General features: G+C 51.4%; 6 protein-coding genes and 1 pseudogene (1 of these 7 only partly in view). All 7 read right to left on the bottom strand.

The annotated features are described in order from the left end of the window. A protein-coding gene (locus G7035_RS23675; RefSeq protein ID WP_019687141.1) for a non-ribosomal peptide synthetase crosses the window boundary here: on the bottom strand, positions 1-10,115 show its 5' portion. Its footprint begins 1,093 nt before the window's first position; only the first 10,115 of its 11,208 coding nucleotides appear in the window; it begins with the start codon at positions 10,113-10,115; its stop codon lies off the left edge, out of view. A 165-nt stretch (positions 10,116-10,280) separates the two neighbouring features. Next, positions 10,281-24,899 (bottom strand): non-ribosomal peptide synthetase, encoded by a 14,619-nt coding sequence (locus G7035_RS27575; protein ID WP_230877807.1) that lies wholly within the window; start codon positions 24,897-24,899, stop codon positions 10,281-10,283. Then, positions 24,788-31,444: pseudogene (locus G7035_RS27580) on the bottom strand (amino acid adenylation domain-containing protein); the annotation flags it as partial. The pseudogene G7035_RS27580 and the gene G7035_RS27575, both read right to left, overlap by 112 nt. After that, a complete protein-coding gene (locus G7035_RS27585; protein ID WP_230877808.1) occupies positions 31,384-52,680 on the bottom strand; it encodes a non-ribosomal peptide synthetase in 21,297 nt (7,098 codons plus the stop codon). The gene G7035_RS27585 and the pseudogene G7035_RS27580, both read right to left, overlap by 61 nt. Before the next feature lie 51 nt (positions 52,681-52,731). Further along, complete coding sequence (locus G7035_RS23685) at positions 52,732-54,597, bottom strand: ABC transporter ATP-binding protein (RefSeq protein WP_017428489.1); 1,866 nt, start codon at positions 54,595-54,597, stop codon at positions 52,732-52,734. Next, complete coding sequence (locus G7035_RS23690) at positions 54,572-56,401, bottom strand: ABC transporter ATP-binding protein (RefSeq protein ID WP_019687140.1); 1,830 nt, start codon at positions 56,399-56,401, stop codon at positions 54,572-54,574. The genes G7035_RS23685 and G7035_RS23690 overlap by 26 nt, the downstream gene beginning before the upstream one ends. Positions 56,402-56,613: 212 nt before the next feature. Further along, entirely contained in the window at positions 56,614-57,438 is an 825-nt protein-coding gene (locus tag G7035_RS23695) for a thioesterase II family protein (protein WP_019687139.1), read from the bottom strand. Positions 57,439-57,671: the final 233 nt, after the last annotated feature.

The following is a 57,671-nucleotide window of genomic DNA, read 5'->3' on the forward strand; positions in this document are numbered from 1 at the left end:
GGAATCATATAGCTCGGCAGACTGGCCGACATCACAGTTCGAAGCTCACGGATGGTCAGCTGTTCATCGGCAGTGAAGTAAGCACATAATTGCTGCTGACCTGCTCCATCCCGCAAAGCGATAACAACGCTATCCCGTACAGAAGGTACACTTGCCAGTCTCGTCTCCACCTCGCCCAGCTCAATCCGGTAACCGCGAATTTTAACCTGTTGATCAATCCGTCCAGCGTATTCCAGTATGCCGTCTTCACGCCAGCGAACAAGGTCCCCAGTACAGTACAGGCGATCTCCGTCCACCCACGGATTAGCAAGAAATCTCTCAGCCGTCAGTTCAGGGCGATTCAAATAACCACGCGCAACTCCGTCTCCACCAACAACCAGCTCACCCCAGGCTCCGACCGGTTGCAAGTTAAATGATGAGTCCACAACATACGCCGTCGAATTGCAAATGGGACGTCCGATTGGCACAGAATCCAGCTGTTCTTCCGTAATGTGATATGTCGTCGAAAAGGTTGTATTTTCCGTTGGTCCATAGCCATTAATGATGTTCATATGCGGATTATCGCGCAGGACCCGGTTAATATGGGGTGCAGACAAAACATCACCACCAACCAACAAATACTTCACATCACCAAAAAGTTTACTATCCTGCTGCGAAAGCTGATTAAATAATGGTGTGGTCAGCCACATCATGTTGACGTGATGATCCTGTATCGTCTCTTTCATCTTGGCTGCGTCCAAAAGATCATCCTTATGCAAGAGAACAAGCTGACCGCCGTTCAGCAGTGCACCCCAAATTTCAAATGTAGATACATCAAATACAAACGCACATGTCTGCAGCATTCGGGTTGATTCATCAAATGGGACATAATCCGTATTGCGGACGAGACGCACAACACTTCGGTGCTCAACTACGACACCCTTAGGCTTACCTGTTGAGCCTGAGGTATAAATGACATAAGCGGCATGATTACTCGCTCCATCTATACCCGGATTGGAAGCATCTGCACTGTACGACTTATCATCATTCAGATTGACAATCTGTCCGTCAAAATAGCACCGATCCAATAAATCCTGCTGAGCCAACAGGAGCTTGGCTCCTGAGTCCTCTAGCATATAACGGATACGATCCTCTGGATATTGAGGGTCTACCGGCACATACGCGCCTCCAGCCTTCAAAATAGCAAGGGTTCCGATAATCATATCCAACGAGCGCTCTGTCAAAATGCCCACAGGTTCATCAGGTTTAATCCCTGCATCCCGCAGTGTCCGCGCTAATCCATTGGCTGTCTCATTGAGCTCCCGATAGGTCAATGTTTGATGACCCAAAGCTACGGCAATATGATCTGGTGTGCGTTCTGCCTGCTCCTCAAACAGTTTATGAATCGTCTGATTGTCTGGATATGCAGAGGAAGTGTCATTAAACTCTCTAGTAATTTGCTGTTTTTCCGCCGCTGTAACCAGTTCCAGCTCTTCTACGCGAACATTTGGGTTAAGCAAAGTTTGCTCCAACAGGTTCACAAAATGTCCATGCAGACGCTCAATGTCTGTTTGATCATAATTTAACGCATTATACATAAAACGAATCTTCACGCATTCTCCCGGCATTACAACTACATTCAGATCATAGTTGGTCTGCTCAAGAGCTACCACGTTGGAAATCGGGGAAAGTTCCTGCCCATCAATTTCCATCTCCTCGACCTGCTCATCCACCGGATAATTTTCAAACACCATAATATGGTTAATTAAATCCTGTTTCTGGTCAGTCAATGCCTGAATTTCAAACAGTGGGTACGTATCATACGCATGAGAAGCCAGCGCCTGTTCCTGCGTTTTCTTCATAACTTCTGCAAAAGATTCCCCTGCCTCACTAAAGATGCGAACGGGAATGGTATTAATGAACAAGCCGATAATACCCTCGACTCCGATAATATCCGATGGGCGGCCTGAGACGACACTACCAAATACGACATCACGGTGGTTGTTATATTTTTGCAGCACAATTCCCCATACGGTTTGTAATAACGTATTCATGGTTACCTGATATCGCTTAGCCGTCTCCTCCACCCGGAGGGTAAGCTCACGCTCCAAAACCGTCACCCAATCACTAGCTGTATAGCCTCCACTCTTGCGGCCGGATTTTACAGCTGGTAGTGCTGTTTGCTGCTCATACCCGGATAAATAGCTGCTCCAGTAATCAGTTGCCGCCTTGCGATCCTGTGCTTCCAGCCATTCAATAAAGCGGCTGTACGGCACTGCCGGTGCCAGCTCCGGCACTCTGCCCTCCTGAAGTGCTGCATAGCTCTCAAACACTTCTTTATTTATTAGGGACAGACACCAGCCGTCCATGACGATATGATGGAAGCTCCACACAATATGGTAACTGTCTTCCCCGGTGCGCAAAATCGCTATACGCATCAGGACATCCCGACGCAGATCAAATCCCCTTGCTTTATCTTCCAACTTGAAGTTCTTCAGCCAAATGCCCCTTGTATCGCTATCCAACTCGCGTAAATCTTCATAATAGAAGCCACAATCCCGATTTCGGTAGACCACCTGCAACGGCTCCGTATCCCGGCCGAAATAAAAATGTGTACGTAGCACCTCATGTCGCCGAACCAGCATATTCAGACTTTCTGCAAAATTCCCGATGTCTATCCGACCCCGCATATCATAAGAAACCTGCTCAAAATACGCGTCATTCGCGGCTGCTTGACTATCAAGCTGGCTGTGAAACAACATCCCTTTCTGCATCGGGGTTAGTGCATATACATTGTCGATCTCACCCGCAGCGCCCATTTCAGATAACAGGCTGTCCAAGCCCTCCACACTCATTCCTTTATAGGAAATATCACTTGGGGTCAGCTCTGGGTGTTCTTTATGGGTGCAATGTGTCAAAATTTCGCGCAAGCTCGATTCCAGTAATCTCGCCAATCGCTCAATCGTCTCTGGTCGGTAGCTGGTACGGCTATAGCTAATTGTCAGCCCCAACTGACCTCCCGAAATGATGCCGCCAAAATCCAGTGTATATGTCCGAGCCATTGTCGGGCTAAGTGGCATCCCCCCCTCATATGGGGATGACTGCAAGTCGTTTCCTTTCATATCCTGATCGAACTGTCCCAAATAGTTAAAACTAATTTCAGGAGCTGTCGTAAATATGGCTGAAGGTCCCTCCGATGCCTGTGTCTGACTGTCGAATAAATATTTCAGTGCGCCGTAGCCGATCCCTTTTTGCGGGATACTGCGCAGTCCTTCCTTCACATGTTTGATTCGCTGCGAAAGAACAGTTTCTTCTGGCATATCGAGTAAAACAGGATATTGGCTTGTAAACCACCCTATCGTCCGGGTAATATCCACCTCTGATAAAATGGGTTCACGTCCATGTCCCTCTAGATTTATCAGGAAACGATCATTTCCGCTCCATGCCTGTAACGCCATTCCTACCGCAGTCAGCAACAGGTCATTAATTTCTGTACGGTAGGCACGATTGGCCTGCTTGAGCAGTTGCTCTGTCTCTGCATTTGTCCATAAAGCAGTAACCGACTCACTATCGCCAATCAATGGCTTATCGTGCTCGTTATGTCCGTAATCCTGCGGCAAAGGAGCCAGTTCCGCTTGTGCAAGCTCCTCCCAATACGCCCGCTCACGTTCCATGGCCGGACTGTTGGCATAGGCGTGCAGCTTTTCGGCCCACGTTTGGAACGAATCCGTCTTGTGAGGTAACTGAATCACCTGCTCACCCTTGGAGGCTTGCTCATAAGCTGTCGCCAAGTCCTCAAATAAGATGCGCCAGGACACTCCATCTACCACCAAATGATGAATTGCGACCAGCAGATGATCCCCATCCGGGCAACGGAACAGGCCGAGCCTCATCAACGGCCCTTCGCTTAGAGAAATACCTGATTGAATTTCATTGCATTTGGCTTCAATTATCTTCGCCAAGTTCCCTTCAATAGCATCACTGTTCCTATAGTCAAAGCACTCCAAATGGTACGGTTCGCCTTCATCTACACCTCGGTTCCATGCTGTATATCCGTTCTCCGACGACCGAAAAATCATACGCAATGCATCATGATGCGTTGTAATCTGATGGAGCGCCTGCCGAAGTGCCTGTTCGTCATAGCCTTCCTGTCGATAGAGCATGACCGATTGGTTGAAATAGTGTGGTTCATCTGTTGGCTGTTCAAAGAACCAGCGCTGAATCGGTGTAAGCACAACATTTCCGGTAACCTCGCCCTGCTCGGCTACTCGGTTAACTGGCTGAATATAAGTACTTAGATCCGCAATTGTCGGGTATTTAAACAAGTCCTTCATTTCCAGCTTGTATCCAGCCTGAAACAAGCGAGACGACACTTGAATGGCCTTGATGGAGTCGCCACCCAAATGGAAGAAGTTATCCTGTATCCCAACCTTCTGAATACCTAGGATGGCTCCCCATGCCGCAGCCAAAGCCTGTTGAACATCCGTTTCAGGTGCCACATAATCCATGCCTGTATCGAGATTATGCTCAGGCAGAGGTAGTGCCCTGCGGTCTACTTTGCCATTTAGCGTCAAAGGCAGTCTGGAAAGACGTACAAAGTAAGAAGGCACCATATAGCTCGGCAGATCCTGTGATAGAGCGTTACGTAAGTCGCTAGCGCTTAGTTCGCTGTCTGTTACAAAATAGGCACACAGCTGTTTTTGCCCGTGATCATCCTGTCGCACTATCACAACCGATTCCTTCACACCTGCAATCGTGGACAAACGGGTTTCAACTTCACCCAGTTCGATGCGATAGCCGCGAATTTTGACCTGCTCATCCATTCTTCCCTTGTACTCCAGTACGCCATCAGCACGCCAACGCACCAAATCCCCTGTACGATAGCAATATTCTCCAGGCCGGAATGGACTTTCAATAAACTTTTCTGCCGTAAGCACAGGCCGATTCAGATACCCGAGTGCCACGCCATCGCCACCGAGAAGGAGTTCGCCCCATGCCCCCACAGGCTGCAATTTTAACGAACGATTGACCACATAAACGGTGGAATGATCAATCGGACGCCCAATGGGAACACCTTGAGTTTGCGGTTCCATAATTTCATAGGTGGTGGAAAAGGTTGTGTTCTCCGTCGGCCCATAAACATTACTCAATCGAAGGTGCGGGTACTCCTTCAGCACGCGGTTAGCGTGTGGTACGGACATCACATCACCACCCACGAGCAATTCCTTCAGGGATGCAAACACTTCAATGTCTTGCTGTGAATGCTGATTAAATAAAGCCGTGGTCATGAACATGGTGTTAATCCGATACTTATTCATCGCCTGTTTGAACTTGGCAGCATCCAAAATAGTGTCATGATTTACTACATATAATTGGCCACCGTTCAGCAGCGTTCCCCAGATTTCAAATGTGGAGGCATCGAATACAACTGCACCCATTTGCAGCATACGCGTATTTTCGTCAAGCGTGGCGTAGCTAGTGCTCTTCACCAATCGTACGACATTACGGTGATTGACCATAACGCCTTTCGGCTTGCCTGTCGTACCAGAGGTGTATATGACATGCGAAAGATCTAAGGCAGATCCCCCATTTGAAATAGCATCTGATCCATGGGTATGAGTGTAGCCTTCAAATTCACTGCTCCATAGTTGTGCATCGCTCAAATCGATGACTGGAATACCTGGTTCAAAAGAAACCTGCTCACGTCGCTGTGACAGTAACAGCTCGGCACCGGAATCCTCTAGTAAATAACGGATGCGTTCTTCCGGATACTCGGGATCAATAGGAACGTAAGCCCCCCCTGCCTTCAAAATAGCCAGCATGCTCACGACCATTTCAATGGAACGCTCAGCCACTATCCCTACTCGCTGTATCTGAGTCCCGGACCCGTGCCGTATCCCATGGGAAGTAAGGAGGCATGCCAAACGATCGGAACGCTCATTCAGCTCGTGATAAGTGAGTTGTGTGTCCGCAAAGGTGATCGCTAGTCGATCTGGCGATTGTGCAACCTGTTCCTCGAATAGCACATGCATTAATTGATCCCGTGGATACGGAGAGTCTGCTGCTGTAGTGCTGAATTGCTTCACCAGCTGCTCTTTTTCTTGGATCGAAACCATTTCTATAGCCGCAAGAGCGATCTCCGGCTGTTCTATAACCACATTGATTAGCTGCTGTAAATGTACAGCCAGTCGTTCGATGGTTTCGCGTTTGTACAAACGGGTTCCGTATTGAAAACCGCAGGCAATTTGTTCCCCATCCTCCTGCGCGAACAGACTTAGATCAAATTTAGCCGTCGTTTGTTCACTCGGATAAGGTGCTAATTGCAGCTCTGCCAGCTGCTGCTCTGTTTGTTCCAGGTTTTGTAGAGCAAACATAGTATCAAATAACGGATTGCGGCTTAAATCTCGATCCACACCCAGCTTTTCTACCAGCTCTTCGAACGGATAATCCTGATGTTCAAAAGCCTTTAACGCGTTATCCTTGACCTCCAGCACATAATCGCGGAATGTTTTCCCGCCTTCCGGATAATTACGGATTGCCAGTGTATTGACGAACATACCGATCAGATTGCCAAGATCAGCATGAGGCCGTCCCGCGATTGGTGAACCGACAATGATATCCTCCTGCCCGCTGTATTGGCTAAGCAAAGCCGTATAGGCAGCCAACAGCACCATATATAAAGTCGATTCGGTCTGCATCGCAATGCTTTTTAATCCTTCGCTTTGCCGTTGATCGAGCGTAAATTCTAGTACATCCCCTTCAAAGCTTCTCACCGCCGGACGTGGATAATCAGTCGGAATATCCAGCACAGGCAGCTCTCCTGCAAAGGTATTGAGCCAGTAGTCTTCCTGTTCTTGATAGCGTTCACTTTGTTGCTGCTCCCGCTGCCAAGCAGCGTAGTCCTTATACTGAATACGCAGCGACGGAAGCGTATCCCCTGCATATAAGTGGATGAAGTCCTGAATCAATACATTTATAGAGGTGCCGTCAGAAATGATGTGATGCATATCCAACAGCAAAATATGATGCTCTGGACTAATTTCAATCAGACCAGCCCGGAACAGCGGAGCCTGCTCAAGATTGAATGGCTGGACAAAGCCATGCACCAGCTCATCTGTCTCCCTCTGGTCAGCTCCGGGGGCATGAATCAACTCCACGCGAAAAGAAACCTCGTTATGTACTCGCTGGACAGGTTCACCATTCATGGTCTCAAAGCTCGTTCGCAATGTTTCATGGCGGTCAATAAGCTGACGGAACGCATTATCCAGTGCCTTATGATCAAGTGAACCGATCAGTGTCAGGGCTCCGGGTATGTTATAGCTAATTCCCGCTCCATCAAGCTGATTGAGAATATACATCCGTTTTTGGGCCGAAGATACCGCATAAAATGGCTTATTCTCCGAAACAGGGATGGATTCATAGGTGGTTTGCTCCAGTGCTTCAATAACCTGCGCAAACTGTTCGATGGTTGGGTGCTGGAATAGATCCTTTAGCTGCACATTTTTATGCAATTGCTTATGGATGAGTGATATGACATGTGTCGCCCGCAGGGAATGTCCTCCTGCTTCAAAAAAGTTATCCTTAATGCCAATACGTTCAATTTCAAGCACTTCTTTCCAGATTATGACCAGTTGTGCTTGTAATTGATTTTGAGGAGGTACATATTCTGCGCCTGAGCTTATGCCTCCCTCGGGTCGCGGCAACGCCCGGCGATCCACCTTGCCATTAGGTGTCAAGGGTAATTGTTCCAGCTGTACAAAATACGACGGCACCATATAACTTGGTAGCTCTCGGTTCAAAGCACTGCGAAGCTCACTTAACTGTACATCCGCATGGGTTACCACATAAGCGCAGAGCTGCTTTTGCCCCTGCTCATCCTCCCGTGCAATCACAACTGCTTCTCGGACTGCCTCCAGCTTCAACAGCTGCGCTTCCACCTCGCCCAATTCAATCCGATAGCCCCGGATTTTCACTTGTGCGTCGATCCGCCCTTTGTATTCCAGCGTTCCGTCCGCATTCCACCGCACCAGGTCCCCTGTTCGATAGCAGCGTTCGCCGTTACAAAACGGACTATCGATGAACTGTTCAGCCGTCAAGTCCGGACGGTTGCGGTATCCACGTGCCACCCCATCACCGCCCACTAGCAACTCACCCCATACCCCGACGGGCTGAAGCTGCATCGAACGGTCCACGACATATGCTGTCGAATTATGGATCGGTCTGCCAATTGGCACAGATTCCGATTGCACACCGTTGATCGCATGCACTGTGGAAAAGGTCGTATTTTCAGTTGGGCCATAGATATTACTGATTCGCAGGGACGGATGAGCCTTCAGCACCCGATTCATATGTGGTACGGACATCACATCACCGCCGACCAGCAGCTCCCGTATCCCCTCGAACAACGCCAGATCCTGCTGAGACAGCTGGTTAAAGAGCGGTGTGGTGAGAAACATCGTGGTAATGCTGTGGCTGCGTACAGCTTCCTTAAGCTTGAGCACGTCCAAAATGACATCCTGACTCACTAGCACAAGCTGTCCACCATTTAGCAACGCCCCCCAAATTTCAAAGGTGGACGCGTCAAAGACAACAGACCCAGTCTGCAAAATGCGCGTGTCCGCATCCAAACGTGCATAGTTTGCATGTTTCACCAAACGAACGACATTGCGATGTTCCACCATTACCCCTTTGGGCTGGCCTGTTGTTCCTGAGGTGTACATAATATAGGCCAAGCGATCAGCTGCGGTCGCCTTCGGTTGTTCTTCAGCTGCATAAACCTGCTGTATTGGTTTAGCTTGTTCTGATTGCGTATCTTCTGTTGGGATAGTTGTAGTAGAAGCAAGTTCGGGACTAGCAGAAATAGAATAGAGTGGGTTTAAGCAGTCCACATATCCCATATTACCCGTATCTGTACTCATCCCGTTATCATACGACAAAACGGAATTGCAGCGATCAGCATCATCTGTTTCATAGATCGCATCATCACTCAGGTCAAGTACTATTCCCTTAAAATCTGTGGGCCGATGCTCCATTTTTTGTACAAGCAGTATCTTGGTCTCGGAATCCTCCAGCAAATAACGCACGCGCTCGTCCGGGTAATCAGAGTCAATCGGAACATACACCCCGCCTGCTTTAAGAATCGCGAGCATGCCTACAATCATCTCAATTGAGCGCTCAGCTACAATGCCGACTGTCTGTTCGGTACGGATTCCCTGCTTACGTAAAAAATGAGCCAGTCGGTTGGCCTTTTCATTTAATTTTTCATAGGTTAGGCTATTGGGTCCAGACACTACTGCCACCTGCTGTGGTACCTGCTTCGCCTGTATCTCGAACAATTCATGAATGGAAGCATCACGTGGATAATCTACAGCTGTATCGTTGAAAGTATGAACCAGCTGCTCTACTTCTTGTTCTGACAGCACTTGTGCTGTGCAAATCTCCAACTCTGGCTGATGTAAAACAACGGTATACAGCCGTAATAGCTGCTCAACAAAGCGTTCAATCGTCATCTGGTCGTAACGGTCGCTACTGTATTTCACGTTTAGAGAAACTGCAGCATTTTCCCATTGAAATTGAAAATCTAGCTCAGATTGCACGTGATGTAGAAAATCAGAAATGTGAATATTTCGCAAGGAGGCCGTGGTGTGGATAAGAGGCTTGTCGTCCTTGTTACGTAGGATTTCAAGCCCCTCGGTATAGTTCCAAAAAGGAATATTTTGGTGTTCAATAGCTTCGCTGACAGAGGTTTTGATCTGAGACAGCAAGGTTTTGAAGGTCGTTGAAGAATCCAGCGTATTTTTCAATAAAAGCAGATGGTTGATTGGCTTGGTAGCACCGTTGCCAGACTTGGCTACTGGAATGCCCAGCAGCACACTTTCCTCACCTGTGTATTTATGCAATAAGCTCTCAACTCCAGCCAGCAGAACCATAAACACGGCCCATGGAGCTCCACCTGTTATAGATAATATTCTTTGGGAAATTTCAGATGGAAATGTGAGCGTGTACGTAAGAAAATTAGAACTCGTTGCAGCTGTATCCTTGGACACATGATTGGTGTATGGCAAGCAAGTGATATGATCCTCAGATTCCAGCTTATGACTCCAGTAGTTTTTTTCCTTCTCAAATAAGGCTTTCAATGACATCCCTCCTGCTTCATGGGGTCTGTACCCCTGTTGGAATGGTGCTTTGTTACGTAATTGAGCAATGTGTCGGAAAATTAATACTTTGCAGGCAAGGGCAGTCGGACAAGCCGCCGCCCTCTGCGCATGCAAAGTGAAATCATTTCTTTTTAGAAAACTGATTTAGAAAATAAAGTCGATGGAATCTGGCGAGAAGCCTTCCGGCTGCTCGCTCGAGTTCACCTGAATATCGCTTAATAGCAAATCTGGATTAGCTCCAACCTGGGACAGGATCGCTATCAAATCTCCGGTTAATCGTTCAATAGCATCTGCGCCAAACAGCTTTGTGCAATATTCGAAGGAACCCTTGATCTGCCCGTCTTCATCACTCATGGACAAGGTCAAATCGAATTTGGAAATACGATGCTCCTGAACATACGGACTAAAGGACAGTGTTTCAAGCTTCGCTTCCTGTGACTCCGTATTTTGCAGTACAAACATGGTGTCAAACAACGGATTACGGCTTGCATCCCGCGCTACATCCAGCTTTTCCACCAACTCCTCAAGCGGATAATCCTGATGCTCGAAGGCTTGTAGCGTACGTTCTCGGGCTTCCAGCAGGTAGCTGTGGAACGTTTGGTCGCCCTGCGGCTGGTGCCGGATGGCTAGTGTATTGACGAACATGCCGATCAGTGGCTCCAGTTCTGGCAACAAGCGGCCTGCTACCGGCGTACCGATGATCAAATCGTCCTGACCGCTGTATTTGGACAGCAGGACGGTATAGGCACTCAGTAGCACCATGTACAGCGTACTTCCGGTCTGTGCCGCGATTCGGCGCAGTTGCTCGGATACATTCGAGTCAACAGTAAAATCATACATTGCTCCCTCGAAGCTGCGAACAGCAGGTCTAGGGTAAGCAATCGGCAGCTCCAGTACAGGCAACTCTCCGGCTAAATGCTCCAGCCAGAACTGTTCCCGGCGTTGGTATGATTCACGCTGCATTTCCTGCTGCTGCCACACCGCATAGTCCTTGTACTGAATGGGCAGCGGCGCCAAGGCCTGTCCCTCGTACAATTGTCCCAGCTCCTGCACGATATTGTTAGACGACACACCGTCTGAAATAATATGGTGCATGTCGTACATCAGGAGGTGACGTTCGGGTCCGGTTTGAATGAGACGGACACGCAGCAGAGGTGCCTGCTGAAGATCGAAGCTGCGTACAAAAGACTCGATATAGGCTTCGGCTTCGGACTCATGGGCCTGCAGGCGCTCTACTGCAAACGCTACCTGATCGTAAACCCGCTGAACAACCTCGCCGTCCACCATTTCGAAGGAAGTTCGCAGCGTTTCATGGCGGGCTATTAACTGACGGAACGCATCCTCCAGTCGATCTGCCTGAAGCGGCCCCTCCACGACTAATACACCCGGCATATTGTAGCTGACCTCCCCACCGTCCAGATGGCTCAAAATATACAGTCGTTTTTGAGCCGAGGAAGCAGGATAGTAAGACTGTTTGGCAGCTGTAGGGATCACCGTATAGGTGTCTGTGCCCTGCGCGGTGATCAGCTGGGCTTGCTGCTCAATCGTAAAGTGCTGGAACACCTCACGCAGTGTAATTCGGCTGCCCAGTTCCTGATGGATTTTGGCCACCAGCGTCGTGGCCCGCAGGGAGTGTCCACCCACATCGAAGAATGAGTCGGTGACTCCTACGCTGGACAGCTTCAAGACATCCTGCCAGATTTGGGCTAGCTTGGCCTCCAGTGGCGTCCGCGGTGCCACATACTCCAGGCCTCCTTCAAGGCGTGCTTCCGGTGCTGGCAATGCCTTCCGGTCAATTTTCCCGTTTGGCGTCAGCGGGAAACGATCCAGCTGTACCACATACGTCGGGATCATGTAATCCGGCAGCTTCGGCTGCAGCGCATTCCGCAGTTCCGGTAGACTCAGCGACTCCGAAGCTACGATATAGGCACACAGATCCTTGTGTCCGTCCTCGTTTTCCCATGCTGTGACTACGGCTTTCTGAATGCCGTCCACGGTCAGCAGCTGTGCTTCCACCTCGCCCAGCTCGATCCGATACCCGCGAATTTTGACCTGATGGTCGATCCGGCCTAAATACTCGATACTGCCATCCGGCAGCCACCGTGCCAGGTCGCCTGTCCGGTACATCCGGTTTGCGTAAGTGCTGTCCGCTGGATCAGCGGCCGTCGCATCAGCAAACGGATTCGGGACAAACTTCTCAGCCGTCAGTTCCGGCAGGTTGAGGTATCCTCGTGCGATACCTGCCCCTCCGATATAGAGTTCACCCGCGATCCCTATCGGTACCAGCTGTTGTCGAGTGTTCAAGATGTACACAGCCTGGTTGGCTATCGGCGTTCCGATGGATACCGTGTGCTCCCCTTTTTCCAGCAGTACATTCAGCGACTCTACATCTTCAATCGTATAGGCGGTCGCATCTACGGTCGCTTCGGTCGGACCATACACGTTCGTAATGACCGGATGATACCCGGACCATTTGTGCAGGAACCCCTGTACCAGCTGCACGGATAAGGCTTCGCCCCCGATCAGGTAATGCTTCACATCCGGCGCTTCTGTCACGCTGACGCTTTCGTTCAAAATATGCAGATGCGCTGGTGTGCCGTCCGACAGATCAATCCGGTGCATGCGGTAGTAGGCGATCAAATGCTCTCCGCTCAGGCTGACGTCACGGGACACCACATGCAGGGTATGACCTAGCAGCAAGCTGGCAAAGATTTGCTTCACCGAAGCGTCAAATACAAATGCGGACAGCCATGCGATGTGAAGCGGCTGAGCATACCGACTGTACACTCGCTCATATAAAGCGTCTACCAGATTGCCGACACTGCCTTGCTCAATCATAACCCCTTTCGGCTGACCGGTTGTACCTGACGTGTAAATCATATAGGCCAGGTTATGCAGGCCGGCGACAGGGATCAGGTTGCTCGCATCCTGTGCTCCCCATTGAGCTTGAACGCCCTCATCGTCAAGGACTATAGCTTCTACTGTGGATGGCAAGCTCAGCGAGAGGTTGGCGGCTCTGCTGGTGATCACGACCTTGGCCCCACTGTCTTGAAGCATGTAGTCGATCCGTTCCTGTGGATACATCGTATCCATTGGCACATACGCGCCTCCGGCCTTCAGTACCCCCAGAATGCTCACCAGAAGATCCGCAGAACGTTCCAGCAGTACGCCTACCGGTTGATCTGCTTCAACACCTTTCGCCCGTAGCACACGGGCCAACCGGTTCGCCTGCTCATTCAGCTCAGCGTAGGTTAGCGTCATATTCCCAGATACAACGGCTATCCGCTCAGGGCTGTTTTTCGCTTGCTCTTCAAAACGCTCGCTGAGCGACAGACCTTGGAGTGTTCCACGCACGCTGTGCGCGTTCGGATCATTGAACACCTTCAGAATCTGTTCGGTTTCTTCGGTCGTAATCAGTTCCAGCTCACCCAGCTTCGCATCCGGGTTTGCCGCCACGGCTTCGGCTAAGCGAATAAAGTGACGTGTCATCCGTTCAACGGTTTCCCGTTGATACAACGCAGTTGCATATTGCAATCCGAACTGGATGCCTGCCTCTTCCTCTCTGGCTTCCAGCGTGAAGTCAAACTTCGCCGGTGTTTGCTCCAAGCCGTATGGACGGAAGCTCAGGTCTGCCAGTTGCAGCTCGCCTTCCTCCGTCGTTTGCAGGGTAAACATCGTATCGAACAGCGGATGGCGACTCATATCCCGCTTCACATTCAGCTTTTCCACCAATTCCTCAAATGGATAGTCCTGATGTTCGTAGGCTTGCAGGGCCCGAACCTTCACTTCTTCCACGTAGCTGCGGAAGGTATGTTCCGCTGTCGGATAGTTTCGCAATGCCAACGTACCGACGAACATGCCGAGGATTGGCTCCAAATCGGCATGCGGTCGTCCGGCAATCGGCGTGCCGACAACGATGTCCTCTTGGCCGCTGTATTGATGCAAGAGTGCGGTGTACGCCGCCAGCAGCACCATATACAGGGTAGAGCCTGTGTGCGCCGCCAGTTCCTTCAGGCGTTCGCTCACTTCGCGTCCCAGCCCAAACACCACGGTATCGCCTGCCGTACTTCGTATCGACGGACGTGCAAAGTCTGTCGGTAAATCCAGCACAGGCAGTTCCCCCCGGAAGGTGTCGAGCCAGTAGGCTTCCTGGCGCTGCATCCACTTCTGATGGACCTCGCTTTGTTGCCATACGGCATAGTCTTTGTACTGTATCCGCAGTGGCGGCAGCTTTTCACCGTCATACAAGCGGACAAATTCTTCAGTCAGTACCCCCATCGACACGCCATCCGAAACGATGTGGTGCATGTCGAGCATGAGTACATGCTGCGGTTCCTGCCCTGCTCCTGATACGCCTAGATCTACCAAGCCTACCCGCAGCAGCGGTGCGGCTTTGAGATTAAACGGACGGACAAAGCAACTCACCAGCTCTTGTACTTCCTTGTTGACCCTCGTGTCTGTGTCCGTAGTCGCACCCTCAGCTTGTACCTTCGTAAATTCGACCTCGAACGGTACGGTGTCCTCAATAGACTGCATTGGCTCGCTGTCCACCAGATCAAAGCGGGTACGCAAGGACGCATGACGGGCGATCAGTTGACGGAATACGTCCTCCACTCGCTTCACGTCCAGCGGACCGCTCACTTGCAGCACCGATGGCATGTTGTAGTTCACATCCTGCGGATCGAACTGATGCAACACATACAGTCGTTTTTGCGCCGAGGACAAGGGATAGAAGCTGCGCTCTTCCGTTACTGGAATGGACGCATATGTTACTTGATCCAGCTGTTCCAATACAACGGCCAGTTGTTCAATGGTTGGTGCTTCAAAAATACTGCGCAGGGGAAGCGGCTTGTTCAGTTCCTTGTGAATCTTCGAGGCCAGTGTGGTCGCCCGCAGCGAGTGTCCGCCAATCTCGAAGAAGTTTTCCTTCACACCGACCTGAGTGAGGCCTAGTACATCCTGCCAAATTTGCGCCAGCTTCACTTCCACCCACGTTCGCGGTGCGACATAGTCGGCTCCGGTTTGCAGGCTGCCTTCTGGTGCTGGCAGGGCCTTGCGGTCGATTTTACCGTTCGGTGTCAGCGGCATTTGCTCCAACTGTACCAAGAAAGAAGGCACCATGTAGTTTGGCAGCTCCTCACCCAGTAAACTGCGCAGTTCACCAGCGCTTACGTCTCTTTCAGCGACATAGTACGCCACCAGTTGATTTTGTCCCTGCTCGTCCGCTTGGGCCAGGACGATGACCTCTTGTACGTCCTCCACTTTCAATATTTGTGCCTCGACTTCGCCCAGCTCAATCCGGTAACCCCGGATCTTTACTTGATGGTCAATCCGGCCCAAGTATTCGATGTTTCCGTCTGGCATCCATCTTGCCAAGTCGCCTGTGCGGTACATCCGCTCATACCCGGCTTCGCCAGCCGCAAACGGATTCGGTACAAATTTCTCCGCCGTCAGCTCTGGACGATCCAGGTAACCACGTGCCAGACCCGGACCAGACACGCACAGCTCACCCGCTACGCCTATCGGAGCCAAATGCCCGTGTACATCTACCATGTATACCCGATGATTCGGCACAGGACGTCCAATGGAAATCAGCTGTCCTGCTCTCTCATCCTTGGATACCGGCCAGATGGATGTCGCTACCGAGTTTTCAGTTGGACCATAGCCATTGTAGTACGCCACCTGATCCTTCCACTTGTATACCAGCTCTGTTGAAGCGGCTGAACCCGCAGTGACCAGAATACGCAGATTTGGCATCCGCTGCGGCTCCAGATACACCGCATAGGTAGGCGGCAATGCTGCCACCGTGATGTGGTGATCCGCCATATATTGTTCAAACCGTTCGTAGTCCAAAATCGTCTCTGACGTTGGCACGTACAACGTGGCTCCGCAGAATAGAGCTTGGAAGATTTCCCAGCAAGCCGCATCAAACGAGTAGCTGGCGAACAGCAACATATGATCTGAGGTACTGATCTCGAATTCCTGATCAAAATACGTTTTCAGATTGCATAGCCCGTGATGCTCCAGCATAACACCCTTCGGCTGCCCCGTTGTCCCCGATGTATAGATCACATACGCCAGATCGTTCGGACCGGACAACGGCTCCAGGTTAGAACCATCCTCGTGATACACACTTTCTGCCCCATTCAGCACCAGCATGTGACCGTCGAAAGCTACTTTGTCCACCAGATGACCTTGAGTTAATAACAGCTTCGCTCCCGAGTCATCCAGCATATAGCGGATACGCTCTTCCGGATAGGTTGGATCGATAGGTACATATGCTCCTCCGGCTTTCAAAATGCCTAACATACCCACGATCATGTCTATCGAGCGTTCGGTCATCAGACCCACCAGCCGATCTTTTGTCACACCTTGACTGCGCAAGGTACGAGCCAGACGATTCGCGCGTTCATTCAGCTCGCGATAAGTCAACTGCTCTCCTTCGAAGTACAACGCTGGCTGCTCTGGTGTGTGCGCCGTTTGTGTCTCAAACAGACCATGGATCGTTTGCTCGCTTGGATACTCGGCGGCTGTATCTCCCCATACGCTGAGAATTTGCTCGCGTTCCTGCTCGCTTAACACATCCAGTTCCTGCACCCGAATGTCCGGATTCGCTACCACTTGTTCCAGTAGCTGTATTAAATGGCCCTGAGTCCGTTCCACGACTTCCCGATCAAATAACTTCGTATTGTACTCAAATCGGATTTTCATCGCTTCCTGCGGCATGACGACCAGATTGAAATCATAGTTCGTTTGTTCAATCATACCTGCATTGCTGATTACAAAATCCGACGCTGCACCTTCGCCAAGCTGCTCGACCTGCTCCTCCACCGGATAGTTTTCAAACACGATAATGTGGTTGATCAGCTCTTGCTTTTGCTCGGTCAAGGCTTGAATTTCATACAGCGGATACGTTTCATAATCTTGAGAAGCCAGCGCCTGCTGCTGATTCGTTCTAATCAGGTCGGCAAAGGTGTCCTCAGCTCCACTACGGATACGTACGGGAATGGTGTTAATGAACAAGCCCACCATATTTTCGATCCCCGGAATATCAGCCGGACGACCCGACACGACACCGCCAAATATAGCATCATCACTACCGTTGTACTTTTGAAGCAGTAAGCCCCAGGCTGTTTGCAGTAATGTATTCGGGGTCACGTGGTACTGCTTGGCTACCATTTCCATGCGCCCTGTCAAATCCTTACCTAGATCGCACAACACATGCTCAAATTGTGCACCGTCCGCTTTTGCGCCGACTTTTCCGGTTGGAATCGACGTTTGTTGATCATAGCCCAGCAAATAATCTTTCCAGTATGAGGCTGCTGCTTCTACATCCTGGGCTTCAAGCCACTCAATATACTGACTGTATGGAGTCACCGGGGCGAGCTTTGGTTCTCTATGTTCTACGGCTGCAAAATAAGCCTCAAACACCTCATCCGTTACCAACGCCACACACCAGCCGTCCATTAGGATGTGATGAGAGCTCCACACAAAGTAATAATCCTCATCACCTGTCCGTAAAATCGCCACGCGCATCAACGCATCCCGGGACAAATCGAATCCGGCTGCCTTGTCCTGGCGAATAAATTCCTGCACATACGCGTCACGTTCCTGATCATCCAAATGACGCAAATCTTCATAGCTGAAACCAACATCCTTGCGCCGGAAAATCACCTGCACGGGCTCATCCTGCCAGCCGCTAATGAAATTAGCTCTAAAGATCTCATGCCGCTGCGCCAAATGATTCAAGCTATCTTGGAAAATATCTGCCTGGAAGCGTCCACGCAAGTCAAAGGTCGTTTGTTCAAAATAAGCCCCTGACGCTGCATCCATCAGGCTATGGAACAACATGCCTTTTTGCATCGGTGTCAAGGCATATACATTTTCCAGTTCCCCGATGTCACGAGTCCGCTCTACTAACTGATCCAGCTCGGCCAAGGTTACAGGTTTAAGCATCACATCGCTTGGCGTCAGCTCCTGCTGTTTGCGACCCGCGCAATGTGCGATGATGTCCTGCAGGCTGGTTCTGAGCGCTTCGGCTAGCTGTTCCATCGTTTCCTTGCGATATTCCTGATGGCTGTAGCTGATCGTCAATTGCAATTGACCTTCTGAAATCAGTCCGTTCAAATCCAGCGTGTGCGATCTGGCTGCATGTGCGCTCAGCTCGGCACCGCTAGCGTAAGGAGACACGCCAATGGATTGATTTTGCATATCCTGATCAAATTGTCCCAAATAGTTAAAGCTGATTTCAGGTTCGGTTACAAAACGCTCTTGCTCACATGCTGCGGACAGGTATCTCAGCATACCGTAGCCAATACCCTTTTGCGGAATCCGGCGTAGCCCTTCTTTCACCTGTTTGATGCGCTGTGAAAGGTCTTGGCTCACACTCATATCCAGCACAACCGGGAATTGGGTCGTAAACCAGCCTACCGTGCGCGTAATATCCAGCTCGGGCAGAATGGATTCCCGTCCATGGCCTTCCAGGTTGACGAGCACTCGTTCAATCCCCGCCCAGCGATGAATAGCCAGGCCGAGTGCGGTCAGCAGCAAATCATTCATATCCGTGTTGTAGGCACGATGTGCTTGTTTTAACAGCTGCTCCGTTTCCTGAGCTGTCCACGTGACTGTCATGAGCTCGCTGTCTTTATTCAAGGAATGAAAAGGGGATTCGTCTTTTGGAAGCGGCTCATACACACCTTGTTCTACTTCTTGCCAGAAGGCGAGCTCTGCTGCCATTTCTGGGCCGTTCGCATAGTGAGACTGTCCCTCAGCCCAGGTACGGAACGAATCCGTTTTGTGCGGAAGACGAGTCGGTTGTCCGTTCAATGCTTGTTCGTAGGCTGTCGTAAGATCCTCGAACAAAATGCGCCAAGAAACGGTATCTACTACTAAGTGATGAATAGCTATCAGCAAATGATCTCCATCTGGGCAATGGAACAGCCCCAGCTTCATCAGCGGTCCTTCGCTTAAATGAATCCCCGCCTGAATTTCATTCGCTTTGGCCTCAATCGCCGCAGACACTTCCGACTCCTTCCTGAAGTCTGCCTGATCCAGCGTATACAGCTCACCCTCACCCACCGCGCGATTCCAAGCTTCATACCCGTGTTCGGTAGGACGGAAAACGATCCGCAGTGCATCGTGATGACTAACCATTTGATCCATCGCTGTGCGCAGTGCCGCTTCATCAAAACCATCCTTGCTATGCAGCATGATGGACTGGTTGTGATGATGAGCATCCGCCAGGTTTTGCTCCAAGAACCAGTGTTGAACGGGTGTCAGCTTCACCGCGCCCACCACTTCGCTTTGATCCGCCAATCGGGTAACGGATTGGACTTTCGGCGCCAATGCAGACACCGTTGGATGGCTGAACAGGTCTTTCATCTCCAGTCGATAACCTGCTTGTAGCAAGCGGGACGATACTTGCAGCGCTTTGATCGAATCGCCGCCCAGCTCGAAGAAGTTATCCTGCGTGCCTACGGCCTCCACGCCGAGCACTCCGGCCCATACCGTAGCCAATACTTGCTCCACCTTCGTACGTGGGGCCACATAGGCGACTCCGGTATGAATGCTGCCTTCCGGTTCCGGCAAGGCCTTACGGTCAATTTTGCCGTTGCTGGTCAGCGGGATCGTCTCCAGTCGCATCAGCCGTGCTGGCACCATGTGCGCTGGCAGTCCGGCTTCCAGCGCGGCCTGTACTTCCTCGATCCGCAGCTCGGTTTCTCCCGTGATGTATCCGCACAAATACTTGTGTCCACGCTCGTCCGTCCGGTCGATGACTACGGCTTGACGCACACCCGGCACCCGCTGAATCGCCGTTTCAATCTCGCCCAGCTCGATCCGATAGCCCCGGATTTTGACTTGATAGTCCATCCGGCCGATAAAGTCTACATTGCCGTCCGGCATCCACCGCGCCAAGTCGCCGGTGCGATACAAACGTTCACCCGGTACGTACGGGTTCGCTACGAATTTCTCGGCTGTCAGGTCCGCACGGTTCAGGTACCCCCGTGCGACCCCGATGCCGCCGATGCACAACTCGCCCAGTACACCGATCGGTACCGGATTCAGCTGGCTGTCTACGATGTAGAAGCGTGCGTTCAGCCACGCCTGTCCAATCGGCACATTCCCGCTGCTTGGCAGTTTCGACAGCTCTTCATCGTAGAAGCTGGAGTCAATCGCCGCTTCCGTGACGCCATAGCTGTTGATGATACGGATATCTGCGCCAAACCGTTCTTGCAGCACTCGGTAGTCCGTCACGCTGCAGCTATCCGAGCTCGTAATCAGCAGCTCCAGACTGCTCATGTCCAGCCCGTGTTCATGCACATGCTGCATAAACGGTACGATCAAGGCTGGAGTCGATTCGAACACGGTAATCTGATAATCGCGAATCCAGCCGTACAGACGGCTTGGATCAATCCGATCCTCTTTCGGACAGATGACCATCGTGCCGCCGTTATAAAGCGTCCGTGCAATATCGCCGACGAACACGTCGAAGGAGAAGCTGGCCAGTTGCAGCAGTCGGACCGGGAACTGGTTCAGACGGTAATCCCGGCGATACGCCGCAGCCGTATTGACCAAGCTGCGATGCTCGATCATGACGCCCTTCGGACGTCCCGTTGTCCCGGACGTATAGATCACATATGCCAGATCGTGCGGCTCGTTGATGTGATCGACGTCTGTGACATCTCCGGTATACAGCGACTCATCGTCTAATGCTAGTACAGTGTGCAGACGCAGCCCTGTTGCCAGCTCGGATGCTGCTTCGCGGCCAGACTTCGAATCTGATTTCAAGCTTACGCCTTCATTCAGGCGGTCTCTTTCCATCGTTTCAGCACTAACCGCTGTTTCCAACTCACCCTCGGTCTTTCCTTCGCCCAGAGCCCCTTGGCTTTCATTCAGCCATGCTTGCGTGCGCTCCTGCAAACTGGTTTGGGTCAACAGCACCGTCGCACCGCTGTCCTCCAGCATGAAACGAATGCGCTCGGACGGATAGTCTGCATCCAGCGGCACATAGGCGCCTCCAGCCTTCCATACCGCTAGTACGCCGACCAGCATGTCTACCGAGCGTTCACTCCAAATGCCGACAATGGATTCGCGTCCAATGCCTTCTTTTCGCAGTCTGCGCGTCAATTGGTTCGCACGCTCGTTCAGCTGGCGGTACGTAAGCTGCTGCTCCTCGTACACCACCGCCACATGATCTGGCACAAGCTGTGCCTGTTCTTCCACATAAGCATGGAATAAGACTTCTGCTTCAGCCGCAATCTCCGATACGCCTACATCTCCAAAACCGTAGAGGATTTGTGCCTTCTCCTCGACAGTTACCATATCCAGAGCTGCCAGTGGCTGCTGTGGATGAAGTGTAATGGCACGTACGAGTTCGGTAAAATGCTGTGCAAAGCGTGCAATGGTCTCCGGCTTGTACAGCGCCGTGCTGTATTCCAGACTGCACAGAATGCCTTCTGGCTGCTCTACGGCATCCAAGGTCAGATCAAATTTGGACGTAGGATTGTCCGTCGGATACGGCTTGAAGGTCAGACCTTCCAGCTCGAACTCCTGCTGCTCAAATGTTTTCAGCTCAAACATCGTGTCAAACAGCGCATTCCGGCTCGTATCCCGCGTTAAATTCAGCTTTTCAACCAGCTCTTCAAACGGATATTCCTGATGCTCATACGCACGGAGCGCATGCTCTTTGACCTCTTGCAGGTAATCCAGGAACGTTTTGTCGCCACACGGATAATTGCGAATCGCCAACGTGTTGAGGAATACGCCTACCAGGCTCCCCAGTTCCGCATGTGGTCTTCCGGCAATCGGCGTGCCGACGATGATATCCTCTTGACCCGTGTATTTATGCAAGAGCGTGCTATACGCTGCCAGCAACACCATGTACAAGGTAGAGCCAGTTTGCGCGGCCAGCTGCTTCAGCTGCTCGCTGTCCTCCATACGGATCGCAAACTCAAATCGAGTTCCTTCCAGACGCTGTACAGCAGGTCTTGTAAAATCCGTTGGCATATCCAGCGCCGGGATTTCACCAGACATGGTTTTCAGCCAATAGCTTTCTTGCTCACGAAGGCGTTCACTTTGCATATCTGCATGCTGCCAAACCGCATAGTCCTTGTACTGAATCCGCAGTGGCGGCAGTTCCTGGCCTTCATACAATTGAGAGAACTCCTGCACGATAATGCCTTCCGTCACGCCATCCGAAATAATATGGTGCATGTCATAGAGCATGACGTGACGCCCCGGTCCATTTTCGATCAACTGAACCCGCAGCAATGGGGCTTGTGCGAGATCAAATGCACGTACAAAGTCCTGTGCGTACTGCGGTGTCTCTTCTTCACTTGCCTGTACATACTCCACGCTGAATGGGGCGCTGGATTCAATCCGCTGAATCACCTCACCATCCACCATCTCGAATCGGGTTCGGAGGGCCTCATGACGGGCAATCAGCTGGCGGAAGGCTTGTTCCAGTCTTTTTTTATCCAAGGAACCTTCGATAATCAAAGCTCCTGGCATGTTGTAGCTAACCTCTCCACCTTCCAGGTGACTCAGAACGTACATCCGTTTTTGTGCCGAAGAAACGGGGTAATATTCGCGCTCCTCTGCCACAGGTATGGATACATACGTTTGCTGGGTCTGATCTTCACCCATCACCTGTACCAATTGCTCAATCGTCGGATATTGGAAAATATCTCGCAAGGCCAGCTTGTGATTCAGCTCCTGATGAATTTTCGCCATCAGGGTAGTAGCGCGCAGCGAATGTCCTCCCACTTCAAAGAAGTTATCCTGGATGCCTATTTGGTGATGATTCAGAACGCTTTTCCAAATACGGACCAGCTGCTCTTCCAGCTCTGTGCGCGGCGCCACGTACTTCGTGCCTCCTTCGAGACGTGTTTCTGGCGCTGGCAACGCTTTGCGATCAATTTTTCCGTTTGGTGTCAGCGGGAATTGATCCAGGGGTACGACATACGTCGGGATCATATAGCTCGGCAGTTTAGGCTGCAGTGTGCTGCGTAGCTCCGGCAAATTCAGCGCCTCCGAGGCTACAACATACGCGCACAGATCCTTGTCTCCGTCTTCGTTTTCCCAGGCGGTGACGATCGCTTTCTCAATGCCAGTCACAGTCAGCAGCTGCGCTTCCACCTCACCCAGTTCAATCCGGAAGCCCCGGATTTTGACCTGATCATCCATCCGGCCGATAAAGTCTACATGGCCGTCCGGCATCCACCGCGCCAAGTCGCCGGTACGATACAGTCGTTCACCCGGCACGTACGGGTTCGCTACGAATTTCTCCGCCGTCAGGTCCGTACGGTTCAGGTACCCCCGTGCCACACCAGCACCGCCGATGCACAGCTCACCCAATACGCCAATCGGCACTGGATTCAGCTGACTATCCACGATGTAGAAGCGTGCGTTCAGCCACGCCTGACCAATCGGCACATTACCACTGCCTGGCAGCTTCGACAGTTCTTCGTCATAGAAGCTGGAGTCAATCGCCGCTTCCGTAACACCGTAGCTGTTGATGATGCGGATCTCCGTGCCAAACCGCTCCTGCAGCACCCGATAATCCGTCACACTGCAGCTATCCGAGCTCGTGATGAGCAGCTCTAGACTACTCATATCTAGTACGTGTTCATGCACATGCTGCATAAATGGTACGATCAAAGCCGGTGTGGATTCGAACACCGTAATTTGATAATCACGAATCCATCCGTGGAGACGGCTGAAATCAATCCGGTCGTCTTTCGGACAGATGACCATTGTTCCCCCGTTATAGAGTGTCCGCGCAATATCGCCGACGAACACGTCGAAGGAGAAGCTGGCCAGTTGTAGCAGTCGTACCGGGAATTCGCTCAGGCGGTAATCCCGACGATAGGCCGCAGCGGTATTCACCAAGCTGCGATGTTCGATCATGACACCTTTTGGACGTCCGGTTGTCCCCGACGTGTAGATCACATACGCCAGATCCTGCGGTTCGTTAATATGATCGACGTCTGTAGTATCTCCGGTGTACAGTGACTCATTGTCCAATGCCAGTACGGTGTGCAGACGCAGCCCTGTTGCTGGCTCGGATGCTGCTTCGCGGTCAGGTGGCGAATCTGATTTCAAGCCTAAGCCTTCATTCAGGTTGTCCCTTTCCATCGTTTCAGCGCTAACCGCCGTCTCCAGCTCACCCTTAGCATTTTCATCGCCCAAAGCCCATTGGCTTTCATTCAGCCATGCTTGTGCGCGCTCCAGCAGGTCGGTTTGAGTTAACAGTACCGTCGCACCGCTGTCCTCCAGCATGAAACGAATCCGTTCGGATGGATAGTCTGCATCCAGCGGCACATAGGCGCCTCCAGCCTTCCACACCGCTAGTACGCCGACCAGCATGTCTACCGAGCGTTCACTCAAAATGCCGACAATGGATTCGCGTCCGATGCCTTCCTTTCGCAATTTACGCGCCAATTGGTTCGCACGCTCGTTCAGTTTGCGGTACGTCAGCTGTTGCTCCTCGTACACCACCGCCACGTGATCTGGTACAAGCTGGGCTTGTTCTTCCACAAAGGCATGGAACAGGGCTCCTGCTTCAACAGCATCAGCACCTAATACCCCACATTTCCAAATCCATCGATGAGTTGCTCTTTTTCCTCGGCGGTTACCATATTCAAAACTGCCAGGGGCTGCTGTGGATGATAGGCAATAGCTCGAACGATTTCCGCAAAATGCTGTGCCAATCGCGTCATGGTCTCCGGCTTGTACAGCGCCGTGCTGTATTCCAGACTGCACAGAATACCTTCTGGCTGCTCTATGGCCTCCAAGCTCAGATCAAACTTGGCCGTATGATTGTCCAGTGGATAGGAGCTCAAGGTCAGACCTTCCAGCTCGAACTCCTGCTGCTCCATTGTTTTCAGCTCAAACATCGTGTCAAACAGCGCATTCCGGCTCGTATCCCGCGTTACATTCAGTTTTTCAACCAGTTCTTCAAACGGATAGTCCTGATGCTCATACGCACGGAGCGCATGCTCTTTGACCTCCTGCAGATAATCCAGGAACGATTTGTCGCTGGACGGATAATTGCGGATCGCCAGCGTGTTAATGAACACACCCACCAGATTACTGAGCTCCGCATGCGGTCGTCCGGCAATCGGCGTGCCAACGACGATGTCCTCTTGAGCTGTGTATTTGTGTAAGAGCGTAGTGTACGCCGCCAACAACACCATATACAGAGTAGCGCCGGTTTGTGCCGCCAGTTCTTTCAGGCGTTCACTAACCTCACACTCTAGTACAAATTCGATCGTATCCCCTGCCGTACTCTGCACCGCTGGGCGGGCAAAGTCAGTAGAGAGATCCAGTACAGGTAGTTCACCTTGGAAGGTGTCAAGCCAGTACGCTTCCTGACGCTGCATCCATTCCTGGTGGGCTTCGCTTTGCTGCCATACGGCATAATCCTTGTACTGAATCCGCAATGGCGCTAGCTCTTCACCGCCATACAAGCGGACAAACTCGTCGGTCAGGACCTCCATGGATACCCCATCCGAGACGATATGGTGCATGTCAAGCATAAGCAGATGTTGAGCTTCCTGCTCTACTCCCTGAGCGCCCAGATCCACCAAGCCTACCCGCAGCAGCGGCGCAGCTTTGAGATCAAACGGACGAACAAAGCTCCGTACCCGCTGTTGCGCTTCTATGTTGACTCTTGTGTACGTATCTGTAGTTGTGTCCTGATCTGTGTCCGCAGTCGCACCCTCTGCCTGTACCTTCGTATATTCCACCTCGAACGACACAGTGTCCTCAATCCATTGCATTGGCTCGCTGTCGATTAGCTCAAAGCGAGTACGCAAGGTCGCATGGCGGGCAATCAGTTGACGGAATACGTTCTCTACTCGTTTCACATTCAGCGGACCGCTCACTTGCAGCACCGACGGCATGTTGTAATTCACATCCTGCGGGTCGAACTGATGCAGCACATACAGTCGCTTTTGTGCCGAGGACAGTGGGTAGAAACTACGCTCCTCCGTCACCGGAATGGACGCATACGCCACCTGATCCAGACCTTCCAGAACAGCTGTCAGTTGTTCAATCGTTGGGGCTTCAAAAATACTGCGCAGAGGAAGCGGCTTGTTCAGCTCTTGGTGAATCTTCGAGGCCAGTGTCGTCGCCCGCAGCGAATGTCCGCCCATCTCAAAGAAGTTTTCCTTTACGCCGACCTGCGCCAGGCCCAGCACATCCTGCCAGATTTGCGCCAGCTTCACTTCCACCCACGTCCGCGGTGCGACATAATCGGCTCCACTTTGCAGGCTGCCTTCCGGTGCTGGCAGGGCCTTGCGGTCAATTTTGCCATTGGGACTCAGCGGCATTTGCTCCAGCTGTACAAAATACGATGGCACCATGTAGCTTGGCAGCTCTCGGCCCAGCTCACTTCTCAGCTCGCTAGCACGGATTTCTTGCCCCGCGACATAGTAGGCCACCATTTGTTTTTGGCCCGTTTCATCCGCACGAGCCATGACAACCGCTTCTCGTACCGATTCCACTTGGAGTAGCTGCGTTTCGACCTCGCCCAGCTCAATCCGGTACCCACGGATTTTCACCTGATGGTCAATCCGGCCCAGATATTCAATGTTGCCGTCCGGCATCCATCTCGCCAAATCACCAGTGCGGTACATCCGTTCGTCTCCTGCTTCCCCGCCAGCAAACGGATCTTTCACAAATTTCTCGGCCGTCAGTTCCGGACGGTTCAGATAGCCTCGGGCTACGCCGACACCGCTGATGCACAGTTCCCCTGCAACCCCAATCGGCTGCAATTGCTCCGTGCCTTCCTTCACGATGTACAGACGGATATTTTGAATCGGTTTTCCGATCGGAATCGCTGCATATTCCTCATCCGGCTCGCAATCGAAGTACGATACGTCCACCGTTGCTTCGGTTGGGCCATACAGGTTGACTAGCTTCGCTCCGGCCAGGCTCGATACGAGCCGCTGGAACCGGGCCACATGCTGTGGCGGCAACGCTTCACCACTGGCAAAGACATGGCGCAGCGTGCCCAGCTTCGCTTGTATTACTTCCCGTGGCTGCTGCTCCACATACTCCAGAAATGCATGCAGCATGGCGGGTACAAAGTGCATCGTGCTCACACCGTCGCGGGCAATTGTGTCGACGATGTCTTCCGGGTTCTTTTCCCCGCCCACGGGCAGCAAGCTCACCTTCGAGCCGACCATCGACCACCAGAACAGCTCCCACACCGACACATCGAAGGTGAAGGCGGTCTTTTGCAAGATCGTATCTTCTGCACTTAGGCCATAGCGATTATGCATCCACAAAATCCGGTTCAGCACGGAATGGTGCTCCACCATCACGCCCTTCGGTTTTCCCGTAGAGCCAGAGGTGTAGATGACATAGGCGACATGGCGCGGTCCAGCTAGGGGCTCCAGATTCGAGTCATCCTCGTGATAAATATCCTTGCCATCCTGCTCCTGACGATCCAGCACCAGCACCTGGCCGTCGAAACTCAGCGACACTTGCTCCGTCAGATGTGATTGTGTCAGCACCAGCTTCGCTCCCGAATCCTCCAGCATAAAGCGGATACGATCGGCCGGATATTCCGGATCAATCGGCACATAGGCTCCGCCGGCCTTCAAGATCGCGTAGATGCCTACGATCATGTCCAGTGAACGGTGGACCAGAATACCCACGGGCTGATCCGGCTGAACCCCTTGCGCACGCAAGGTCCGGGCGAGACGGTTCGCTCGCTCGTTTAGCTCCGCGTAGGTCAACGACTCTGCACCACACAGTACTGCCACTTGCTCCGGTGTATTCGCTACCTGCTGCTCAAACAGACTGCTTAGCGTCTGATCCTGCGGATAGGCTGCCGCCGTATCTCCCCACACCTGAACGATCTGTGCCTGCTCTTCCGCTGTCACTAGTTCCAGCTCATTCACACGGATATGCGGATTGTCAATAATTTGCTCGATGACATGCAGTACATGTCCCTGCATCCGCTCGATCGTAGCCCGATCGTACACATTCGCGTTGTATCTGAACATGATCCGGAAGGTTTCATCTGGCATCACAATCAAGTCCAGATCATAGTTCGTTTGCTCGACAACCTCTACATTCGTAATGTCAAACGCGGATGGACGAACTTCACCCAGCTGCTCGACTTGCTCCTCGACCGGATAGTTCTCAAACACCATAATGTGGTTAATTAGATGCTGCTTCTGCTCGGTCAGCGCCTGTATTTCATACAGCGGGAAGCTGTCATATACGCCTGAAGCCAGCGCTTGCTCCTGCGTTTTGCGCATGATGTCCACAAACGTGGCATTTCGCTCACTTTGAATCCGCACTGGGATGGTATTAATGAACAGGCCGATCATATGCTCTACACCCGGAATATCCGTCGGACGTCCAGATACGACACTACCGAATACAACATCCTCGTTGTTATTATATTGCTGCAAAATAAGGCCCCACACGCTCTGCATCAGCGTATTGATCGTGACTTGCTGCTGCTTCGCAATCCGGTACATAGCTTCGCTCCACGTTGGTTCCAGCTCTACCGTTATTTTTTCAGAAACATATTTGCTGGTATCGCTTGTTGTCGTAGACAGAACACTTTCGCTGCTATCCGCCACTTGGTCTTTCAATGAAGTATCCGCTCCAGGTAACAACGTCTGCTGTTCAAAACCAGCCAAATAACTGCTCCAATACTCTTTTGCCGCACGTTCATCTTGGCGCTCTAGCCATTCGATATATTGGCCATACGGTGTGATCGGAGCAAGCTCCGGCTGTTTCTGCTCCAGCAGCGCAAAATACGTACCAAACACCTCGCCCGTAACGAGCGACAAGCACCAGCCGTCCATGACAATGTGATGGAAGCTCCAGACCAAGTGATACGTTTCTTCATCGGTCTGCAATATCTGTACGCGCATCAGCGCATCCGTACCGAGATTGAAGCCTCTCGCCTGATCCTCCTGCTTAAACGCCTGGATATATGCCTGTTGCTCCGCTTTCGGCATGGTGCGAATATCCTTGAAGGAAAGATCGCTATTTTTATGACGGAACACGATTTGCAATGGCTCCGGACCGTTCCCTGTCTCAAATTGATGGAAATTCGTCCGCAGCGCTTCATGACGCTGTGTCAGCACATCCAGACTCTTACGGAAAATAGCAACATCAAAGCTGCCCTTTTGATCAAACGACGCTTGCTGGAAGTATGCGCCTGAGTCCGGCTCCATCAGACTATGGAACAGCATCCCCTTCTGCATGGGAGAGAGAGCATACATATTTTCAAGCTCGCCCACAGAAGTTGTTTGCTCCGTCAATTGCTCCAGCTGCTCCAGTGTCAGGCCCTTGAACAAGACATCGCTTGGCGTTAGCTCACTCCGCTCTTGGGAGGCACAATGCTTGATGACTTCCTGCAAGCTTTCCTGCAATAGCCGGGCAAACTTCTCTACGTTTTGCTGTTGGTATACGTGGCTGTCATAACGAATTTCCAGGGTCAGCACACCTGCTGTAATCATGCCGTTCACATTCAGCGGCTGCTCCAGTACGGTGCGGTCACTCAACGGCTCTCCACCTGGATGTGAAGACAGCGTGATCTCCCCATTTTCCAAGTCCTGATCAAATTGTCCCAAATAGTTAAAGCTGATCTCAGGCTGCAGGCTCCAGGAAAAGGTAGCATCATCCTGAGGCAAATATTTCAGAATACCGTAGCCAATGCCCTTATGCGGCACATGTCGCAGGTCCTCTTTTACCCGCTTGATGCGCTGCCCTACTTCTGCCTTTCCATCGACATCCAGCAGTACTGGATACTGACTCGTAAACCAACCCACGGTACGTGTGATATCGATATCGGGAACAATGGCTTCCCGGCCATGGCCCTCCAGATTGACCAGCACACGCTCCTGACCGCTCCAGTTGTACAATGCGGTACCGAGTGCGGTTAACAGCAGATCATTGACCTCGGTGTGGTACGCACGATGTGCTTCCTGCAGTAGCAGTCGGGTGTCCTGTTCGCTCCACGCCACGCTCACCGTCTCACTGTCTCTGACCACAAAATGCTGTCCTGCCGCTCTTTCTTGATCCTTAGGTAGCGATGCGACTTCCGCGTGGGCAAGACGCTGCCAATATTCGCGTTCTTTGTCGATAGCCGGACTGTTCGCATATTGAGACAAACGTTCTGCCCAAGTGGAGAACGAGTCCGTTTTATATGGCAAGCGAATTGCTTCTCCCCGAACGGCCTGCTCATATCCAGTCGCAAAATCCTCAAACACAATCCGCCATGAAATGCCGTCCACAACCAAATGGTGAATCGCAATCAGTAAATGATCTCCATCTATGCAGCGGAAAAGTCCCAGCTTCACCAGCGGTCCTTCGTCTAGACGAATCGAGCTTTGGATGGCATTGGCTTTCGTTTCAATGGTTGCTGCCACCTCTGCAAGGGTTGGCATATCTGTCAAATCCACAACGTCCAGACTGTACAGCTGACCTTCATTTAAACCGCGATTCCACGCTTCATAGCCCTGTTCGGTCTGACGGAAGACCATACGCAAGGCATCATGATGCTCCGTCAGCTTGGTCATCGTTTGACGCAATGCGGCTGCATCGAAGCCTTCTGCTCGATGCAGCATCACCGACTGGTTAAAATAATGCGGCTCTGCCGAGGCTTGTCCAAAGAACCACTGCTGGATCGGGGTCAGCTTTACGCTGCCTGATATCTCGCCCTGATCGGCCGTACGACTCACTTTTTGTACATGACCGCTCAGCAGCGAAATGGACGGATATTGGAACAAATCCTTCATGTCCAGCTTGTAGCCCGCTTGCAGTAAGCGGGACGATACCTGAATCGCTTTGATCGAATCGCCGCCGAGGTCAAAGAAATTATCCAAAATCCCGACGCTCTTCGCTCCTAAGACAGACTGCCAAATCGAAACCAACGTCTGCTCCAGTGCTGTGCGCGGCTCTACATAATCCGCTCCGCTTTGCAGGCTACCCTCCGGTGCTGGCAGGGCCTTGCGGTCGATTTTGCCGTTCGGTGTCAGCGGCATCTGCTTCAGCTGGATGAAGTATGAAGGCACCATGTAGTTGGGCAGCTCCTCACCCAGCAAGCTGCGCAGCTCACCCGCGCTGACGTCTCTTTCAGCGACATAGTACGCCACCAGTTGGTTTTGTCCCTGCTCATCCGCTTGGGCCAGGACGATGACCTCTTGCACGTCCTCCACTTTCAATATTTGTGCTTCGACCTCGCCCAGTTCGATCCGGTAGCCCCGGATTTTCACTTGATGATCGATCCGGCCCAAATATTCAATGTTGCCGTCTGGCATCCATCTCGCCAAGTCCCCGTACGGTACATTCGTTCATAGCCTGCTTCGCCAGCCGCAAACGGGTTCGGTACAAATTTCTCCGCCGTCAGTTCTGGACGATCCAAATATCCACGCGCCAGACCCGGACCAGATACGCACAGTTCACCTGCTACGCCGACCGGAGCCAAATGTCCATGCACATCCAGCATGTACACCCGGTGATTCGGCATAGGACGACCGATGGAAATGAGTTGGCCTGCCCTTTCATCCTCGGATACCGGCCAGATCGACGTTGCCACCGAGTTTTCGGTTGGACCGTAGCCATTGTAGTACGCCACTTGATCCTTCCACTTGTATACCAATTCTGTGGAAGAGGCTGAGCCCGCAGTGAACAGAATACGTAGGTTTGGCATCCGCTGCGGCTCCAGATACACCGCATAGGTCGGCGGCAAAGCAGCCACCGTGATGTGGTGATCGGCCATATATTGCTCAAACCGCTCGTAGTTCAAAATCGTCTCTGTTGTTGGCACGTATAACGTGGCTCCGCAGAACAGCGCTTGGAAGATTTCCCAGCAAGCTGCATCAAACGAGTAGCTGGCGAACAGTAGCGCATGATCCGACGTACGGATCTTGAGCGTCTGATCAAAATACGTTTTCAGATTGCACAGCCCATGGTGCTCCAGCATCACGCCCTTCGGCTGCCCCGTCGTCCCTGACGTATAGATCACATACGCCAAATCATTCGGGCCGGACAACGGCTCCAGATTGGAACCATCCTCGTGGTACACCGTTTGCTCACCATCTAGCACCAGCATGTGGCCGTCAAACGCGACTTTGTCTACCAGATGGCTTTGTGTTAACAGCAGCTTCGCTCCCGAGTCGTCCAGCATGTAGCGGATACGTTCCTCCGGATAGGTTGGATCGATAGGGACATACGCACCTCCGGCTTTTAAAATCCCGAAGATCCCCACAAGCATGTCCACCGACCGTTCGGTCATCAGACCCACCAAACGATCTTTCGTCACGCCTTGACTGCGCAAGGTACGAGCCAGACGATTGGCGCGTTCATTCAGCTCGCGATAAGTCAGCGTTTCTCCTTCGAAGAACAAGGCTGGCTGCTCCGGTGTCTGCGCCGTTTGCGCCTCGAACAAGCCGTGAATCGTTTGCTCGTTTGGATAGGTTGCCGCTGTATTGCCCCAGACCTCAACGATTTGCTCGCGCTCCTGCACCGTAACCATATCCAGCTCACACACGCGAATGTCTGGATTCGCTGTCACTTGCTCCAGTAGCTGCACCAGATGACCTCGAATGTGCTCTACGCTTTCCCGTTCAAAGGCCAAGGCATTATAGCCGAAGCTCATGTGAATGGTATTCCCCGGCAGCACTACCACGTTAAAGTCATAGTTGGTCTGCTCGACAGACTCGGCTCCTGTGATGGTGAAGCTGGACGCCTCACCGCTACCTAATTGCTCGATTTGTTCCTCGACCGGATAGTTCTCAAAAATAAGAATATGATTAATCAAATCCTGCTTAAGCTCCGACAATCCCTGAATTTCATACAACGGATACGTATCGTAGACATGGGAATCAATCGATTGCTCCTGGATGTGCTTCATCACGTCAGAGAATACACTGTCCTTATGACTGCGGATACGTACCGGAATCGTATTGATAAACAGACCAATGATATGCTCCACATTCGGAATGTCTGCCGGACGTCCAGATACCACGCTGCCAAACACGACATCATCGGTGCCATTATATTTTTGCAGCAAAAGGCCCCAAACGGTCTGCATCAACGTATTGACGGTGACCTGATAACGCTTGGCTATTTGCTGAATACCAGCGGTTAGCTCCGCGCCCAAATCAAAATCCAGACGCTCCGCCTGATACCCTGTTTTGCCCTGGATTTTTGCCTGTGGCAAACGGGACTGCTCCTCATATCCTTCCAGAACCTTGCTCCAGTAGCTTGATGCGGCCTGACGATCCTGCTGCTCCAGCCATTCGATATATTGACTGTACGGGGTTACAGGGGCCAGTTCCGGTTGTTTATGGGCCAAGATCGCAAAATAGCTTGTAAACACTTCATTTGTCACCAGTGACAAGCACCAGCCGTCCATCACGATATGATGGAAGCTCCATACAAAACGGTACGTATCCTCACCTGTGCGCAACACAGCAACACGCATCAAAGCGTCTTGTGCCAGATCAAAACCTCTTTGCTTGTCTTTACGTGTAAATTCAAGGATGTACTCGTTTTGCTGCTCTTCCTCCATATCCCGCAAATCCTCAACATACAGTTCACTGCGCTTATTCCGGTACACGACCTGAAGCGGTTCATCCTTCCAGCCGCTGTAGAAGTTCGTGCGCAGTACCGTATGCCGCTGCACCAAGACATCCAGACTGGCCGCAAATGCAGCAATATTAAAATGCCCTCGCAGATTAAAGGATGCCTGTTCAAAATACGCTCCCGATTGCGAATCCATCAGATTGTAAAAAAGCATCCCCTTTTGCATTGGCGTCAGTGCGTATACATTTTCCAGCTCACCGATACGTGCCGCCTGTTCCGCAATCTGCTCCAGCTCTCCAGTCGTTAAGCCTTTGAAGGATACATCACTTGGCGTCAGTTCCGGTTGTTCCTGAGCCGCACAATGCGCAATGACCTCTTGCAAAGCGGATTGCAGCAGTCCCGCCACACGCTCCAGCGTTTCTTTACGATACTGCTTACGGCTGTAAGCAATTGTCAAACGCAGCGTGCCTTCCGAGATCATCGCGTTTAAATCCAGCGTGTACGGCAAGCGGGAATGGGCATCCTCTGTCTCCCCTGCATGGTAGGACGACAACGTGATTCCACTGTTTTGCAGATCCTGATCGACTTGCCCCAAATAGTTAAAGCTAATTTCCGGCTCGGCTGCAATTGCATGTGCTTCACCTGATCCGGACGCAGGGGACAGGTAGCGCCAGGTGCCATAGGTCAGCCCTTTATGCGGAATCCGGCGCAAGCCTTCCTTCGTTTCTTTAATCCGCTGAGCCAGTGTCATTTCCTTGCCGGTCTCCAGCAGCACTGGATACAAGCTCGTAAACCAGCCTACAGTACGTGTAATATCCACCTCTGGCAGGATCGTTTCCCGACCGTGTCCCTCTAGGTTCACCAGCACATGGCCTGCGCCTGTCCAGTTGTGGAGCGCGAGTCCCAGCGCGGTCAGCAGCAAATCATTGACCTCGGTGTTGTAGGCGCGATGGGCCTGCTTCAGCAGTTGCTCGGTTTCAGCTTCGGTCCACGCTACTGTCAGCACTTCGCTGTCTGCGTTCAAGGAGCCCTCGTAGGCAAAATCCTTAGGCAGCGGCGTAGCTTCCGCTTTGGCCTGTTCCAGCTGCTTCCAATAAACTTCATCCGAGGCAGCCTCAGGACGGTTGGCGTAAGAAGATAACTCCTGTGCCCAAGTTTGGAAGGAATCTGTTTTATACGGCAATCGTACAGGCTCACCCTTGCTCGCCTGCTCGTAGCCTGTCGAGAAATCTTCGAACAGAATCCGCCACGACACTCCGTCCACCACCAAGTGGTGAATGGCGATCAGCAGATGGTCGCCTTCGGCTGTACGGAACCTTCCCAGCTTCACCAACGGTCCTGCGGACAGGTCCATGCTGCTTTGAATTTCCGTTGCCTTCGCTTCCAGCGCTTCCGCATAGTTTTCCTGTTTACGGTAGTCCACTGTTTCCAGCGTATACAGCGTGCCTTCCTCTACAGCCCGTGTCCAAGCCGTATAACCAGCGGAAGTCTGACGGAAGACCATACGTAGCGCATCATGATGCTTCACGAGGTGATCCATCACTTGACGAATCGCCGTCTCCTCAAAGCCCTCAGCGCGATAGAGCATGACCGCCTGATTAAAGTGCTGCGGACGCTCGCGCTCCTGCGCAAAGAACCAATGCTGGATCGGAAGTAGCGCCGTTTCCCCGCTCACTTCTTCTTGATTGGCCATACGACGGACCTCATGCATATGCGGTGCCAGGGCTGCAACTGTCGGATATTGGAACAAATCCTTCATGTCCAGCTTATAGCCGGCCTGGAACGCACGGGATGCGATTTGGATGGCTTTGATCGAATCACCGCCCAGATCAAAGAAATTGTCCAAAATACCGACCGTCTGTAGTCCCAGTACGGACTGCCAGACCGCGACCAGCGCGCGTTCTTGCACCGTACGCGGCTCTGCATAGTCGGCTCCGGTTTGCAGGCTGCCTTCCGGTACCGGCAATGCCTTGCGGTCGATTTTGCCATTAGGGCTCAGCGGCATTTGCTCCAGCTGTACAAAGTAGGACGGTACCATGTAGCTTGGCAATTCTCGGCCCAGCTCACTTCTCAGCTCGCTGGCTCCGATTTCTTGCCCCGCAACATAGTAGGCCACCATTTGTTTTTGGCCCGTTTCATCCGTACGAGCCATGACCACCGCTTCTCGTACCGATTCCACTTGGAGCAGCTGCGTTTCGACCTCGCCTAGTTCAATCCGGTACCCCCGGATTTTCACCTGATGGTCGATCCGGCCCAGATACTCAATGTTCCCGTCCGGCATCCATCTCGCCAAATCGCCGGTGCGGTACATCCGTTCATAGCCTGCTTCCCCGCCAGCAAACGGATCTTTCACAAATTTCTCGGCCGTCAGCTCCGGACGGTTCAGGTAACCACGGGCCACACCGACACCGCCGATGCATAGTTCCCCTGCTACACCAATCGGCTGCAATTGCTCCGTGCCTTCCTTCACAATGTACAGACGGATATTCTGAATCGGTTTCCCGATCGGAATCACTGCATATTCCTCATCCGGCTCGCAATCAAAGTACGATACGTCCACCGTCGCTTCGGTTGGTCCATACAGGTTGACCAGCTTCGCTCCGGCGAGAGTCGACACGAGCCGCTGGAACCGGGCCACATGCTGTGGCGGCAACGCTTCACCACTGGCAAAGACATGGCGCAGCGTGCCCAGCTTCGCTTGCGTTACTTCTCGTGGCTGCTGCTCCACATACTCCAGGAATGCACGCAGCATAGCGGGTACAAAGTGCATTGTAGTCACGCCGTCGCGGGCAATCGTGTCCACGATGTCTTCCGGGTTCTTTTCCCCGCCCACGGACAACAGGCTTACCTTCGAGCCGACCATCGACCACCAGAACAGCTCCCACACCGACACGTCGAAGGTGAAGGCGGTCTTTTGCAGAATCGTATCTTCCGCACTCAAGCCGTAGCGATTATGCATCCACAAAATCCGGTTCAGCACGGAATGGTGCTCCACCATCACGCCCTTCGGTTTTCCCGTCGAACCGGAGGTATAAATGACATAGGCAACATGATGCGGTCCAGCTAGGGGCTCCAGATTTGAGCCGTCTTCGTGGTAAATGTGCTTGCCATCTTGCTCCTGACGATCCAGCACCAGCACCTGACCATCGAAACTCAGCGACGCTTGCTCCGCCAGATGCGCTTGCGTCAGCACCAGCTTCGCGCCCGAGTCCTCCAGCATAAAGCGGATACGATCGGCCGGATATTCCGGATCAATCGGCACATAGGCTCCGCCGGCCTTCAGGATCGCGTAGATGCCTACGATCATGTCTAATGAACGGTGGACCAGAATGCCCACAGGCTGATCCGGCTGAACCCCTTGCGCACGCAACGTCCGCGCTAAACGGTTGGCTCGTTCGTTCAGCTCACGGTAGGTCAACGAATCCGCTCCGCACAACACCGCCACTTGCTCCGGTGTATTCGCTGCCTGCTGCTCGAACAGTGCACTTAGCGTTTGGTCCTGCGGATAAGCTGCCGCTGTATCTCCCCACACCTGAACGATCTGTGCCTGCTCTTCCGCTGTCACCAATGCCAGCTCATTCACACGGATATACGGATTGTCTACGATTTGCCCGATGACGTGGTTGATATGACCATAGATACGCTCCATTGCAGACCGGTTATACACCAGTGCATTGTACTCAAGCAGAATAGAGATATCTTCATCTGGCACGACAATCAGGTTAAAATCGTAGTTGGTTTGCTCTGCAAGTTCCACATTGGCAATAGAGAAGCCTGTTTGTGCCTCTGCTTCGCCGGAATCGCCCATCTGCTTCTTCATTTGCTGCCCGATGGGGTAGTTTTCAAAGACCATGATGTGATTGATCAGGTCTTGTTTTTGTTCAGTCCGTGCCTGAATGTCGTAGAGCGGGAACGTGTCATAGACACTGGAGGCCAAAGCCTGTTCCTGTGTACGCTGCAATACGTCAGCAAATGTAGCATCCGTTGCACTGCATATGCGTACCGGAATCGTGTTGATAAACAAACCAATCATGCTCTCCACACCTGGAATTTCTGCCGGACGACCGGATACCACACTACCAAACACAACATCCTGATGATTATTGTATTTCTGTAAAATAACGCCCCAAACGCTTTGCAGCAATGTGTTAATCGTGACATGTTGTTGCTTGGCCATTTGATTTAAGGCGGCACTCCGTTCTTTACCCAACATCAATGGCAGCTTTTCCAAAACATAGCCGGAATTTGAACTTTGACCGCTTCTGTTTGTGTCGTCATCCCGTTCTGCTACAGAAACTTGCGCATTCTCACCAGGCAACAAGGTTTGCTGCTCAAAACCTGCCAAATAGTCACTCCAATAACGAGATGCTTCCTGTGCATCTTGGTGTTCCAACCATTCGATATAGTCACTATACGGCTTGACAGGTGCGAGCTCTGGCTGCTTGTTCTCCAGCAAGGCAGCATATGCACCAAACACTTCGTCCGTCATCAGGGACAGGCACCAGCCGTCCATCACAATATGATGGAAGCTCCATACAAACCGGTACGAGTGATCACCCGTGCAGAAGACAGCTACGCGCATGAGCGCATCCTTGCTTAAATCAAAGCCACGAGCTTTGTCCTGAGTCACAAATTCAGCTACAGCGTGTTTACGCCCTCTGACATCTTCATAACGGAAGCTCGGATTTTTATGGCGATAGACGATTTGCAAGGGTTGTCCATGCCAGCCGCTGTAGAAATTCGTCCGTAATATCGCATGTCGGCTAACCAGCAGCTTCAAGCTTTCCTCGAATATAGCTGGCGTAAAGTGGCCCTCAAGATCAAAGGTTGCCTGCTCAAAATACACGCCGGTTTCTGCATTCATCAGACTGTGGAACAGCATCCCCTTTTGCATGGGGGTCAACGGGTACACATTTTCCAATTCCCCAACCGTCTTGGTCTGTTCCTTAATCGTATCGAATTGCTCCAGGGTCAGGCCTTTGAACAGTACATCACTCGGAGTCAATTCGGTCTGCTCCCGTGTCACACAATGCTCGATCGTTTCAAGCAGATTGGATTTCAACAGATCAGCCAGCATTTGGACCGTATCTTTACGGAAGGCTTTGCCGTTATACCGAATGTCGAGTTCCAGGATGCCGTTCGTGACGATTCCGCTCACATCGAGCGCATATTTCATCTTCGTCCGGTCACTCACGACCGATCCCATCGAGTAAGGAGACATGCGGATATCGCTGTTTGGCAAGTCTTGATCCAACTGTCCGAGATAGTTAAAGCTTACTTGTGGCTCGGCAAAAGCTTGATGTTGACCAAGGTTCAGTACATCTGCTTGCTGAATCGCTTGACCAGATTCACTCCAATATCTCCAGATTCCGTAGCCCATTCCCTTATTCGGAATCTGACGCAGGCTCTCTTTGACCTGTTTGATTCGATCCGACAAAGCATGACCACGACCGATATCCAGCAGCACCGGATATGGACTCGTAAACCAGCCTACCGTACGAGAAATGTCTGTATCCGGCAAAATGTTCTCCCGTCCGTGTCCCTCTAAATGAATCAAACTGCGTTCATGACCCGTCAACGTGTACAGCGTCATGCCTAGTGCAGTCAGCAGCAAAGCGTTCACTTCCGTGTTGTACGCGCGGTGTGCTTGCTTCAATAGTTTTTCTGTCTCTTCTTCCGTAAGCTGGAAGACCACGGTATCCGTGTCAGCCCAGGTAAACGGTTCGGCCTCCGCTTGATCCTCAGGCAAACGTACTTGGTCAGCCAAAGCAGCAGCGTTCCATTGCTTCCAGTAGGCGTATTCGCTGTCCATGGCTGCGCTATTCGCATAGACGGAAAGTTTTTGTGACCAGGAACGGAATGAATCTGTTTTGTCCGGTAACTGGAGCGTCTCTTCACGGATGGCCTGTTCATAGGCTACAGCTAAATCTTCGAACAAAATGCGCCATGATACCCCGTCCACGACCAAATGGTGAATTACCATCAACAGATGATCCCCATCTGCACAGTGGAACAAACCAGCCTTCAACAGCGGCCCTTCATGCAGCTGGATACTGCTTTGAATTTCACTAGCTTTCGCCTCAATAGCTGCGCTGAGCGTGGCTTCATCCGTCAAGTTCGTAAAGTCCACCACGTCCAGGTGATACAGCTCGCCTTCCTGTACTCCGCGGTTCCAGGCTTCATAGCCTTGCTCGGTCTTGCTGAACACCATCCGCAGAGCATCATGGTGCGCTGTGAGTTTGTCAAGTGCCTGACGCAGAGCGGACTCATCAAACCCTTGCTTCTGGTGCAGCATCACCGCCTGATTAAAGTGATGCGCATCTACTTGCTCCTGGGCAAAGAACCAATGCTGGATTGGAGACAAAGTTGTTTCCCCGCTCACTTCTCCCTGATCTACCCTACGACTTACCTCGTGCATATGCGGTGCCAGTGTTGCGACGGTTGGGTAGCGGAACAAATCTTTCATGTCCAGCTTGTAGCCTGCGTGGAACGCACGCGATACGATTTGAATTGCCTTGATCGAATCGCCGCCCAGGTCAAAGAAATTGTCCAAAATCCCGACAGTGGACACGCCCAGGATGGACTGCCAGATCGCTACGAGTGCTCGTTCTGCTACCGTACGTGGCGCTGCATACTCTGCACCGCTGTGCAGACTGCCTTTCGGTGCTGGCAGGGACTTGCGGTCGATTTTGCCGTTCGGTGTCAGTGGCATCTGCTCCAACCAGATGAAATACGACGGCACCATATAGCTTGGCAGCGCTTGTCCCAGCTTCTGTCTCAGCTCACCAGCTCCAAGCTCTTGACTTGCGACGTAGTACGCCACGAGCTGGGTTTGACCCGTTTCGTCCGTACGGGCCATGATGACTGCTTCTTGTACGGACTCCACCTGCAGCAGCTGCGATTCGATCTCGCCCAGTTCGATCCGGTAGCCCCGGATTTTAATCTGGTGATCCATCCGCCCCAAATATTCAAGGTTGCCGTCCGGCATCCATCTGGCCAAATCGCCTGTACGATACATCCGCTCATGGCCTGCCTTGTCACCAGCAAACGGATGATTTACAAATTTCTCGGCCGTCAGTTCTTCACGTTTCCAGTACCCACGGGCCAAGCCTTCCCCGGCAATACATAACTCACCCGGCACACCGACGGGCTGCAATTCCCCATTCGCATTCAGGATATATATTTGGGTATTCGCGATAGGGCGTCCAATATGAATATGTTGAGCATGGGTCAGTTCCTGCACGGTCGACCACACCGTCGTTTCTGTAGGTCCGTACATGTTATAAATACGGGGACCGTTGATTTCTTGCAGTGCTGCAAGCAGCTTGGACGGCAGGGCTTCGCCCCCGACCATAATGGCCTTCACACCTTGCAACGCTCGGGAGCCTGCTTCATGACCCAGCAGCATTTGCAACCGGGACGGCGTCATTTGCAACATTTCAATATGATGATGAGCAATCAATTCACCCAGCGCCTGAGGATTCACCTGATGCTGGTGGTCGCCAAGCACCACCGTCATTCCACCCAACAGAGGCAGGAGGGTCTCCAAGACGAAAATATCAAAAGAAATGGTCGTCAGTGACAACATCGTTTGGCTCGTTTCAAAGTCAATGACTTCGCGCATCCCGGTAATAAAGTTGAGGACCGAGCGATGCTGGAGCATAACTCCTTTCGGATTTCCAGTCGAACCAGAGGTATAGATGACGTAAGCCAAATGCTCTGGGCGTACAATTGCCTCCAGGTTACTGCTTTCTCCCTGATACAATGCTGCATCCTCAAGAAATAGGGCATTGGCGTGGCAATGGTGCTCTTCTGCCAAATCACGACGGGTCAGAAGCACTGCGGCCTCGCTATCTTCCAGCATGTATTGAATACGAGAGGACGGAAATTCGGGATCAATCGGCACATAAGCACCGCCTGCTTTTAGCACAGCCAGCAGACCTACGATCATTTCCACGGAGCGCTGCACCATCAGACCGACCAGTTTGTCAGGTCCTACTCCCTGTGCTTGAAGCACTCGTGCCAGCGAATTCGCCCGTTCATTTAGCTCCTGATAAGTCAGACGCTGATGTCCAAACACCAGTGCCACCTGATCCGGTGTCTGTGCCACCTGTTCTTCAAACAGCTGATGGATCGTTTGATGAGACGGAAATGCAATAGTCGTGTCATTAAATCCGGCTGTAATCTGTTGTTTTTCCGCTGCTGTGAGTAGTTCCAGCTCTTCCACCCGAACATGCGGGTTGAGCGAAATTTGCTCCAAGAGACGCGCAAAATGTCCATATAGGCGCTCAATACCTGCTTGATCAAAGCTGAGCGTGTTATACATAAAACGAATCTTGATGCCTTCACCTGGCATCACGACAACGTTCAGATCGTAGTTGGTTTCCTCTGTAGACACCACGTTTGAAATTGTGAAGGGATCCTGTCCATCACTGCCCAGTTGCTCTACCTGCTGCTCCACCGGGTAATTTTCAAATATCATAATATGGTTGATTAAATCCTGCTTCTGCTCGGTCAGTGCTTGAATTTCATACAGCGGGAACGCATCGTAAGCATTGGAAGCCAGCGCCTGCCGCTGTGTTCGTTTCATCAGCTCGACAAAGCTTTCACCTGGTTCAGACTGCACACGCACTGGAATTGTATTGATAAATAGCCCGATCATGTGCTCCACACCTGGAATATCCCCTGGACGACCGGACACAACGCTGCCGAACACGACATCCGTACTGTTGTTATATTTCTGCAACAAGACGCCCCATACCGTCTGAATCAGCGTATTGATCGTCACCTGATTTTGCTTCGCCACCCGTTCGATCTGGGCAACCAGCTCTGGCTGGAATTCGCAATCCAGATCTTCAGCGATATATTCCCCGTCTTGCATCGATTTCGGCTGTGCTTTTTGCTGCGGAAGCGTAATTTGCTGCTCGTAGTCCGCCAGATACCCACGCCAGTATTGCAGGGCTGCCTCACGGTCCTGACGTTCCAGCCATTCGATAAAACGACTGAACGGCGTGACAGGCTCCAGCACTGGCTCATCACCCGCACGCAGTGCCAGATAGCTACCGAATACTTCCTGTGTCATAAAGGACAAGCACCAGCCATCCATCAAAATGTGATGGAAGCTCCAGATAAAGTGATACGTTTCATCCCCAGTTTGCAGGATCGAGATACGAAGGAGTGCATCCTCCGCGAGACGGAATCCTTTCGCTTTATCGGCAAGGGTAAATGCCTCAACACGTGCTTTACGTTCTTCTTTTTCCAGTCCGCGCAGGTCTTCATAGTACAACTCTCCGCTGCGATTGCGGAAAACGACTTGTACAGGCTCGTCCTTCCATGAACTGATAAAGTTCGTCCGTAATGCTTCATGACGCTGTACAAGCAGATCCAGGCTTTTACCGAAAGTAACCACATCGAAGCGCCCATTCAGCTCAAAGGATGCTTGCTCAAAATAAGCCGCCGAGCTCTCATCCATCAGGCTGAAAAAGAGCATACCCTTTTGCATCGGTGTCAAAGCATATACATTTTCCAGCTCGCCCAGATCCCGCGTATCTTCCACCAATTGTTCCAGCTCGTCCAGCGTTACATGGTTTAACAGAACATCACTTGGGGTCAGCACTGTTCTTTCTTGGGCAACACAATGGCTAATCACCTCACGCAAGCCGGATGCCAGCAGTTCTCCCAGCCGCTCCATCGTTTCATGACGGAACTGCGTTGTACCGTAGCGAATCGTGAACACCAACTCGCCATCCTCGATTAATCCGTTGATATCCAGTGCAAAATCCATAGTCGCGTTCGTGCTGACAGGCACACCAATGGAATAAGCGGAAGGCTGTAAATCGTTGCCTTTATAATCCTGATCGAATTGGCCTAAATAGTTAAAACTGATCTCAGGCTGAGTCTCTAACTGCACGCCTGCTTTCTCCAGCACATTTAGATCCGACAGGTAGCGTAAAATCCCATAGCCGATGCCTTTTTGCGGAATATGACGCAGCCCTTCTTTGGTCCGCTTGATCAGGCGAGCAGTATGTCCCCCTTCTCCCAGACTTCCATCCAGGACAACCGGGAATTGGCTCGTAAACCAGCCGACCGTGCGCGTAATATCCACATCTGGCACAATGGCTTCCCGTCCATGGCCCTCCAAGTTGATCAGCACTCGTTCGGAACCCGACCAGTCATAGACGGCTTTTCCGAGCGCGGCTAGCAACAGGTCATTCATTTCCGTGTTGTACGCGCGATGAGCTTGTTTGAGCAGCTGCTCCGTTTCCTGCTTCGTCCAGCGGACCGTCACCACCTCACTGTCTCCCAGCCGTGCATTATCATTTGCAAAATCCTTCGGCAAAGGCTTCGCAAGGCTTGCTTCGGCTTGTTCGATATGCTGCCAGTAGGCCAGTTCCCACTCCATCGTCGCACTGTTGGCATAGGCTGACAGTTGTTTGGCCCATACCTGGAACGAATCTGTTTTATGCGGCAGCCGAATAGCTGTGCCAGTTTGACCTGCGACTGCCTGCTCATAACCAGATGCCAAATCCTCCAGTAAAATACGCCAAGATACACCGTCCACCACCAAATGATGAATGACGATTAATACATGGTCGCCCTCAGCACAATGAAACAGACCGAGCTTCACCAGTGGACCCGCGCTCAAATGAATGCTGGCTTGAATTTCACTCGCCTTAGCTTCAACAGCGGCAGATTCGTCTTCCACTCCGCTGAAATCTACAATATCCAGCGTGTATAGCTCGCCTTCATCTACACTGCGGTTCCAAGCGGCATAGCCCTGCTCCGTCTCACGGAATACCGTGCGCAGTGCGTCATGATGCTGGACCATACGGTCCATCGTACGGCGTAGCGCGTCGACGTCAAAGCCCCCAGCTCGGTACAGCATCATCGCCTGGTTGCTGTGGTGCAGATCAGCCGGCTGCTGCTCGAAGAACCAGCGCTGAATAGGTGTCAGTTCCACCTGGCCTACTGCCTCTTCCTGACTGGCCATCTTGCCATCTGTACGAAGCAACGGACTGAGTGCCGCTACCGTCGGATGGCTGAAGAGGTCTTTCATGTTCAGTCGATAACCTGCCTGCAGCAAGCGGGAGGATACTTGCAAGGCTTTGATCGAATCGCCGCCCAGCTCGAAGAAGTTATCCTGCGTGCCTACGGCATCCATGCCAAGCACTGCGGCCCATACCGCAGCCAATACCTGCTCCACCGTAGTACGCGGTGCCACATAGGCTGCTCCCGTATGGATGCTGCCTTCCGGTTCCGGCAAAGCCTTGCGGTCGATTTTGCCGTTGCTGGTCAGCGGGATCGTCTCCAGTCGCATCAGGCGTGCAGGCACCATATGCGCTGGCAGTCCGGCTTCCAGCTCTGCTTGTACTTCCTCAATCCGCAGCTCGGCTTCTCCCGTGATGTATCCGCACAAATACTTGTGTCCACGCTCGTCCGTCCGGTCGATGACTACAGCTTGTCGCACACCTGGTACCCGCTGAATTACGGTTTCAATCTCGCCCAGCTCGATCCGATATCCCCGGATTTTGACTTGATAGTCCATCCGGCCGATAAAGTCTACATTGCCGTCTGGCATCCACCGCGCCAAATCGCCGGTGCGATACAAACGTTCACCCGGTACGTACGGGTTCGCTACGAATTTCTCGGCCGTCAGGTCCGCACGGTTCAGGTATCCCCGTGCGACCCCGGCACCGCCAATGCATAGCTCACCCAGTACGCCGATCGGCACTGGATTCAGTTGGCTGTCTACGATGTAGAAACGGGCGTTCAGCCATGCCTGACCAATCGGCACATTCCCGCTGCTTGGCAGCTTTGACAGCTCTTCGTCGTAGAAGCTGGAGTCAATCGCCGCTTCCGTGACCCCATAGCTGTTGATGATACGGATATCTGCGCCAAACCGTTCTTGCAGCACTCGGTAGTCCGTCACGCTGCAGCTGTCTGAGCTCGTAATCAGCAGCTCCAGACTGCTCATGTCCAGTCCGTGCTCGTACACATGCTGCATAAACGGTACGATCAGAGCCGGAGTCGATTCGAACACGGTGATTTGATAATCACGAATCCAGCCATATAGACGGCTTGGATCAATGCGATCCTCTTTCGGACAGATGACCATCGTGCCGCCGTTATAGAGCGTCCGTGCAATATCGCCGACGAACACGTCGAAGGAGAAGCTGGCCAGTTGCAGCAATCGGACTGGGAACTGGTTCAGACGGTAATCCCGGCGATAGGCCGCAGCCGTGTTCACCAAGCTGCGATGCTCGATCATGACACCTTTTGGACGTCCTGTTGTCCCCGACGTATAGATCACATACGCCAAGTCTTGCGGCTCGTTGATACGTTCAATATCCGTGGTATCCCCGGTGTACAGCGACTCATCGTCAAGTGCCAATACAGTACGCAGACGCAGCCCTGTTGCCGGTTCGGATGCTGCTTCGCTGTCAGACTTCGAATCTGCTTTCAAGCTTACGCCTTCATTCTTTTGACGGTCTCTTTCCATCGTTTCAGCGCTAACCGCCGTCTCCAGCACACCCTCGCTCTTTCCTTCGCCCATAGCCCATTGGCTTTCCTCCAGCCAACCCTGTGCGCGCTCCTGCAAGCCGATTTGCGTGAGCAGCACCGTCGCACCGCTGTCCTCCAGCATGAAACGAATGCGATCGGACGGATAGTCTGCATCCAGCGGCACATATGCACCTCCGGACTTCCATACCGCTAGTACGCCGACCAGCATGTCCACCGAACGCTCGCTCAAGATGCCGACAATCGATTCGCGTCCAATGCCCTCATTCCGCAATCTACGGGCCAGTTGGTTCGCGCGCTCGTTCAACTCGCGGTACGTAAGCTGCCGCTCCTCGTATACAACGGCCACATGATCCGGCATAAGCTGCGCTTGTTCTTCCACATAGGCGTGGAACAACAATTCCGATTCCTTTTCATCACTCCATGCAGCTACGCCTACTGATCCAAAACCATCGATGATGTTCGCTTTTTCCGCAGCAGTCACCAGCTCAAGCTCATCCACCAGTGCATCTGGTCGGTGAATCGCTTCTTCAATCATATGCAGCAAATGCTCACGGATTTGCTCTACAGCTGTACGTTCCAACACCTGCGCGTTGTACTCCAAATGGACATGGATTTCATCGCCCGGCACCACGGTGATGTTGAAATCATAGTTTGTTTGCTCTGACATGGAAGCATTGGCAATCGTAAAGCCATTGTTCCCGCGGCTACCCATCTGCTCCATGCGCTGTTCCACGGGGTAGTTTTCAAACACGATAATATGGTTCACCAGGTCCTGCTTCTGCTCGGTCAGGGCCTGAATTTCATACAACGGATAGGTTTCATAGGAACGGGAAGCCAGTGCCTGCTCCTGAATCTGCTTCATTAGCCCAGCAAACGTCATCTCTTTCTCACTGTGAATCCGTACAGGAACGGTGTTAATGAACAACCCAATCATTTTGTCGATGCCCGGAATATCCGCTGATCTGCCGGAGACGACACTGCCAAACACCACATCCCGACTGTTGTTATACCGCTGTAGCACAACGCCCCACGCTGCTTGCAGGAATGTGTTGACCGTCACTTGCTTTTGCTTAACCAGCTTGTTCATCCGCTCCGTCACTTCACGGCCCAGTGTAAATGAAAGCTTGTCCGCTTCATATGCTTTAGCGTGACCGTCCAGCTGTTTGACCTGCGGCAATACGGTCTGCTGCTCAAAACCTGCAAAATAATCACGCCAGAACCGTTCTGCCTCCGCGTTGTCCTGCCGATCCAGCCATTCAATATATTCACTGTATGGCGTTACCGGGGCAAGCTCCGGCTTGCGGTCTTCAAGGATGGCAAAGTACGTATGAAACGCTTCCCCGACAACCAGGAACAAGCACCAGCCGTCCATCAAAATATGATGAAAGCTCCATACAAAACGGTACGACTCCTCACCTGTACGTAAAATAGACACCCGCATTAGCTCGCCTGAGCTGAAATGAAAGCCTGCCGCTTTGTCACGTTCCGCAAAATCAGCAAGGTATGCGGCCTGCTCTCCTGGTTCCATCGAACGCACATCTTCAAACCGGAATCCAGCCGCTTTATGGCGGTACACTACCTGTAAAGGCTGCTCATTCCAGCCACTATAAAAATTCGTTCTGAATATTTGATGGCGATCCACCAGCTGATTGAGGCTTTCGGCAAAAGCCTCCACTTGAAAGCTGCCTTGCAGATCAAATGTCGCCTGCTCAAAGTACGCCCCGGATTGCGGCTCCATGAAGCCGTGGAACAGGATGCCTTTTTGCATAGGGGTTAACGAATAAATGTTTTCCAGTTCTCCAGCAGCAGCCGTCTGCTCTACAATATGATCCAGTTCTCCGGCTGTCAGTCCCTGGAAGGACAAATCGCTTGGGGTCAGCTCCGGCAGCTCTTTGGCCACACAGTGAGCCAACACCTCACGCAAGCTCTCCTGCAGCAGATCAGCCAGTTTTTTGATCGATTTTTTCATAAACATTTTGTTGCTGTAGCTGATCGTCAGTTCCAGGGCACCGTCCGTGATCATGCCATTGATATCCAGAGCGTACCGCTTGGTCAACGTGTCACTCATGGAAGCTCCGACGGAATAAGGAGACATGCGGAATGCATTCTGCTTCAAATCCTGATCGAATTGGCCGAGATAGTTAAAGCTGATTTCCGGCTCGACCACAAAAGCTGATTTCCCTTCCCCATCAGCAAGATATCTCAAAATCCCGTATCCAATCCCTTTATGCGGCAAACGGCGTAGCCCTTCCTTGACGTTCTTGACACGCTGTCCCACATTCCGGTCCTCGCCCATATCCAGGACCACTGGAAATTGGCTGGTAAACCAACCGACGGTGCGCGTAATATCCATATCCGGCAAAATGGCTTCCCGTCCATGACCCTCCAGATTTACAAGCACCTGACCGATGCCTGCCCACTCCTGAACGGCCGTACCCAAAGCTGTCAGCAGCAGGTCGTTTGCTTCTGTATTGTAGGCCCGATGGGCTTGTTTCAAAAATTGTTCCGTTTCTTCGACCGTCCACGCTACGGTCAGTGTCCGATCATCGCGAAGCTGTGGTTTGGCCTGAGACTTACGAGTATAATCCTTAGGCAATGCCTCTTGTGCAGCACCAGATCGCTCCACCTGCTCCCAATATGGCCGTTCCTTCTCCAACGCAGTGCTGTTCGCATAAGCTGACAGCTGATCCGCCCAAAGGCGGAAGGAATCCGTCTTATTCGGCAAGCGGACAGACTCGCCCTGTAAAGCCTGCTCGTAACCTGTTGCCAAATCCTCCAGCAAAATACGCCAAGACACGCCGTCGACCACCAAATGGTGGATCGCTACCAACAAATGGTCTCCATTGGTGCAACGGAACAGACCCAGCTTTACCAGCGGTCCTTCATGTAGATGGATGCTACTTTGAATTTCGCTAGCTTTGCTCTCCAGCAAATGGGCAAAGTCAGACTCCTGGGTATAATCCACCACTTCGAGGCTATACAGCTCTCCTTCTTGCACACCACGGTTCCATGCTTCATAACCACCCTCTGCATTTTGGCGGAATACGATGCGCAAAGCATCATGATGCTCGACAATGCATTGCAATGTTTGATGAAGCGCCGTTTCGTCCAAACGATCCTCACGGTGCAGCATCAGAGCCTGGTTATAGTGCTCAGGATTAGATGGCTGCTGTTCAATAAACCAGTGCTGAATCGGTGTCAAGGCCACGTTTCCTCTGACTTCTCCTTGATCGGACACGCGGGTCACCCGCTGCACCCGTCCATTTAGCTCAGCAATCGTTGGATACTGGAACAGTTCTCTCATTTCCAGCTTGTAACCATTTTGCAGCAATCTCGAAGACACCTGGATGGCCTTAATCGAGTCGCCTCCCAAATGGAAGAAGTTATCCAGTACACCAATTTGTTCGATACCCAGTACAGATTGCCATACCGATACCAATATCCGCTCTACCTCATTACGGGCGGCTACATAATCCTCGCCGGAATCCACGCTTCCCTCCGGCTGTGGCAACGCCCGCCGATCCACCTTGCCATTCGGTGTCAACGGCAATTGCTCCATCTGTACAAAATACGACGGCACCATGTAACCTGGCAATTCCTGGCTCAAGGCGCTTCGTAGCTCACTTGCCGTAATATCCGCAAGGGTGACCACATATGCGCAAAGCTGTTTTTGTCCCTGCTCATCCTCACGTGCAATGACGACGGCTTCTTGCACCGCCTCCAGCTTCAACAGCTGCGCTTCCACCTCGCCCAATTCAATCCGGTAGCCACGGATTTTCACTTGCGCGTCGATCCGTCCTTTGTATTCCAACGTCCCGTCCTCATTCCAGCGAACCAAATCGCCTGTACGGTAGCAACGCTCTCCACTGCGGAACGGACTATCTATGAACTTTTCAGCTGTTAAATCAGGACGATTCCGGTAGCCACGTGCCACCCCGTCGCCGCCGACGATCAGTTCACCCCATGCCCCCACAGGCTGAAGTTGCATGGAACGGTCTACGACATACGCTGTGGAGTTGTGGATCGGACGCCCGATCGGCACTGCTTCCGATTGCACGCCAGCAATCGCATGAGTTGTAGAAAAAGTTGTATTTTCCGTCGGGCCATAGCCATTGATAATCCGTAGGGACGGATGAGCCTCCAGCACCCGGTTAATGTGCGGTACGGATAACACATCACCGCCGACCAACAGTTCTTGTACCCCCTCGAACAACTCCAGATCCTGCTGGGATAGCTGGTTAAAGAGTGGCGCAGTCAGCCACATTGTTGTAATACCATGGCTGCGGACAGCTTCCTTGAGCTTCGGCGCATCCAAAATGACATCCTGGCTTACCAGTACAAGCTGTCCTCCATTCAGCAACGCACCCCAAATTTCGAAGGTGGACGCGTCAAAGACAACAGCGCCGGTTTGCAAAATGCGCGTGTCAGCACCCAGTTGCGCATAGTTTGTATTTTTCACCAAGCGCACAACATTGCGGTGTTCTACCATAACCCCTTTAGGCTGTCCGGTCGTACCCGAAGTGTACATAAGATAGGCAAGTCGATTACCAAATGGATGTGCTCCAGTAGTACTGTCTACGACAGACGAAGAAGATTCCTTTAAAAGGTCATTTTTCAGATTTGAATAATAGGTAAAATCTGCATGACTAGCTTCGTTTTGTTCCCCATGTATGTTATTTGCATCTTGATTATTCTCTGCCTCGTACACAGCGGCATCGCTCAGATCCAGCACAATTCCGGTGTAATCCTCCGGTTGCTGTTTCGCATGCTGCACCAGCAGCAACTCCGCTCCCGAATCTTCCAATAGGTAGCGCACACGTTCAGCCGGATAATCAGGGTCAATCGGCACATATGCGCCGCCCGCTTTGAGAATCGCCAGCATGCCGACGATCATATCTACGGAACGCTCAGCAACGATACCTACAGTTCGCTCAGTGGTAACACCGTTCCCGCGCAGCGTGTGAGCCAGCCGATTGGCTTTTACATTCAATTCGCCATAAGTTAAATGGGCGTTGTCAGACACAACTGCTGTCTGATTCGGTGTACGTGCCGCCTGTTCCTCAAACAGCTCATGAATGCCTGCTTCGTGTGGGTATTCCACTGCTGTAGCATTGAATACGTCGACGATTTCCACCCGTTCTTCCTCACTGATCAGCGACAATTCCTCTATCCGCTTGTGTGGGCCCTGTACCATATGCTCCGCCACACTCAAAAATTGTTGAATAATTCGAGCAATTTCCTGCTCACTAAACAGCTCGGTACGATAATCCAGGTATAATACGAGTCTATCGTCATCCAGCATTTCAACCATGTGAATATCGAAGTCGTTCACTGTATCTCCGCAGAAATCGTTATCCACCTGCTGAATCGCTTCATCAAAACGGGAGAAGCTCAAGGTACGGTACTGAATAGATGCCCCAAATAAACGTTGGATGTCCAGACTACTTTGCTGTTCGCGTAAATCTTGAATAATTTTGTTGTACGGGTAACGCTGATGCCGCAAAATGGACGCCTGCTCCTTCCCTACACCCTGCAAGAAGGCCAGCAGTTCGGATTCCGGTTCGACCAACAGACGAGTAGCCACGGTGCTGACGAACATGCCGATGGTATCCTTTTCTTTCTTAGACGTACGGTTGGCATAGAGAGTCCCTACGGTTAAGTCCTGCTCACCCGTCACTTTATGCAAATAAATATACAGAGCCGCCAGAAAGAACGTGAAAATACTGATTTTATGTTCCTCGCAAAAAGCCGTAACACCACGATACAATTCATGCTTCAGTATAAAACTCTCCCGGCGTGCAGCTGTGCTCAGTGTCAGCGGGTTATATGATTTTAAGCCTGTGGTCTCTGGCAAATCAGCAAACTTTTCCGTCCAATACGTCTTGTCCTTTTGATAACGGTCAGATTGCTCATAGCTTTGCTCTACCTGAATAAAATCCAGATAAGGATTGCCTTTGGTCGGTGCATCCTGACCTGTACCATGCACAATATTCATATAATGTCCGGTGATTTCATTAATGGCCTGATTCATGGACACGCCGTCCGAAATAATATGATGCATTTTAAAATTGAACCAGGTTTCTTCTACCCCTAGCTGTAAAATAACAAATCGGTACAGCTGCGAATCCAACAATGAGAACGGTTGTGGATTATGGCGCTTTAACCATTCATTCGCTTCTTCCGGGGTTACTTGAAGCGTTTCAATATTTTCCGCTGTAAACGGCTCTACATATTGATATGGGATTCCATCCTGAGCAGTGATTTTGATACGGAAAGAATCGTTTTGGGCAATCACTCGGTTCATTGCTTGCTGCAATGCATCTATACGAACAGTTCCTCTAATTTTTACAGTACCGATAATGGTTGAAGTGTTCCGATGAGGATACAAAAGCTCCGTATACCAAATACGTTGCTGTGGCTGGCTTAGGGAAAACAATTGAACATCTTGCTGTGTCATCCGTCTCTCTCCTCGCAAAATAGATATTTGGTAAAAAGAAAATTCGCATATTTATGCGGTTTGTTCCTCTGGATGCTTTCGAAACTGAAGCTCATACAGCTCCGCATAATGACCACCCTCAGCAAGGAGCTGGTCATGAGTTCCCTGTTCTTTGAGCTCGCCATCGGCAAGAACACAGATCGTATCCGCCCTCTCAATCGTAGACAATCGATGGGCAATAACTAATGTCGTACGATCCTTCATCAGCTCATCTAAGCCCTGCTGAACTTCATATTCCGACTCTGCATCCAGGGCCGAGGTGGCTTCATCCAGCAGCAAAATCGGCGCATTTTTGAGCAGAGCACGGGCAATCGCGATTCGCTGTCTTTGACCCCCGGACAAATTGGCTCCGCGTTCACCGACAATCGTGTCATAACCCTCCGGAAGCTCAGCTATGAAGCCGCTGGCATAGGCTGTTTTGGCCGCAGCCTTTACTTCCTCATCCGTGGCATCCGGTGAGCCGAAGCGGATATTGTCTGCTACTGTACCGTGGAACAGTGTAGCCTCCTGTGGTACATAGGCCATTAAATCCCTAACCTCATCCAACCGAAATTCTTCTGCCAAGCGGCCGCGAACCCGCAGCACACCTTCATCCGGTGGGTAAAATCCCAGCAACAACTTCATCACGGTGCTTTTCCCACCACCACTCGGACCGACAATCGCGGTTACCTGCCCTTCTGGCACGACCAAGTTCAATCTTCGCAGCGTTGGACGGTCTGGCTGATAGCCAAAGCTGATATTGTGCAGCTCCAGCGCAGCAGCAGTCTGTTCAATAGAGAGGTCTGAATCCACAGTCTCGACACCGTCATAGGATTCCTTAGGTTCACGGGCTGATGAAGCTGACACCTCTGGATCGATAAGCCCGGTTACTGATTCCTTCTGTTTCGCCGCGGGAAACTGTTCCTCTTCCTTCGACTCATTCAAGATTTCGCGGATACGCGCCAAGCCTGCCAAAGAGTTTTGTAACAGGGATACAGCTGCCCCCAGCTCCAAAAATACCGTTGAAATACCCGTTTGCAGCTGCACAATCTGTCCCAAAACTCCGAGCTCCATTTGCTTCTGCGAAACCAAGATCAATCCAGCAACAAGCACACCGCCCAGCGTAATAAATTCAATAACAAAATTACACATATCCTGCAGTCCCATATGACGTCCCTGTCGGATACTGATGCGATTTATGTCCTCGCTTGCATCGTTGCAAAGTCCACCCACTTTTGTCCTTAACCCAAATAACTTCACCGTCTGTAAACCGGAAAGCAAATCACTCAATCGTTCCGTGAACCTGCTCATCCGTCCCTGTAATTCTTCACTCGTCTGTCGCATTTTCTTCGCAAAATGAGCATTTATCCAGGCTGAAGCTAGTCCTAGTAGAACCGCCATAATCCCAAATCGCCAATCCAGCACCATCAGAATGACTAGTGAGCCTAAGAAAAGCGAAGTTTCCAGTATAATCGAGCGAATATGAACGGTGTAAGCCTGCTCCAGCGTTTGGACATCGTTTGTCATGCGGGAAACAAGATTACCCGAATGGTGTTTTTCGGCTTTTTCATACGATAGCTTGACAACATGACCGAATAGTTTCATTCGTACATCGGCAATTGCGAGCTTGACACATCGTTTATACATATAGCTGCACACTGGGGAAATAAGACTTAACGCCAAAAATGTGCCGCTGACCAAATAGACCGCTCGGTACAGCTCCTGTACATCGCCATTAACCGCAAAATTCAGCAAATAATGCACCACAAAAGAAAGCAAAATTGTGATGCTGGCATTGGTCAGACTGTTGCCAACCAACCCCGTAAAATACCATTTTCGATGCGGCTTCATCAGGGACATCAATTGCTTAAATTCATAAAACCCCTGCTTGAAGGTCACGACGCTCACTCCTTTCCTCAGGCAGTGAATACCCGTTTTCCTCCGTTTGCTGTCCTTCAAAATTTTGCAAATACAGCTTTCGGTACACACCTTCACGGCCTAGTAATTCCTCATGTGTACCCGATTCCACAATGCTCCCCTGATCAAGTACGATAATGCGGTTCGCCTGGCGTACAGTTGACAGTCGATGAGCTATGACCAGTACCGTCCGGTTTTGCATTGCTGCATTCATTGCAATCTGTACCTGAGCCTCCGACTGGCTATCGAGTGCTGAAGTCGGCTCGTCCAGTAGAAGCAGCGGAGCATTTTTCAGCAATGCTCTTGCTATAGAAATACGCTGCTTTTGTCCTCCAGACAATCCGCCTCCCCGTTCGCTCAACAGAGTTTCATAGCCCTCGGGTAGCTGAACAATAAAGTCATGCGCATGTGCCGCTTTCGCCGCCTCGACAATTTCTTTCCGGGTCGCCTCCAGACGTCCATATCCGATATTTTCTGCAATAGTGGCCGGAAAAAGCGACGGTTCCTGAGATACCATCGAAATATGGCTACGCAGGCTTGTTAGGTTCCAATCTGTTAAATTCTTACCAAACAATTGAACGGTTCCGGCATGCTCTCCAGGTTCATTAAATCCGCAAAGCAGCTTGAAGATTGTGCTTTTACCGCCACCGCTGGCCCCAACAATCGCTACCGTTTCTCCTTGTCCTACCTGGAAGCTAATCTCCTTCAGCACCGTGTTCCCTTCGTTGTAGCCAAAGGTTAAATGCTCAAAGCTGACTACAGGAATGTCGTCCTTGCTTTCTGCATCGTCTTCCTTGAGATCTTGGCTTATTGAAGTGATTTTCCCGTCTTGCCGCTCATCTGGCCAATCCAGCACCTCAAACAAATGCTTCGCTGCTCCCCCCGCTTCCTTCATTTGCGAAATGATCGTCGGCAGCATGGCAACAGGCTGCAATATGAACGAAATAAGATATAAAAAAAGGACAATGCCACCAGCATTCAACTCACCTTGTTGAATCAAATATCCACCGTACACAATGACCAAAATAATCGGTGTTGCCAGCATCATCACACCTACTGGAGTTATGAACGCATAGCGTTTTTCTAGCCGCAATCCGCGCTTGATGACCTCCTCCGTAATCACCATATACTTCTTCAACAGCACAGCCTGCATATTAAATGCCTTGACGATAGGAATTCCTCCGATCGCATCCTGTCCCACCGCGTTCAAATGAGCAATTTTCTCCTGAAGCTCCTTGGAGTATTTCTCAATTGGCTTGCTCATCAGTGAGGTTATGATCATTCCTACAGGCATAAGCGCAAGACTTGCCAAAACCAGTTTCCAGCTTGTCAGTAAAAGCAACGTTAAGGATGCCGTAAACACAAGTGGCAAATAAAACAGATTAGCAAACTGCTGGATAAAAAAGTTCTGCAACAGCGCCGTATTGTTTGTTAGACGGGATACCAAATCTCCGGTGAACTTGCTCTCCACGCTGGAAACAGGTAAATCATAAAACTTATGTACGAGATCGCCTCTCAAGTCGCGCAGGGCACTAACACTAAAACGTGCCGAAGCGTACCTCATCACAAACTTACAAGGCATTCCAATTACCGTCATACCAACAACTAGATAGATCATGTTCTGGGTGGAGGAGAATGTTCCCTGTGCCATTTGCTCTATGGCCTTACCCAAAATAATGTCAATAGCTGCCAAACACAAGGAGGAAATCACGGCTATAAAAACCCAAAGATTATAAGGCTTTATATAACGTGTGAGTCTCCGAAAAGCAGAATTTGATCGAAACAAAGGCATCCCTCTTTTTCATTGCCACACTTTAGCAGTGCGAACTTTTTAGATTGGCGATGGACGTCATTGAAGTAAACTCTGTGTCTGAAATGATGAGGGCCTGTACAGAAAAATTGGATTTTAATCTACGCTGGAAAATGCATCATGGTGGGTGGTTTTATCGGTTATTGCTGAGATGGTGATAACGAAGTGTATCGTGATGTGTGGGACATTCAACTCTGCCTGAATCGTGGTTGTGGAGTGCTTGTGTTGTAAGTTGTATGAGCTGCCGCAGCGTGGGCCATCGGCGAGGATGCGGAGAGAATGTCCTCGACTGCGCTCATAACCTCTTGCTCTTGTTCATGGATGAAAAAGTGATTGCCTTCGAACATCCGGACATCCATAGGTGACATCGTATGCTGCTGCCAGGCACGAAGTGAATCTGTGCTAACCTCAAAATCCCTCGTTCCCCCTAAAACCGTCATCGGGCATGCCAGTGGATCTCCCGGCTGATAAACATAAGTTTCACATACCTTAAAATCTGCACGCAGACGAGGCATAATAATTTGCATCAATTCTGCATTTTGCAGCACCTCTTCGGGGGTGCCCTGCATCAAACGAAGCTCTTCGGTGAAAGAATCGTCTGCTAAATTATGGAGCCGTTTCTTGGAGTATGGAAGTTGAGGAGCGGATTTACCAGATACGATGATATGCACAGGTAGTTTTCCAGCTTTGCTGTATAACTGCCGCGCTGTTTCAAATGCGATCAGTGCCCCCATACTGTGCCCAAAAAAGGCAAATGGCTTATGTATGTATGGAGCCATAGCGGGAACCAACGATTGGACGATGTCTTGAAGGGTTTCCATTGGAGCTTCAGTGGAGCGGCTCTCACGTCCTGGGAGTTGTATTGGCAACACAGTAATATCAGGCGCGAGCCTGGACTTCCAAGAGTTAAATATGTAAGCACCACCACCGGCGTAGGGGAAGCAGAATAGTTGGAGCTTCGCAGTCGGTTGGGCCTCTGTTTTAGCGAACCAAGATTGTGATCGAGTCGTCATATGAATTCCTCCATCCTCTATGCAGTTCATAATTTTACAGTAAATCCTTATATCTCTTTTTTTCTTCCAACACTTTCTAGCTTTTTTAAATATACAAACTTTAAAACGGCTTGACACGGGACAAAAGGGCTAAATTACTAGACTTCATAAAAATAAAACAAAATCCATATTATGCTATTTGTTTCCAAACTACAAAAACAACAATTTGACTTTTTCGCTCATTATCTGCCCAT

Origin of the sequence: Paenibacillus polymyxa, from assembly GCF_015710975.1 — a bacterium.
In the GTDB taxonomy this organism is placed as follows: domain Bacteria; phylum Bacillota; class Bacilli; order Paenibacillales; family Paenibacillaceae; genus Paenibacillus; species Paenibacillus polymyxa.

Excerpts from the sequence above, each read along its gene's own strand:
- G7035_RS27585 (WP_230877808.1), bottom strand. The coding sequence starts at position 52,680 with ATGACACAGCAAGATGTTCAATTGTTTTCCCTAAGCCAGCCACAGCAA.
- G7035_RS23695 (WP_019687139.1), bottom strand. The coding sequence starts at position 57,438 with ATGACGACTCGATCACAATCTTGGTTCGCTAAAACAGAGGCCCAACCG.